Origin of the sequence: Lactobacillus gallinarum DSM 10532 = JCM 2011 (assembly GCF_001434975.1) — a bacterium.
Taxonomy (GTDB): Bacteria; Bacillota; Bacilli; order Lactobacillales; family Lactobacillaceae; genus Lactobacillus; species Lactobacillus gallinarum.
Genome location: NZ_AZEL01000021.1, coordinates 1 through 47,183 on the forward strand (window position 1 = coordinate 1; position 47,183 = coordinate 47,183).

Genomic DNA, 47,183 nt, shown 5'->3' on the forward strand with positions numbered 1-47,183 from the left:
ATTTAAATAAAAAATGAAGCCAAACTTCTTATTATGCTTGACTTTACGTAGAAAAAAAGCAGCGTTTTTTGCGCTGCTTTTTAAATCTTATTATTTAGAAATTTCCTTAAGCCCAGCATGACGACGTCCCATGTTAAACCAAGGTGAAACGGTAAATGCTAAGACATCGTTTGCTACATAAATTAATGAGTTAATAGCCATAGCCAAGTTAGCATCGCCTTCAGCATAAGTAATGCCCCAAAGAATCAATTGGAACACGCCACTAGCGGTCCACCAGAAGTATTGGTTGTTATAACGCATGAAGCACATAATTCCGGCAGTAAGTGAGATAGCGAAACTAATTGCATCAACCCAAGGACGAGGATCATTAGTAAACTTACCAATTAAGTAACCAGAAACCACATAAACAAGCAAGGTACCAACGATGGCGATTAACCATTCTTTTGAGCCAAATTTTCTCAAATGGTTCTTAGTATCATTATTCCATGACTTTACTGACAAAATAACTGGTAAGTCCAAAGTTGCAATATAAGCAATTTGTTCAAAGATGGAAAGATAATTCTTAGCTGACCAACCTGCATAAATAAAGCAAGCTGCTGATACTAATCCTAACCATCCATTAATTGCCTTAGTAGCATTAATTGCCAATACACAAAGCGTACCTAATAAAGTACCAATAAAAGTAATTAAAGTTACGCTGGTAACCTTAGCTTGAATAAGTAATGCTAATTGAAAACCAAAAGCAAAAAACCATAAACAATAATTTTGTATTGGCCATCCCTTTAATTGATTAAATAGCCAAACGAAATAATTCTCGTGTTCTCTTTCCATCTACACAAACTCCTTTAAATTTAGGTTCACAAAACACAACATTTTGTGCCTTATCCGCTTTTTCCTAATAAAAGCATCGATATATATCGTAATCGAATTAAGCATTTTATACAATCTTGAATCTTACAAAATATTGTGCTAATAGCACTTAAAGATGTCTATATGTTGCGTTTATGAGAAAAATTATTAGTTTTGGTTTTCATATATATAAAATCAAATTTGAATACTTAAGAATATATAAAGGTACTCAAAAAGTACTATTCTGGAGTGACACACCATCATATAATATAAGTGTAAATTAGTAACATATTGTCATATTATCCAGATGAGAGTAAAAAATGTTTAAATCAACAAAATCACAATTTGCAATTAGAAAATTAAGTAAGGGCGCTGTTGCGGTTTTATTGACTTTCGGTATTTTCGCTAACACTACTTCTGGTATCGTGTCAGCTACAGTAAATGATGGTATCGATATAAGCGCTATCGAAATCAGAGGGGGTACAATAGATACTACTGAATCTTCAGTAGAAGATATTACTCCTGAATCCACTACTGAAGTTTCAACTTCAAATGATGATCAATCAACTCCAGTAAATTCAGAAATTACTCAAAATACAGAAACTATTTCTGAAAATACTCAAGTTGAAACTGCCACTGAAATCAACAAAGCTGAAAATACAGCTAAAGAAGAATCAACGGTAGAAAATGCAACTACTAATGATGCAACCGTCACCGAAGATCAAACCACTACTGATAAAACTGAAACTTCTTCTCCAGAAAATACAAATCAAACTGAAACAACTACTAAGAAGCCAACAATTAACGTTGATACTGAAAAAGTAGACAAAGAGGATGAAGAAGAAACAAAAAAATTAGAAGATATTAAAAAATATATCGAGGAAGTAGCTGCAAAACACCCATTGGGAATTGCCGGTATCTTCCACATCTTTGGTAATGAAGTAGATGGTCAAGTGCACATTGCTGGTAATATTGCCGCAGATAAAGTTGGCGCTGGCGATTTTGGCACTAACTCAGGTGCTACCAGCAACTTAACTAATGGTGATATTCACTACATCGGTAGCATTGACCACCTCAATAAAATTAATGGTGACAACAAGTTAGTTATCTTCGGCCCAGACATTGAATACCGTTCATACGAAAATGGTGGCGCTATTCAAGTTAACTTTGGTACTAAGGATGAACCTAAATGGCAAAAAGTTGACATTAAGCACAGCCACATTATTCAAGCTGACAAGCCTTTAGACATTCAAGGTGAGTTAGACAAATTAGGTGAAAAGTCAGACAACTGGGCAAGCTAAAGCCAAACTGAGGGTGTTAAGGCTGACTTCACTGACCACAATAACAGTTGGATCGATGTTTCCGAAGCAATCAAAAATGCCGGTGATAGAAAAGAACCTATTTACGTAACAGTTGATGCTAGTCACATCTCAGGTGATAACAAGCACAATATCACTATCAAGGGTATCCCTGCTGGTGAAAATGCTCCAATCATCATTTTGAATGTTACTAATGTTCAAAACGGAGACTTGACTGTAAAGACACATCTGGTTTTAGAATACTCAGACCAAAACAATGTAAATGGTTCTAGTGAAAAGCATGGTCAAGCTAACAAGTTATTGTGGAACTTTGGTACCAACCTTAACTCATTGAACATTGATGGTGACTGCCACTTAGGCAGCATTCTAGCTTCAAACGCACACATTACTACAAATGTAAACGTGGATGGTAACATCATCGGAGACAAGGTTACTATCAAAGGTGAAAGTCACCGTTGGGACTTAGTTCCACCAATGGAGGAAATTCAGATTCCTGAAGAGCCTAAGCCGGAAGACCCAGCTCCGGAAGAGCCAACTCCGGAAGACCCAACTCCGGAAGACCCAACTCCGGAAGACCCAACTCCGGAAGAGCCTAAACCCGAAGAGCCAACCACACCTCCTACTGATGAAGAACTTCCTCCTAGTGAAGAAGACTTCATCCGCCCACTTCCTGAAGATGTAGTAGACCCTATCGGAGAGGAAGAAGAACCTAAAGAAGAGGAAAAACAAGATGAAGAAGACTTCATTCGTCCGCTTCCTGAAGATGTAGTAGACCCTATCGGAGAGGAAGAAGAACCTAAAGAAAAGGAAAAACAAGATGAAGAAGACTTCATTCGTCCGCTTCCTGAAAATGTAGTTAAGTCTACAACTAACAAGGTTCAAGAACAACAAAAAGAAGAAAAGGCAACTCCTCAAACAAGCACCAGTACAGTCGTTGAAACATCAACTGAAAAAGAGATCGCTTTGCCAGAAACTGGCGAAAAGCAGAACCCACTTATCTCTATCGGTGCTGTGATGAGCGCAGTTGCAGTGGCTCTTCTCTCACTTGGCCTTATTATCAAAAAGAAGAACTAATTACGAAAACTACTCATTTAAGAGTCGTTTTTTAATTATTTCTAAATAGTGACGCTCTGTCATTTACAAATCAAAAAATAGTTGATACGATTAATATAATTAATTTAAGAAGCGAGGCTGAATATATTGAAATCAAACATAACAAGTATTCCCAAAAAAGTAGTTAAACGTACTACTTCATTATTTAGTTCCCCGTCTCTACCTACCAAAAAAATTACGATTAATTATTACGATGCCGAAGGCAATAAAGTTGACTCTCATTCTCTTAATCCAGTCAAGGATAACCGGGTTATCACCAAGGATGCCTTAAGAATCTTAATTGATTTGCATATTCCTCAATATTATAAAATCATGCCATACTTTGCTTATCCAGAAGAAGACATTACTTTAAATAATATTCCTGACGAAATCATGATCGCAGTAAAACCTAGCTACTAAAAAAGCAGCTCAAAATTGAGCTGCTTTTCTTTCTAAAATTAATGTTGTGAAGCACCTGAAGTAGTGTCAGGCTTTTCTTCAACCTTTTCTTCTTTAGCCGCCTTAGCCTTAGTAGAAGCACCACTGACTGCATCTGGATCAGAATTTCTACGATAAGTTGCACCAGTTGTTGCGTCATCATCAACTACCAATTTTTGACCAGTAGTTTCACAGAAGTACTTAACTAATGGATACAAATCTTGTACCCATTCATAAATACCAGCATAGTTGCCGTTATCATCTTCCACACGCTTATAGTAGTGCAAAACCAACTGCTTCAAGTTACCGGTTGGCACGGGCATATAAACATCATCGTGACCATCTTGCTTTTCACGCAATGCATGAACAACCTTCTTAGCATTAGGAATAACGTCACGTACATCTGGGTGAACTGCACCCATGTTATCCCCAACTTGATCAGGAGTACGCTTAGCTTTCATCTTTGCATTTGGATCGACTGGACGATTATACCACAAGAATTGATTATTATCGTCAACAAAGGTCATTTCACCAATCGTATTACGAAGCATCCAATTCAATTGATTTACTGTCAAAAGACCTGAATCAAGCTTAACATAGTCATCACCTTCTGCAGCGTGAACCTTCTTAGCAGCCTTGTCTAACCAGTCAGGATCATTTTTATCGATACCTTCAACTGTATACCTAGACTTTCCTTTTGCTTCAAAGTCTTCTCTTAAATATTCATCAGAATTCATATTGTGTAACCATTTGGGCTCAGCCATAATTTCATCCCCCCTAAAAGAATTATCATTGTTACTTTGATTATATAGTGGAAGTGGTTACATTTCAATAAAAGATATCATTTATAGGAATATTCTTTGTGTGAATATCATATATTAAATTATATAAATATTTACATAAAAATAAGGAATTAACACCCCTTACATCTTAGTTTCAACTGTATGCTTATCCAAATGAATAATTACATCAAACATAGCCTTTTCTTCTGGTGATATCTTGTGAGCCACCTCAAGTACAGCTACCTTAGGATTTTTAAGCAAGGTCTTGTGAATATCAAGTGACAGCTTAGGATCAAGCGCACTCGTTGCTTCATCAGCCAGTAAGATTGGTCTGCCAGAAAGCAGCGCACGTGCAATTTCTACTCTTTGAATTTGACCACCTGAAAGTTCACTACCGTTTTCACCGACTTGTTTGTCTAAGCCTTGTTCTTTCACCAGTTCATCAAGTCCTGCTTCATTAATTACTTGCTTCAATTGCTCATCACTAACTTGTCTTCCCAATGTGATGTTAAAGCGAAGTGTATCATCAAACATAAACGGCTTTTGATTGACATAAGAATAATAGTTATGGGCTGCATCCCAATTACCCGTTACGTTCTTATTATTAAGCAAAATCTTACCATCTTGCGGCTTCTTTAATCCAAGAAGCAATCGCAACAAGGTCGTTTTACCCCAACCACTTGGGGCCATGAGCAAGACCTTTTCACCAGGCTTAATCTGCAAGCTTACACCGTCAAAAATACGCTTATGATCGCTATTAGTAACATAAGATAAATCCGCAACTTCCATGCCTTCAAAATGACTGATTTTTTGCTTATCATCTTTCATCACGTGCTGCAAAGCCGTTTGCGTCTTTTCCCACATCGGCACTGTTGATTTAACCTGATTAAATTCATTAAACAGCGTTACGACTGGCGTGATAAAGTTCATCGCCAAGTCGACCATCATAACCAAGGTACCAACCTTTAAGTTGCCTTGCATCATCAATATTCCACCAACAGTACATGGAATAATAAAACAGAAAAGTTCCGCAGCTGAATAAATCAACTCCAGTGCCCATGCCTGCGTCAAAGTCATATTTCTTAACGCATTTTCCATTTGTTGGGCAGCGTTTGCGGCACGCGTTACAATATTTGTTCGCACGTTATAAAGCTTAGTAGCTTGCGCACCATTCAATGAATCAGATACGTGCTGTGTATAATTGGCATTAGTTTTAGCCCAGATCTTGGATTTTTTAGTAATAATTGAACTGGTAATCATTTGCACTAACGCTGGTGCAATTGTCGCTACTAAAAATACTAAAGTCATTTGCCAAGAACTATAAAATGCAAAACTAATCGCACCAAAAAATGATAGTCCTTGAAAAATCATATCTAATTGAGCAGTAACACGATTAGTTTCAATTTGCTTCAAATCGTTGGTCATCAGTGACAAGCCACTCTTAATATCTGGATCCCCCTGATCAACCAGATAGCGCAGGTTAGCTCTCTTCAAAGTCATGTTGACATCACGAATGATTCCCATTTTAACTGTTTCATAAACAAAGTTGCTGGCCATGAAGCACATTTGTCCTAGAGCAGTCAATAAAGCTAGTCTAATCAAATGCATGTAATCATGTGAACCAGATGAAGCCACATTCAACATGATTTGGATCATGTAAGCTACAAAGACGATGTTGCAGGCTTTAATTGCAGCCAAAATGGTAAAGCTAATTATTTGGCTTTTTTTAGCATATTTAAGACTCATAAACTCTCCTTTTTTATATACTTGAACCATTATACCCGCATACTTGTCTTTTTCTCAATCTGATACGATAATTAATGTAATACATTCTATTTTTAATAAAGACTGAAAGGAAATTCTATGAAAACTGGTACTAAAATTATTACTTTAGACAACGGTTATCACTTATGGACCAACACTCAAGGTGAAGGTGATATTCATTTATTAGCTCTTCACGGCGGTCCTGGCGGCAACCACGAATACTGGGAAGACACTGCTGAACAATTGAAGAAGCAAGGTCTTAACGTTCAAGTTACCATGTACGATCAATTGGGTTCTCTTTATTCAGATCAACCTGATTACTCTGATCCTGAAATTGCTAAAAAATATTTGACTTACGAATACTTCTTAGACGAAGTTGACGAAGTCCGTGAAAAGCTTGGCTTGGATAACTTTTATTTAATTGGTCAAAGCTGGGGTGGACTTCTTGTTCAAGAATACGCAGTTAAATATGGTCAACATTTAAAGGGTGCCATCATTTCATCCATGGTTGACGAAATCGATGAATACGTTGCTTCAGTTAATAGAAGAAGACAAGAAGTTCTTCCACAGACTGAAATCGACTTTATGCATGAATGCGAAAAGAACAATGACTACGACAACCAACGTTACCAAGATGATGTCCAAATCTTGAACATTAACTTCGTTGACCGTAAGCAACCTTCTAAGCTTTACCACTTGAAAGATATCGGCGGTAGTGCTGTTTACCACGCATTCCAAGGTGATAACGAATTTGTCATCACTGGTAAGTTGAAGGACTGGCACTTCAGAGATCAATTGAAGAACATCAAGGTTCCTACTTTGCTTACCTTTGGTGAAAATGAAACTATGCCAATTTCTACTGCTAAGATTATGCAAAAGGAAATTCCTAACTCACGCTTGGTTACTACTCCAGATGGTGGTCACCACCACATGGTTGATAACCCAGACGTATACTACAAGCACTTAGCTGACTTCATTCGTGAAGTTGAAAACGGCACTTTTAAAGGTGAATAAAGATTGAAAAGAAGTCCAATTTGGGCTTCTTTTTTCTCCCTAATATGCTAGAATTAGAACAATTTAACATATTTAAGGGGATGACAATATGAGGAAACTGATTGATTTACACCTTCACCTAGATGGTTCCGTACCATTTACCACTATCAAAGAGTTAATGACCATCCATGGTCTGCCTACTATTGATGATCAAATTCTGCGGCAAAAACTATCGGTGGGTCCTGACTGCCGTGATTTAAATGAATTTCTGGAGAAATTTGCTTTTCCCGTTCATTTAATGCAAACGGCAGCTGATCTGCAACTGATTGTATTTAGTTTGCTAAAAAAAATAAAGAAACAGGGACTGGTTTACGTCGAGATTCGTTTTGCGCCCCAGCTTCATACTGAGCAAGGTCTGACTCAAGAGGAAGTAGTGCGCGCAGCGATTAGCGGCTTAAACCAGTTTTTTAATTGGCAAAAAATGCATTCCTCTAGTCAGCCTGAGCTACATGCTAATCTGCTGCTGTGCCTGATGCGCCTACCTCATAATTATGACCAGAACCTAGAAACGATCACTGTAGCTAAGCATTTTCTGGACCGCGGCGTCAGTGGCTTAGATCTAGCTGGAGCCGAAACGCCCACCTTTGCCATCAACAATTATACTTCTTTGTTTAATCTTGCTAGTCAAAACAGCATTCCTTTCACCATTCATGCAGGCGAAGCGATGGGCCCAGAGTCGATTTACCAAGCGTTAGATTTAGGAGCCAGGCGCATCGGCCACGGCATCCGCTGCATTGAAGATACGCAGCTAGTAGCAGAGCTCATCCAAAACAAGATCACGTTAGAATGTTGCGCTACCTCAAATTTGAATACTAAAGTATTTGATCAAATTGACCACTACCCTGTTAAAAAGTTGCTCAATCAGGGCGTTAACGTCACGCTTAATTCTGATGACATGACCGTTTCTAACATCGACTTGCCCCATGAATACCAACTGTTAGAAGAAAAGACGGGGTTAACTCGAGCCGACGAAAAACAACTCTATTTAAACGCGGTTACTGCCGCCTTTTGCTCAAATGCGGAGAAAAAGCGATTATTTTCTTTAATCTAAATGTGCTAAAATCAAACTAATTTTTAAATTAACTATGATGGAGAAAAATTATGAAAGCAGTAGTTCCAACAGGAAAAATTTATTTAGGTTCACCATTTTACAGCGATGCTCAAAGAGAAAGAGCAGCCAAGGCAAAAGAGTTGTTAGCAAAGAATCCAAGCATCGCGCATGTCTTCTTCCCCTTTGATGATGGTTTCACCGATCCGGACGAAAAGAATCCTGAAATCGGCGGTATCAGAAGCATGGTTTGGCGGGATGCGACTTACCAAAATGATTTAACTGGTATTTCAAATGCCACTTGCGGCGTATTTTTATATGATATGGATCAATTAGATGATGGTTCTGCCTTTGAGATTGGCTTCATGCGTGCCATGCACAAGCCGGTAATCTTGGTGCCATTTACTGAGCATCCTGAAAAAGAGAAGAAAATGAATCTGATGATCGCTCAAGGCGTAACCACGATCATCGATGGCAATACTGAATTTGAAAAACTTGCTGAATATAACTTCAACGAATGTCCTTCTAATCCAGTTCGCGGCTACGGCATTATCTAATATCAATAAGCAATCCCTTAATTTCATTAAGAAATACATAAGTCAGTGACAATGTGTCATTTTTATCTATACTTATTTCTCGTAAGCGTGTATAATTAATATCATGATATAGAAAATGATATTGATGTAAATGTGTCAGGAGAAATGTGTATGAATAAATTAACTAAACTCACCGCTGGTGCTGCCTTAATTGGCGCTTTAGCTGTTGGTACTGTTGCATGTAGCAACAATGACCACAGTGAATCAACCCAATCTTCTAAGGTTGAAAAGTCAAAGAAGAATACTAAGAAGGCAGTTAAGCAAAACGAAACCAAGCTTAAGAGAACTAAAATTGATCTCAGTCAAAGCGAAGCTTTAAACAAATTCAATGAAAAATACCCTAACAAGAAAATTAAGAGTATTGATTTGAAGCAAGAAAACGGTACCTACGTTTATGAAATCGACGGTTTTGACAAGACTAATGAATATACTGCAACAATTAACGCCGATACTGGCAAGTTGTTACATTCACATTCTGAAAAGCTTGACTTAGACGATCGTCACCAAAAAGCGCTTGACCTTGATAGCGTAATCAGCCGTGATGAAGCAACTAAGATTGCGGAAAAACATGCTGACGGCGTAAGTAAAGAATGGAATCTTGAACTCGATGAAGACGATGGCAAGGCTTACTGGGATGTTGAAGTAAGCGATGGCACTAAGTCAACTGAAGTTAAGATTAATGCCACTAGCAAAGACGTTGTGAGAACTGATCGCGATCATGGCGATGATAACGACTAAAAAAGAGGTCCAAATTGGACCTCTTTTCTATTACAATTTTTTAAGTAATAACCAGTCAGTTTGTGGATCGCTGCCAACTTGAAAAGTATGCTCGCTTACCTTTTCAAAACCATGATGCTTGTAGAAATGTTGGGCATTAATATTCTTTTCGTAAACGCCAAGCCACATATAGTCATAGTCCTCTTTTCTTGCCGTATCTTCTGCATAATCTAGCAACACATTACCTAATCCTTTATGTTGAAAACTTGGCAATAAGTAAATGCGTTCCACTTCTAAAGCATTTTCTTTTAAATGCTCAGTTTGCGCATCCCCTACATTAATCTTCAAGTAGCCTGCTACTTCATCGCCCACCATCAAGAAAAAGAAGCGACTATTCGGATTTTCTATTTCCTTAATCAACTTGCTGGTTTCATAATCTTCTTTCAAAAAGCGCTTCATATCATCTGGAGCAGTATAGTCATCAAAAGTATCCTTGAAAGTCTCACGTGATACTTCTTGCAACTTCTCCACATCATTAGTTGTTATAGACTTAATTGTGTAATCCATTAATATTCCCTCTTTCCGCCGTTTTTAACAAAATACCAATTGGCACTAACATTCTTCTCTACTATCTGCAGTAAGGCAGTTAATTCCGCTCTCTGTACTGAATCTAATCCTGTTAAGGCCAACTCATTTGAATATGCATTCTCCTGCTCAATTTTCTGCGCTAACTTCTCGCCTTTATCCGTGACAAACAAATGCTTAATCTTTCTATTTTTCTGATCATTCTTCTTTTCAATCAGACTGTTTTTTTCAAGCTTTTGAATAGCTCTAGCAGTGGTCGTACGATCAACACTCAACAACTCAGCTAAATGATTAGCAATAATCCCCGGATTTTCCTTAATTCTAGTCAAATACAAATACTGACCGCGATTGAGCTCAATCTCCTTAAACTCAACATTAGCAATTGAATCCAGAGCACGGGCAATCGTTCCGATTCGTCTTAAAATATCTTCTTCCATTTTTTCACCTTAAGAATATTATATTAATTATTGTTGCAAATGCAACAATAAAATAAACATTACAAAATAACAACAAAAGACATAAGAAATTTTTAAGCAAACAGTAACGCTATGTAGCTTTTAGATTATATAGTTTATAATTTAGATAAACTCAACAAAACTACACAACAGATGACTATTATGAAGAAATTTATCAAACCCGTTTTAATTGGCGTTACAGGAATTTTAATCGGTGTATTTTCGACCATTTTCTGGATCAAGCAACAACCACAAACGCCTATCAACTTTTCAATAACCACTAAGAATGTTTTACCCAAAATTGTAAACTATTCTAGCAACAAATTGCCCCAAATTAGAATGAGTCAAGTTTCCGCAATCCAAAAATTCAAATCCTTGTATTCAAACGCCGAGATTAAATCCATTACTTTAGCCTTAAAAAATGATACTTATGTTTACACCATTGTTGGTTTTGATTCCATAAAAGATTGCACTATTCAGCTCGATGCGACCAATAACAAAATCATGGGACAATCTACTCAGCTTTTAGATTACGATTACAACAAAGAAGAAGCATTAAATCTTAAAAAGACCATTTCTCGGCAAGAGGCCAATGCCGTTGCACTCAGAGAATTGCGCGGTGCCACCCCAATTCTTTGGGAATTAACCGATGAAGACGGCAAGGCTATTTGGAAAATCAATCTAATTTATAATAATCAAAAACGCGAATTAAAAATCGATGCTTTAAACAAAAATATTATTTAAAAAATTTTTAGCTGATTGCAACCTAGCATTGTAATCAGCTTTTGTTATATACAATCTAAATTGAAATCCTCACCTCCATAACACATCTTTATCAAAATACAAGATCTTGTAGTCAATATTTTATATGCTACAATAACTAGTGCTTATAAAAATATTTATCGGAAGATTACTAATGAGATTAGGTAAAAAATTAATCACTTTTGCTGTAGCCGGCCTTGCGTTAGTAGGTACAGCTGCTTGTTCCAATGGTAAAAACAATTCATCTTCAAATGATGCTAAGATTCCATCTAAAATCACTAAAAAGACTACTGTAGTATTTTGGCACGGGATGCATGGTGCTCAAGAAAATACTTTTAAGCAATTAACTAATGATTTTGAAAAGAAGAATCCTAACATTAAGATCTAGCTGGAAAACCAAGGCTCTTACATTGATTTGCAAGGCAAGATCAATTCTACTATGCAATCACCTAAGAATTTGCCAACAATTACCCAAGCTTACCCTGGCTGGTTATATAATGCCGCTCAAAACAGAATGTTGGTTGATTTAACTCCTTACATCAACAATAAAAATGTTGGTTGGGGCAGCACCAAAGCTTCTAATATTCGAACTGAATTGTTAGATGGTGCCCAAATTAAAGGTACCCAATATGGTATTCCATTTAACAAATCTATCGAATCTTTGACTTACAACAAGACTATGTTCAAGAAATATGGCATTAAAAAAGTTCCTACAACAATGGAGGAACTCAAACAGGTCTCTGAAACTATCTACAAGAAGAGTAACCACAAGGTAGTTGGTGCTGGCTTTGATTCATTAGCTAGCTACTACACTCTTGGTATGAAGGATGAAGGCATTAACTTTACCGACAAGATTAATTTCACCGGTGCTGCTTCTAAGAAAGTTATCAATTACTATGCAGAAGGTGTAAAGAAAGGCTACTTCCGTGTAGCTGGTTCTGAACACTACTTATCTGGTCCATTTGCTAACGAAAAAGTCGCAATGTTCATCGGTACTTCTGCAGGTGAAGGCTTTGTAAAACAAGGTGTTGGCAACAAGTTTACTTACGATGTTGCTCCTCGTCCTGGCAAATACACCATGCAACAAGGTACTGACATCTACATGTTTAAAGAAGCTTCATCAATGCAAAGAGCTGCCGCCTTCAAGTACATGAAATTCTTAACTTCTGAATCCTCACAACTTAAGTGGGCAAATGCTACTGGTTACATTCCAGTTAATAACGGCGTACTTGACGACAAGGAATTCCTTGATAACAAGAACATCAAGATGCCTACTAAGTTGAAAGCAGCAATGAAGCACCCCTATAGTGTCCCAGCTAAAAAGAACTCTAATGCTGCCTACAACCAATTAAACGGCATTATGCAAAACATCTTATCCGCAGCTCAAAAAAGTCAAAATGTTAACAGCCAAATTGACAATGGTAAGCAAAAATTTGATGCCGCTTGGAAACAATAAAGTGCAAAATAAAAAGCTCTCTTTCGAGAGCTTTTTTTCTGCCTATTTTTATCTCGGTTGACTGTCGGCACGTGACTTGTAATCACCATTTTCAGTACCGATAATCAACTTCTCGCCTTCCTTAATGAAGTCAGGAACTTGAACAACCAGGCCTGTTTCCATTGTGGCTGGCTTACCACCACCAGCAACAGTAGCACCCTTAATTTCTGGTTGAGTTTCCTTAACAGTCATTTCAACAGTTGATGGCAATTCAATACCGATAATCTTGTTGTCACCAGTGAATTCCATATCTACCATGATGTTAGGCATTAAAAACTTAACATCATCACCTAATTGGTCAGCAGAAACTTCGTATTGATCATAAGTTTCAGTATCCATAAAGGTATAAACATCGCCTTCACCATAGAGGTATTGTGCAGTTCTCTTAGTGATATCAACTAAATCTACTTTTTCAGTTGGACGCATAGTCTTGTGGACAACAGCACCGCTCTTAACGTCACGCAAATCCATTTGCATAACGGTGTTACCCTTACCTGGCTTATGGTGGTTAGCCTTTAAAACCTTAATTAACTTACCATCTTGACTAAAAATCATGCCTTTTTTCAAATTAATTGCTTGCATAAAATTCTCCTTATCTACACATAGATTATAACAAACTAAATATGTCTCAAATAAATCTTGTCAATTAAATGTCCATCAGTCTTATGCAAAATTAGGCTTGCACGTTCTTTAGTTGGAGCAATGTATTCACGAAGGTTTACTAAATTGACCATTTGCCATACTTCTTCGGCAAACTGCATCGCTTGATCTAGCGGTCCATTAGCCATTTGATAATAAAAATTATCAGGCTTGTTTTTATTCAATTTCAATACTTTTTGGAATCGTTGCATATACCATTTTTCAATTAAATCTTCTTCCGCATCGATATAAATTGAAAAATCAAAAAAGTCACTAGTCACAACTTGTCCACTTTCCGGTAGTTGCAGAGTATTGATCCCTTCAATAATTAAAATATCTGGGTTCTTAACATGACCATATTTTCCAGGAACAATATCGCTCAATTCTTGTGAATAAAGTGGGTAAACAATATCCTTTTTACCACTTAAAACATCCCACAAAAAGTCACTTAATAAGGCCATATTATAGCTTTCAGGGAATCCCTTGCGTGACATTAATCCCTTACGCTCCAATTCTTTATTTGGATAAATAAAACCATCCGTGGTCATTAAATGTACTTTGAGATTGGGATAAGTTCTTTGCAAAAGTAGCTGCAAAAGACGCGCCGTAGTCGACTTTCCTACAGCTACCGAACCTGAAATACCGATGATAAACGGTGCTGGTTCAAAAGATTTATGCAAAAATCTAATCTGAGCTTGGCGCGCTTGTTGTTTATCCTGATAAACTAAATGTAGATAGCTAATTAGGCTAGTATAAATTTCATGCACATCGGTCAAATCGACTACATCGCCTAGTGACTTGATTTGTGTTAATTCTTCTTTAGTAATATTTACTTTATTTTTTGGAGCTAGTTTAGCCCATTCATTTCTTTCAAAACTCGTATAATTTCTCATTGCTATTATCCATTTTTTCTTTTACATACACTTACTTATTATAATTGAAAGGCATTAAATTATGAAAAAAATAATTTTATTCGGTGATTCTATCTTTAACGGCTTTCGCGATGGTCAAGACACAGATTTAGTTACTAATCTATTTCAAAAAGAGCTAAAAGATTATGCACAGGTGGAAAACATCTCTAAAAGTGGTGCCACTACCGTTGAAGCACTAGATTATTTGCATTTAATTCCTCAAAAAAGAGATTTAGTTGTAGTTGAATACGGTAATAATGATGCCGCAACAGGTTGGGGAATTCGCCCAGAAAGTTATGAGCGCAATCTAAATGAAGTTCTCACCCAAGTAGGCAAAGCCATAGTTGTTGGCCTCTGTTATCCTGATCCTACCAACAGTGAAATTAACCAATTTTACGGAGATGAAAGATTAGATCTTTTCAACGGCATTGCTAAAAAGGTTGCAGAAAAGCACAGTGTACAATTTGTGGATATCTTACCCGCCTTTAGAAAGCTCAAGGCCATTTCGACATACTATCAAAAAGATGGACAGCATCTAACAGACAAAGGCAACGAATTTTTAGTTAACCAAATTATGCCAGCAATCAAAAAAGAACTTGATTAACTCAAGCTCTTCTTCATCATAATATGCTCAACGCCGCCTTCATCAAATGGCTCGCCGCATGTTTGATAACCTAATTTTTCATAGAATGGCTTAACATGCATTTGAGCATGACAATACAAGGCTGAGGCATTTTGCTCTTTTAAGTAATTATGCACAGCTAGCAGCATTTTCTTACCTAAGCTTTGGCCGCGACTTTTCTTTGAAACTGCAACGCGGCCCAGCATCCATTTATCTTTTTCCACAAACAGACGACATGTTGCAAGGGCATCCGTCTGTTTTTCATTTAGCAAAAAAACTTGAACTGCTGTTAAATCTTGATCATCTAAATCTGGCAATGTAATTTTTTGTTCTGCTACAAAAGTTTCATTACGCAGGCGAGCTACGGCAAACATTTCTCTGCTCGTCATTTCATCAATCTTTTTAAAAGAAAAATTATTATTCATCGTTACTTTCCTAAATAATTACTATCTTTACCAAACCATTTCTCATTAATTTGTCTTAACTTACCATTTTTCTGCAATCTAGCCAAGCCCTCGTTGAGCTTTTTTTGCAAAGTCTTATCATCTTTACGCATCCCGACCGCAAACAGATCCATCGGTACACGGTCATTTTGTATCACCTTATACTCGCTACTCTTAGCCATGTGTGCAATGTAGTAATCGGCGTAAACTTCATCAAGCAAGATTCCTTGGATACGACCTGAATTTAAATCTAAGAATGAATTAGAAATTGTATCGTACAAAATTGTTTTTTTAGCATGCAAGACATTCTGCTTAGTCTCATACCACTGCTCCGCGGTTGAACCAGTTTGCATCCCCAATTCATACTTTTTCATTTGCGCAAAATTATCGATGCCGCTATTTTTCTTTACAACCAAAACTTGACGATTACGCAAATATGGACGACTAAAAGCCACCTTCTTCTTGCGCTCAGGCGTAATACTGTAGCCGTTCCAAATCAAATCAATAGTGCCGTTGCGCAGTTCCGTTACGTTCATCGACCAGTCGATCGTTTGAAAACTAACTTTAATGCCATACTCCTTAAAAACGGCTCTTGCTAAATCAATATCGTAACCTGTAAGTTGGCCATTTTTCTTCTCAAATCCCATTGGCACAAAGCTATCATCTAAACCGATGACCACTTGCTTATTCTTTTCCATTGTTTGCCACGTATCAGCATTATTGGACTTAGCGCACCCAGTTAAAGTCAGCACTAGAACTCCAATAATTGCTATTATCCATTTTTTCATGAGCTTATCCCTCACTTAATGGTTGAACCTTTAACATCTGATCTGCCACATTCTCTGCAAACTGCAAGTCGTGCGTAATAATTAATTGCGTTAACCCGGATTTTTTCAGACCTAAGATCATCTTCTCAACCTCTTTGCGCAAATTAGGATCAAGCGCTGATGTTGGTTCATCATAACAGAGAATGCGTGGCTTCATTGCCAATGCCCGTGCAATGGCGACACGCTGCTTTTGACCACCAGACAATTCATAAGGATATTGCTTCTCACGGCCATTCATTTGCAAACGATTAAGCAATTCATAAGCCTTCTTATTGGCTTCTTCCTTGCTCTCCTTAAGTACCATCGTCGGTGCCAGGGTAATATTTTGCAACACATTCAAGTTAGGGAAAAGATTATAATCCTGAAATACCACGCCAACTTTACCTGAATCATAAGCTTGACTATCAATTAAAATTTCGCCGCTATCCTTGGTTTCAAGACCGGCAATAATTCTAAGAAGCGTGGTTTTCCCTGCACCAGATGGACCAACAATGGTCATGATTTCACCATCTTTTAGAGTAAAAGAGATATCTTTCAAAATTGGTCGATTATTAAATTCTTTGTATAAGTTTTTTACTTCTAACATTTAATCCACCTACCACTATCTGTAATAAGAGAAGTACTTTTCCAACTTTTTCAAAACAAAAGCACAAATACTAATCAAAAGTAGATAAATCACGCCAACTAAAACTAATGGTATCAGCGTTACATCACGCGCCATTGCTACATTACCTGCTCGAAGTAAATCGCCTAAGCCGATTACGTAAACAAGTGATGAGTCCTTAACCAAGTTGATCACTTCGTTACCAATTGAAGGTAAAACAATTTTGATTACCTGGGGAATGACAATCTGGGTCATTGTTTGCCAGCGATTCAAGCGTAACACTTTTGCGGCTTCAAATTGTCCTTTATCAATTGATTGAAAACCGCCCCGGAAGATTTCCGCAAAATATGCAGCATAATTTAACACAAAGGCAAGAAGCGCTGCCTGATAACGTGGAAATACAATATGGATAATTGGTAAACCATAAAATACAAAAATCAATTGCAATAATAGTGGTGTCCCCCGCATAATCCAAACGTAAAAATTAACTAGCCATTTAATTGGCTTAATTTTGCTCATTTCTCCAAGTGAAACCAAGATTCCGAGCGGCGTTGCCAAAATAATAGTCCAAAAGAAAATACTAAGCGTCATCGTTGCGCCGTTAAAAAGGGCTGGTAAAATTTCTCCAATATATTTTAATGACATATCCTCACCTGCATTTTTCTAATAAAAAAGCCCTCTTAGGACTAACCTAAGAGGACGAACTGATCGTGTTTCCACCTCATCTTCGCATCTGCTCACGCAAAATGCCTCACTAGGTTGATTATCTTAAAAAAAAAAGCCCCCATAGCCAATTGGCTACGAGGGCGAATGAAATCGCGATTCCACCTCATATTCACAGGCTATTCACATAACCTGCCTCAATAAGTTAATAATCAACCTTTAGCTATAACGGGCTATCCCGGGTCTTCCTACTCAATTCAGAAAATCAACTCACAGATGTGACTTCGGATTAGCTCGTGTTTCATTTCCACCATCAGAAACTCTCTATTACCGCAGCTAGCCTTACTGCTTCTGTTCTAAGTTGTTTTTAATATTGCTATAAATCTTATAAGATTAATTAGTATTTGTCAATTATTTATTAATTACTTTTCTTCATAAGTAACTGGATCCACATCTAAAAGCGGACTCTTTTCACCAGTGTAAATCACGTCTAACTTGTACATAGCACGAGATGTAATCGTGTAAACAAGTTGCGTTTCATCTAATTGATGATAATTCTTTTTATTTGCGCCCCACATAACTACAGCATCAAACTCTAGTCCTTTAGCCAAATATGATGGAATAACCAAGGTGCCATCAACTAAACGCTGGTTAGCCGTCGCAATCAAAGTGGATTTTTCACCTTTTTCGCTCAACTTTTCATGGACAAATTTAGCACCAGCCAAATCCTTCGTAATGATAGCAGTAGTCATCTTGCGCTTTTCATTATCACGTAAAATATCGACTAAAACATCAATTGCCTGTTCATCGCCATCTCTACCCCAAATCACAGGCTTTGGACCTTGACGGTTAAAGGCTTCGATCTTTTCACCTTGACGCAAAATCTGCTTGGTAAAGTTAGTCAGTTGCTTAGTTGAACGATATGACTTAGTAAGTTGGACCACATCGGTTTTTTCTGGATCAAATAAACCTGAAATCTGCTTAAGCAAACTGCGGCTTTCATCCTTAGTAAAAATAGCCTGATTCAAATCACCGAGCATCGTGAATTTGGCACGTGGGAAATTATATTTAAGGTAGGCCAATTGGAATGGCGTATAATCTTGAATTTCGTCGATGAAAGCATACCGCATTTCATAATTAGTTCTACGACCAGTAATTAAATCATACAAGTAAAGATAAGCAGAAACATCAGTGATTGCAATATCATGCTTCTTGAAATTTTCCTTAACTTCATCAATATGATGCATCCAGTCTTCTTCATCGATATTCCACTTAGCTAAATCAACCATCTTAGGCACAGCACGCAAGAAGCTTAAGTATTGCGCACGCATATTGATAAAGTGATTGTGCAAAATACGCTTGTGCACGCCCTTCAATGCCTTAAGCACAATCTTTCTGCCTAAGAATGCCTCTTCCTTAGCTTCTGATTCAAATTCTTGATCAGGTCGATCGTACAATTCATTTAACTCAGATTGACTCATCCCTTCAATGGTGCGAGCAACCCAAGCTTTTCTAGCTTCTGGCGCGATCTTGCGATTAAGCATCTTAATCAATTCTTCACGCGTTGCATCAATGCGGTTAGCCAAATTGTAATTCTCGTTATATGAGTAATAGATTTCCTTGATCTTTTCCTTATCAAAGTAAGGCTTCTTCTTGTCACGGAAATAAATATTCTTAAAGACTACACCGCGTTTATTTAAATGCTTTGCATAACGTGTTACCAAATTAAAGAAGTTAACCGAATCCTTAAATTTACTAATATTAGTATCCGCATTTTGATCTTCAAATTGTTTAAACAGGTTTTCCACATTCATCCCTGGAAGCCGGCGGGCAACAAATTGCCAGTAAGTCATCTGTACCATATTTTGTTCACCCATTTCAGGCAAAACATTCTTAATATAGTCATTAAACAATTGGTTAGGACTGAACATGATAACATCACTAGAAGTCAAATTACCACGGTAACGATAAAGCAGGAATGCAATTCTTTGCAAAATTGCACTAGTTTTACCAGAACCTGCAGCACCTTGAACGAAAAGCAAGTCAGCACTAGTATTTCTAATAATCTTATTTTGTTCTTGTTGAATCGTAGTTACGATTGATTTCATCTGAGTTGATGATTTTTCAGATAAAACCTCTAAAAGCATTTGGTCACCGATTGACTCATTGGTGTCAAACATGTTGACAATCTTGCCATCTTCAATCATGAATTGGCGTTTCTTAGTCATATCAACGGTAATTTTGCCTTCTGGCGAATTATAAGATACTTCACCTAACTTACCATCGTAATAAATTGAAGAAATAGGCGCACGCCAGTCATAAATCAAAAAGTGATCGTCTTTATCTGCAAAAGATCCCAAACCAATATAAATAGTTTCAGGCTTCTTTTCCCCTTGCTCTTTAAAATCAACTCGAGCAAAATATGGCCGTTTTTCCAGCCTTTCAACGGTATCCAATTGCTTAGCTGAATGCTGCCAAGCATGTTCGCGTTCACTTAATAATTGCTGCTGTTGATGAATCGACAAGGCGGTTTCCATTGAAGTCGAGTAACCATCATAATCCAACTTAACATCATCAAAGAAGTGTGAATTAAGATTTCTAGCTTCGCCTTCAGCGGATTTAATTGACTTTTTTAAAGATTTTTCACGTTCCTTGATTTGTTTCATAATATTATCAAGGTGTTTTTGTTCAAGTGCTTCTTCACTATTTTCATTTTTTGCTGTGGTCATTTAATCACCTTTTCTTTAAAAACTCGCATTCTATTTTATCATGAGTAGCGCTTTTTTATCATGAGTAGCGCTTTTATAGTAGTCTGCACGCTCATAGGCAAAATACAAGTAAAAATAGATGAAAACTTAAGATTTGAAGATTATAATTTCAACATTGGAGTTGAAAATTATGAGAACGTTTTTTAGAATCATCAGAAATATTTTCTTGCTTGCAGTACTCGCCTTTGCCGTTTGGTCTTATAAAAATGATTCTAACATGCGCATGGCAACGCAAGATTCTCTGACTACATTAAATTATCGCATTCAGCAATTATTAAAAAATGGAACCACTACCCCGCCTAAATTAGGCGATAAAGACACTTCTACCAGAACTGATAAAGCAAAAGATGATGATACCTTTGAAAACCGGACATGGTCAAAACCGAAAGCAAATGTTTACGTAGATGTCAAAAATAACTTACAGTTACGTTCGGCTGCAATCGATGCCATGAATGCTTGGAATCGAACCGGAGCCTTCACTTTTCACCAAATTAGTAATAAAAAGAAGGCACAAATCGTTATCAGCATTGTGGATGATAGCGACACAAATGCTGCTGGTGAAACGGCTACAACTTATAATCCAGCAACTGGACATTTATTAAAGGCAGATGTTCATCTCAACCGCTATTACTTGCAAAATGAGTGGTACGGTTACAGCAATAATCGAATTATCAACACCGCTGAACATGAACTAGGACATGCGATTGGTTTAAATCACACCAACAGCGTTTCAGTCATGTATCCTAAAGGATCAATTTACACCATTCAGCCACAAGATATCAAAAAATTGAGAAAAATCTACCACGAAAACAATTAACTTTAATTACTCCTCTCTTTTTTCTAAAATAAAGAGGAGTTTTTTGATGAGGAGAAAATTATGAAAAGAATCTATATTGTCCGTCATGGTCAAACTTATATCAATCGTTATAACAAGATGCAAGGTTGGTGTGATACCCCACTAACTACTGCAGGAATTGAAGGTGCCGAAGAAGCTGGCAAGGCATTGCACGACGTTTCTTTTGACATTGCCTTATCTAGTGATTTAAAAAGAGCTAGCGACACCTGCGAAACAATCATGAAATACAACGTTAACAAAGATGAATTGCAGCATATTGCCAGTCCATTTTTCAGAGAACAATTCTATGGCTATTTTGAAGGAATGGATTCTGAAATGGCTTGGCGCATGATCGGTGGCAGTCACGGCTACGCTACTAGACAAGAAATGTTTAAACATGAAAGTATCGATACCATTAAAGATTGGATCAAAGAGGCTGACCCATACCACCAAGCAGAAGATGCTGAAGAATATTGGTCTCGCATGGAAAATGGTTTAAAGATGATCAGTGAACTTGATGGAGCTGAAAACATCTTGTTGGTTACCCATGGCTTTACTATTAGAAGCTTGTGGTACCGTTACGGCGATAACATCCCTCTTGTACCCGGTCCAAAGAATGCCTCAATTACCGTGATGACCATGAGCGATAAAGGCGACATCAAGATCCCTATTTGGAACAAAATGCATTTATGAGCATATACAAAAAGAAGCTTAGATCAACTTGATCTAGGCTTCTCTTTTTAATGAACGCTATATCAGGATCGGGTGCTTTTGTTGCAGCTAGCCAAAGTACAGACCAGCGAACAATGCACCACTACCGCCACCAAGAGTAAGTGGGATCTTGTGAATCGTAATTACGATAGCACCAAGCAAGATACCTATTGACATGAAGCTAACATCTGTTTTGGTTCCAGTAACTTTTTCATAACCAATTGTCTTAATGGCATTCGTTAAATAGTTTGCTGGAGCAATGATTGTTACATGATCGCCAACAGTTAACCGGGTGTAGAAAGTAAGTTTTCAAATATGCATATTAAAAAAGCTGTCATTTTGACAGCTTTTTCGTATACCTAGCTTATTAACGAGTACTGATTTAAGCCTAAGATTCTACTTTTTCAGCACTATATTCTCGTATAATTTTACAGTCACAATGTAGTAAATGAAGTAAAGTACGATGAAAATTAAGAATGGTAGCCAGATGCCCATGTATGGCTTAGGTAATAATGCCTTGAACAATCTCAAACCGAAGAGAACATCGATGATACCTAGTGCTCCAGGTAAAGCGAATAGCACCCCAATTTCATTTCTAATTGATTTTCTAAGCATCTTTTCCCTAGTCCCAATCTTGTAGAGCATTTCGTAACGTACTTTGTCGCTGGCGGCGCCGCTTAAAACTTTGAACATCAAAGTTGAAGCGAGCATGGTTAGGAACGCGATTCCTAGGAAGAAACCCATGAATTCGAAGCCGCTGGCAAAGCCAAGCACTACTTGATAAGTAAATGGCTTAGTGTTGCTCAACACTCTACTAATCATAGGTGAAGTCATTTGAAGCTTTTCAATCTTCGTTAAAGTTGGATAGTCTTTAACAAAATCCTTAACTCTAATTAAAGTTATAAACTTCTTTTGTCCTTGAATAGTATTAAATTTAGCTGGAGAAACTAGTTCAATCTTTTTAGTGCCATTAAGTAGCATCATGCTCAAACGAGTATTAGCAGAATTACCAGGAGTAACCAAATCTTTGGTCTTGGCTACAGTTGGTGTATAAGTCGGGAAATCATTACCGTGTTGACTAAATTTAATATATTTAAATGGCTTTTTGTCGAAATCAGCCTTGTTAAAGAATAGTTCTTTCTTAGTTTCAACGTAGTGGTAAGTAGCCTTAGATTTAATATCTAACTTGTCCACATTTTTTTGCACAGCTGGTGTATTTTGCACAATCTGTGCATCATAGTAGTCGCTGACTACTGCTTGGTTCTTCAATGAATTGAAGTTAAGACCAACAGTAATCGCACCAAGAGCTAAAGCGAAAAGTAGTGAGATAACGGAAAGAATACGTGTGTAATCACGAATTCTGAATTTTAGTTGTCCAAGAGTAAAAACGCGAATACCGCGGTAAGCGAAGCCTTTTTTCTTGAGCAAAAGATTGATGATGAGAGTGAAAAATGAATCAAAAGTGAAGTATGAGCCTGCCACGATAGTTACTAATGCTGCTGGAATGATGAAGAAAATAGCATTAGCGGGCATCCCCATAATGTAATAGCCTGCTACTAAAAGCAAAAGACCTAAGATAGCTTCAACCACGCGCAAGCCGTTCTTGCGGCTGATCTTAATTGGCTTTTGATTCTCATGAAGCAAGTCAATCACTTTACTACGCACAAGTTTATGCACATTTCTCAACGCTGCTAAAAAGAATACAACTACAAAGAAAATCAATGTCCATAAAATTGCATTAGGCAAAATTATCTGAAAGTGCGTAATATGTAAGTCTAAACTGCTAATCAATAATTTAGACACAAGAGCAGTTAAACCCAAGCCAACAATAATTCCTAAAATAGCTGCCAAAATCCCTGTTAACAAGGTTTCACAGAAAATCAGCAAACCAAGCTTAGAACTTTTTGCCCCTAGCATCATGAACATGCCATAGTCGTGCTGGCGCATGCTGAGCAAAAATGAATTCGCATAAACCAAGTAAACGAAAGTAATAATTGCGAGTAAGACAATCCCGAAGCCAAAGATGAAGCTTAAGTATTGTCCTGGTGCATTAACATCTTTACTCATGAAGCCTGGGTTAATTGCCAAGGATAAGAACATATAAAAGATTGTACTTGCAACTACCAATCCTGAAAACAGGACCGTGTAGTCTTTGAGCCGGCTTTTAATCCCGGTTAAAGATAATTTCCAAATCATTTTCCTTTCTCCTATTCCTCAGTACCCAAGTGAGCAATCAATTCATGGTAGAAGTCTGTTCTAGATTTTTCACCTTTAATCATTTGTTCACCGATTTTACCGTCTTTGATGAATAAAATGTGATTAGCAAAACTTGCTGAAAATGGATCGTGGGTAACCATCAAAGTTGTTACGCCGTCATGCTTGTTTAAGTTTTCCATCGTGTTTAGTAATTCTCTTGCACTCTTAGAATCAAGCGCACCGGTTGGTTCATCGGCCAGTAAGATTGATGGTTCGTGAACCAAGGCACGTGCAGCCGCTACTCTCTGCTTTTGTCCCCCTGAAATTTCTGCAGGGTACTTATTCAAAATTTCTTTAATTCCTAATTTTGCTGCAATTCTATCCACAAGTGGATTAATTCTGCGTGCTGATAATCCACGCAAACTAAGTGGTAATGCAATATTTTCTCGATTAGACAAATTTTCTAGCAAATTAAAGTCTTGGAAAATAAAACCTATTTCTTTGCTACGGAAGTCAGCCATCTGATTAGTATTCAAAGTGCTAACATCATGCTTATTAATGAAAACTTGCCCCGTAGTTGGTTTATCTAAAGTTGAAAGAATGTTAAGTAAAGTAGTCTTACCAGAGCCAGAAGCACCCATGATTGCTACAAATTCACCTGCGGCAATCTTAAAATTGATGCCCTTCAAAGCTTGGTATTGTTTTTCGCCTTTTTTACCGTAAGTTTTGGTGACGTTGTCAACCACAAGAATTTCGTTCATTTTTATACCTCTTTCTCCCCAATTTGTTTTACTGTATTATTCAATTAATACACTAATATGATATTAGCCTTCTGTCAATCTATTTTTGCGTAAAAAAATAGTTCTTCACGTCTTAACGCGTGAAGAACCTTGATCTATCAACATTTAGTTGCTAGTTTTTGTTTTGATTAATTTACATTTTCCTAATGTTTGAATCTCTTGATGACCGTTTACTAGATGTAAAATTGCATCCCGGTATAACAGTTTTTCTGTCTTTTTGCTCTTATCCTTGTACTTTTTAACAAAAGTTACTTCATAATCAATCTTGCTATAATTGCGCTTACCTGGCAAAACAGATAAGACTTTGACTTCAACATTGAACTTCTTAAGTTTCTTATCCTTTTTCCACTTCTTGATTTGTTGCTCAATCTTCTTATAATCGGCGTTTTCTTTATCATTTTCAAAATTGGTTACCATCGGCTTTTTAAAGTTGGTATATAGCATTCTCGCAGCATCTTCAACTTTAATTAAACCTGGCCAAATTGGGTTAACAATATAATCACCTTCAGCATCTTGGTAAACATCTTTTTCACCATTGCCTTGGTAATCTGCTGCACCATCATAATCAGTTACATCGTCTTCGCTATCGCTAAATTCCGAACTGATTGATTGTGATAAATCTGTCACATTTTCAGATTTAATGGTTTGACCATCAACCTTGCTTTTAACAAAAATTTCCATTCTCTTAGCAAGCGGATAATCCTTAAATGTATAGTGGCCTTTTTTATTAAGAGTGGCTGCTTTGTGATCATTGATATAAACTACGCCATTAGGAACGCTGCGAATTTGGAAAGTGGCGGTTTTAATTTTCATATCTACCGTCTTATTTGACCAAATATTTACAATTGAGTCAGCATCTAACTTTCTATTGTTAACCTTGGATTTAACCAAAATATGGTAACGACCAGGGAAAACTAATCCTAAATCTTGATAGTAATTCTGATTGTCGCCATTCATTTTGCCGTAATCTTCCCCGTTAACAAACAAAGCCGAATTGGCATGGTTGGTTTGAACCTGTGGACGATAGCACTGCACTCGCAACTTATATTTACTGAAAAATAAGAAATAGCGGCCAGCTTCAACTAATTGAATCTCACCATTGTCACGATCATGACGTAAGTTAGAATCTAATTTTTTCGCAGCCGCTGCATGATTCTTAAAATAATTCTGCAACGGTTTTAAACTATCATCGGTTACCTTCATATCAGGAGTTGAAGCAACCACATATTGCGCCATCCCTGTCTTAGGGTCTTTTAAGTTGGCAACAATGCGGCTAATCTGCCGATCTTTTGTATAATAAAAATTGCCGGCGGTAATTAATCCGCCAACTAAAATCACAATAATTCCAAATAACCAAATAGTTTTACGTTTTTTCATACTTAAAACCCACCAAATTAATACTTTTAATTTAGATTAACAGGTTGAGCCAAAATAGCAACTATCTTCATTTTTGTGAGGAAAAATTATGGAAATTAACTTCAATTTTGTCAAAAATAGTCCAACATTTAACGAGGAATACTCTACTGCTGAAAAGATTCACAAGTTATACACAATCGATGATTATCGTGACGTCATCAGCAACTCTCGCCTTTTGCTTGAAACACTTACTAAGAAAATCTTCAAACTAGAGAATCTGAATGCTTATTATCATGTGCCAGACGGTGAATATCGCAATTTGCGCAATGACACGCATTATTTACGCGGGGAACTCGATTATCCTTTAAGCATTATGGATTTATTCGATGAAGTCCGCCGGATGGGGAATGCAGCGATCCACGATAGCAAAATCGAACCTGATAAAAAGCAGGCCTGGCGCTGCGTTTGCGACGTTCATGACATTCTAGTCTTTTTAATCAATAGCTATGATGGTCAGGATTTATATTACATTCGCCCCGACATCGCTATGGAGGCTCAAACCTCTAGTCAATTTCATACCCGTGTCAAAAATACTAAACCGCATATTAAACTTAAAGATCATCAGACTAAAAAAGTCGAAAAGCATCATTTACACACTAATTTGAAAAAGGTTAAGCATTTCTCTAGTGTAAAATCTGTGGATAAACCTGCTGAAAAACATGAACAAATTAAGCCTGCAAAACAGAATTGGTTTACCAAACTTTTCCACAAAAAATAGCAAGGTATACGTAACCTTGCTATTTTAATTCAAGAAAGTGTAGTCATTAAAGATCACATTATCCGACTACTAGAAAACGGGCTGTACATACTCCCCCATCAATACACCCGTGCAATCATCATACACCTTATTTTTTGATTAAAAAAATCAACTTTTTCTTTACTAATGATAACCAAAAAATGATATTTATCGCTTATTGACATCGCGTCACCTTGCTGATATTATTTATTATAACGATTTATATATTGAGAGGCGCCAATGACGCTGCCAATACACAAATGAAAACTGAAGAAGTTTCTCAAATGGGGAATGGCTTTGTTAAAGGCCATTCTCTATTTTATTTTTGACGAAAGGAGTGATATGTCCTTTATGGATAATCACATACAAAAGCCTTGGGCTGTTACTCAGTCTGAGGTACTAACAGAGACAAATACATCAGAAGCTGGCTTAAGCGATGACGCAGTTCGAATACGTCAAAAAGATGGTTTAAACGAACTTGCTGCTAGGCCTCCTAAAACCACCTTGCAAATGATCAAAGAGCAAATCATTGATCCAATGATCATGATTCTAATCGGCGCAGCCTTCTTTTCAGCTCTTTTTCATGAATATACTGAAGCGATCATCATTGCTATGATCGTGGTCATCAATACTATTATTGGTATTGTGCAGGAAAAGAAAGCTCAATCATCCTTAGCTGCTTTGCGGGATATGAGTGCTCCCATGGCTCATGTTATTCGCGCCGGCAAGGAGCAACTAATCCCCGCTAAAGAATTAGTAGTCGGTGATATTGTCAACTTGCACGACGGTGACATGGTTCCAGCAGACATGCGTCTTCTCGAATCCGCCAACCTAAAGATTCAGGAAGCATCCCTCACAGGTGAATCCGTACCTGTGGAAAAAGATGCAGATACTGTTTTGGCTAAAGACTGCAGCCTTGGTGACCGCATCAATATGGCTTTCAGCTCTTCAATTGTTACCTACGGACGCGGACTAGGTGTCGTGACCACTACAGGTATGAACACCGAAATGGGTGCCATTGCCGGCATGCTAGAAGATCAAACTGAAATTGAAACGCCATTAAAACGTAAATTAACTAGCGTTGGTAAAGTTTTAACAATCATTGGTATTTTTGTCTGCATCTTGGTATTTATCATTGGTGCAATGTACCAAAAACCGCTTTTACCCCAATTTTTAATCGCTATTTCGTTAGCAATCTCCATTATTCCTGAAGGTTTGCCTGCCACAGCTACAATTGTGATGGCCCTTGGCGTTAAGCGCATGGTAAAAAAGAATACTTTGATTAAGAAATTACCAGCTGTGGAAACCTTGGGTAACGCTACTGTCATTTGTTCCGATAAAACCGGTACTTTAACTTTAAATAAGATGACAGTTACTAAAACAGCTGCTGGCGACTTCAATGAAATTGATGTTAAAGATATTAAACCTAATAAGGTTTACCAAGCGTTAGCCTATGCTGGTGCCCTTTGTAACGACGCCAGCTTGAAGGATAACGAGGCGAGCGGTGATCCTACCGAGGTTGCTTTGATTCCTTTTGCTAAAAAATTAGGCTTCAACCAAACAGAATTAAAAAAGGTTCACCCACGTCTATTTGAACAACCATTTGATTCAGATAGAAAACGAATGACCACCTTGCATGAAATTAATGGTCAATATGTTTCCTTTACTAAGGGTGCAGTAGACGAAATGTTACCGTTATGTAATCACATCATGACTGATAATGGCGTTCGTCCAATTACGACTAATGATAAAAAACGAATCTTGAACTTGATGCAAAACATGTCTAACGAGGTATTACGCGTACTAGGTTTTGCCACAAGAGTTGTGGATAACTTACCAAGTGAAGGAACCGATTTAGAAAATAATTTAACTTTCATTGGTATCGGCGGTATGATCGACCCACCTCGTGAAGAAGTGGCGGAATCGGTTAAGACTTGTCGTCAGGCCGGCATTAGAACCATTATGATTACTGGTGACCACAAGATTACTGCTTTAGCTATTGCTAAGAAGCTTAATATTTACCAAAACGGTGACTTGGCTATATCTGGCATTGAACTTGATCAAATGTCTGACGACGAACTTGATCAAGCGGTTAAAAAGACGACTGTCTTTGCCCGCGTTTCACCTACCGATAAGTTAAGAATTATTCAAAGCTTGAAGCGTAACGGTGAAGTAACGGCAATGACTGGTGATGGTGTTAACGACTCACCTGCTTTAAAGGCTGCCGATATCGGTATAGCCATGGGTGTTACCGGTACCGACGTAGCCAAAGACGTGGCTGATATGGTACTTTTAGATGACAGTTTTACTACTATTGCTTACGCAATCAAAGAAGGTCGTCGCGTTTACCGTAACATTCAAAAAGTAATCCAATTCTTGTTAGTTGGTAATATTGCTGAAATTACTACTTTGTTTGTTGCGACATTATTTAACTGGGATGCACCATTATTAGCTGTGCATATCCTGTGGGTAAACTTAGCCACTGCTACTCTACCTGCTCTTGCTTTAGGCGTTGACCCTGCAAGCAAAAACATTATGAAACATAAGCCCGTAAATCCAGGTACTCTTTTTGAAAAAGATCTTGTGTGGCGCGTGATTACTCAGGGAATCTTCGTTGCGCTGATGACTTTAATTGCTTACTTTATTGGTGCAAGCATTGATAATCCAATCACTGGTCAAACAATGGCCTTCAGCGTATTGGCTTTATCACAAATGTTGAGAGCCTTTAACCAGCACTCTAACACCGATCCTATCTGGAAGAGAGCTACCGGTATGAATATGTGGTTGGTAATTTCATTCATTGTTTCCGCATTTTTCATGGGCTTGATCCTATTTGTTCCAACTTTACGAAAAGTATTCTACATTACTAATCTTTCAGCTGGTCAATGGTTAGTTGTCATCACCTTATCCTTGCTTTCAATTGTACAAGTTGAAATTTTCAAAGGATTTAAGAAGCTAAGAACTAATTCAAACAAAAACCAATTAATTGAAGAATAAAAATAAAGGATCCTCATGCAGGATCCTTTTTTCATACGCTTAATTTAATTCTTCAATATCTTTAAGTAAGCTGTCTTGCTCTGGCGTTAAACGCTCATGTTCTTTACGCAGCTTTAAGACTTGCTTAGTCTTTTCATAGTTTACTTTTTAACGATTGCACTAGAAAATGTTTGCGCATTAGACTCAATCAGCTGATTTGAATTATTAGCAAAAAGAGATACCCCAATTCCTAATGCCGCTAAAGTAAGCCAGACTTTTTCTAATAGTTTACTTTTCATATGTGTGCACTCCTTTTGGCTATATTATACAAAAAGTATCGATCTATTAGTATTGTCTGCGCTTACATTTAACTAAATTGTAACATTCTTTAGTTAGTCTTAAGAGTTACTTCCCCGGCCACATCTGTATTAAAGAAATCTGCCACTTCATGGACGTTCATGTCCTGGCCTAGTGCCCACATCAACTTGGTAATGGCACTCTCAGAAGTCATGTCGCACGCACTGATCGCACCTTCTAGCAAGGCTTCGCGTCCTACTTCATACTTAGTTAGGTCACTACGTTCATATAAACATTGGCTGCTGGCAATTACAGGGATGCCCTGTCTGATCAACTTACCAATTGCGGCCACCATGTTACGGCGAATAAAGTTCATCCCACCTAAACCATAGGCTTCAATAACAATTCCTTGGCAGCCACTATCTACCATCGCAAAAAGTAAATCAGGATCAAAGCCTGGGAATAATTTAACTAAAGAAACATTAGAGTCAATCTTGGTATTCAAGCAAGTTTCACCCGTTTTTTTCTTAGGTGTATAATCCGGATTGAAGACCAAGCCATCTGAAGAAACGGTTGCAACAGGCGGAACGTTAACACTTTCAAAAGCATCAAAGTTAGTCGTTCTAACCTTAACGGCTCTGCAGCCCAACATAATTTTATTATGGAAGGCTAAATAAATATCAGGTGGACAAGTAGCTGCTGCCGCAAAAGCTAAACGCAAATTATCGTGGGCATCACTTAAGACAACATTGATAGGTACCTGGCTTCCAGTTAAAACCACTGGAATATTAATATTCTTCAACATAAAGGTTAACATTGAAGCAGTATAAGCCATTGTATCGGTACCGTGTGAAACCACGATTCCATCATAGTCATTACGATATTTATAAATATTTTCCGCAATAAATTTCCATTCTTCTGGTTGAATATTAGAAGAGTCGAGCTGCAAAATATCGTGAACGTCGATATCATACGGTAATTTACCCAGCATTTTAATCAATTCTTCGCCAGTTTCTTTAGGTACTAACCCTGCATTAGATGCAACTGATGCAATCGTCCCACCAGTTGAAAGCAATAATAACTTCTTTTTTTCCATCTTTATTTCCTCTACCTTTGCAATTTACGCCGTTTTGCATATTCATTAATGATTAGATCAATTAGAACATAGGCTGAACTGAAAGTCACGACCTTTTTACTAAACTGAAATGGCGTAGTCTTGAAAAAGAAGCTGTAATCACTAAGAGAAGCTAATTTTCCCGGCTGCCAGCTTGTTAAAGAAACTAGCTTTAACTTATTATTAATAACATCGATTTTCTTCAATTCCTCAATAATTGTCTTATTAAAACCACCAAATGAAATTACAAACAACATATCATTTTCTTTGGCAGCTTGACCCAGCATTGAAACTTCATCACGCGCACCTGGTAAAATAATCGCGTTTTTACCTATTAAGTAAAAAGAATGAGCCAAATACTCCGCAATAATCTGCTGTTGCCATCCCGTCGAATAAATATAGATAGTTCCTGCTTGATCTAAATCCGCACATAAGTTATGCAAATTCAATCCCTTAAAATATTTAAAGGTGTCATTGATTATTTTCTGCAGATTATCGTCAAATTGCAATTCTTGTGCATGCTTAGCATATTGCTCTTTTCTCGCAATCAATTCAGACAATTCAAATTTAAGTTCACTAAAACCGCTCAAGCCTAATTTTTTACTCAAACGAAAAATAGCAGATTTAGAAACATATAATTTCTGCGCTAATTCCATTAAGCTCAACTTACTAGCTTCCTTGGGATACTTGAGCAAATAACTGACTATTGCCTTATCAGTATCATTGAAGCTTTCTTTTTTCTTCATTACTACTGTTTCTAAATCCATCTCTATGTCCTTTCTGCCATAACTTTATATCAAGTTCAGAATATCATGATCAGCACAAAAAAGGTAGCTATTCAATTATAGAATAGTTACCTTTTTCTTATTTGTTATGACTTTTAAAATTGTTATTTAAGTTCTGGCCAATATGGAGCGTTAACTGGAATCATGTCATCCAAGATCTTCTTGGCTACAGATGCATCTGGAACAGTCTTGTTCAAAGCAAAGGCTTGGAGCATCTTTTGGTATGAGTGCTCTACATAAGCATCAACAACCAATTTTTCACAGGTTTGTTGTTCCATCATCAAACCTCTTTGGAAGCGGCCAGCCTTACCAGTTGCCATTGGTTGAATACCATCAGCACCAAACAATGCTGGAACTTCAACGATTGAATCTGGATCCATGTTTGAAATAGCACCGTTGTTTTCGCAGTTAGCTAAGAACTTCTCGTGAGTGTTGTAGGCAATAGCGTGAATAATATCTACGATATATTCTGAGTGCAACCCTGAAATGTCCCAAATATTATTCTTAGCAGTACCTGCCTTAACGATTCTTTCACATTCACCGAAGACAATCTTTTGACGGTGTTCACGAATTTCATCAGTACGAGTGTGCTTTGGATCGGCGTTTGCTACTTCATATTGTGGGAAGTAGTAGTATTGCATGTAGTTGTTTGGCAAGGTTTCTGGATCCATCTTGTAGTCATCGGCAACCTTCTTAAAGGTAGCTTCCCATGAAGCTTCAGTATCCTTGTCGTAGTCGCCGCCTACCCAGTAACCGTGATCCTTAACGTATTCCTTAAGCTTAGGCATTAAGTCTTCGCCGGTCTTCTTGTTTCTAACTTCTTTCCACCAGCCGAAGTGGTTCAAGCCGTAGTAGTTGAAGTCAATGTCGTGCCAGCTGTTCAAACCGCAGATAGCAGCCATTCTGTCCATGTCATCAATTGGCATATCACAGATGTTGATAACCTTTGCACCTGGACGAAGACGACGACATGCTTCAGCAACAATCGCAATAGTGTTGGAGTAGTTGATCATCCAAGCGTTTGGTGAATATTCTTGCATCCAATCAATAATTTGCAAAATTGCAGGAATTGAACGAAGACCATAAGCCATACCTCCGGGTCCTGTAGTTTCCTGACCATTTACACCATATTTTAATGGAATCTTTTCATCTAAACTTCTCATGTGGTATTTACCAACACGAATTGAACCCATTACAAAGTCTACGTCAGTAAAGGCTTCCTTAGGATCAGTGGTGTATGAGAACTTAATTTGTGGAGCTCTTTCCTTCATGATGATCTTAACAGCTTCACCAATCTTCTTTTGACGTTCTGCATCGTTATCGTAGAACTTCAATTGTCTCATTGGGAACTTGTCTTGGCTCTTGATTAAGTCAAGTACAAATCCTGGTGTAAATGTACTACCACCACCGGCAATAACTACTGAATATTTCTTACCGTTCATATCTAAAATCTCCTTTGATAAGTTTTTATCTCTGATATGTTTTCCGTTTCATTTACCTTACGGTTATATTTATACCATCATTTTTGCTAAATGTATCCGTTTTCAATGGCTTCAGACTTTGTTTCAGCGCTTGGAACTCATTTTAGATCTCGAAATATATTTCAATCTTTGCATTGCTATACCAATATATTTTTCATAAAATTATATCTTATATGTACTTGTTATCATAATAAGCTTAAAAAATATCAATTTTTATTTTTCTACTATATAAACCTGCACTATTTAAACAAAATTGCCTTTAATCCCCGATATAATGGCATTTACTCTTTTAAAAAATACTACTATATTAATATAAAAAATTATATATTCTTATTTTTTAAAAACTTTTTTACATTATTTAATAAGTGTGCAACTTAATATCCTCATCGCCCTCAAGCAGCATGCTACCAGCGTTTCTAGTGCTATCCCCTCCATATATATTATTGTCTTTTGTTATTAAATTTTTTCACATATAGACTTTGGTTTTATTCCTGTTAGTCTTATCACTTTAAGAGACTTATAGCGGAACTCAAGAAATTGACTACTTCTTGAGCTTTGAATTTTCATATTTTTGGGAATTTTTGATAGAGAATAACTTTTTAATAAATAGGGAATTAGGAAAATGAGAAATAATGTTAAACTTTTATCAATCATTAGTATTGCCGCTGCTTTAGCTGGTGGCACTATTACCGCTTTAAACAATAATGTAGAGACTGCAGCAAATTCAACTGTTGAAGCTGCTTCTATTACTTTGCCTTCTGGTTATACTAAGAGTGCCATTATTAAATGGAACCAAACTGGTAGAGCAAGCAAGGCTTTAATCAATGCCTCAAAGAAAGGCATGATAGAAAACACATACAGTGGTGCTGGTTCTGACGATACTTTAGTTAACGTAACTAACTTAAGCCACAGCCAAAAGGTTGAATTGAGCAAGTACACTTTAAGCTTGATTAACTCTGCTCGTCATCAACTTGGCAAGAAGTCTTGGACTTACAAGGCTGGTGCTTTGCACTTTGCAGATCGTGTAGCTGAACAATACTACTCACACAACAAGTCTTGTTGGGATGCAGACCACTATGTACCTGGTATCAAGCGTGCAGCTAAGGCTTCTGGTCTTAACTCAAGAGTAAGTCAAGTCTACGAAGACGAAGCAGCCTTACCTATTTCTTCAACTTACCACACTAATATGCGTACCATGTCAGCATTGAAGAACCAAATTCACTTCAACGTTAAGCAAATGCTTTTCGGTGGTTTCTATGGCTCATACAGTCAAATGAATGATTCTTCAAGATACACTGAATGGGAACACGCTGGCGACTTGCTTGGTTGTCGTACTAAGCACTACGATGCTAAGACTAAATACTTTGGCATTAGCTTCAGTGGTTTAAGAGGCGATTCAAGCAAGATTAGTGTTCACATGATGGGCGTTGCTAAGCGTTACATCCAAAACTACAAGAAATTTAATCGTTAATATCGACGTTGTAGTTTAAAACTTAATAAAGTTTCCTAATCCAAGAGTTTAAAAAGGTTTAGTCACCTGTTTGAACTCTTTTAATTTACTTAAAAAGGCCAAATTGCTCTGGTTTTCAGACAATTTGACCTTTTTGTGTTCTATATTAGGCAAGATTAATAATTAAAAGTAAGTACTTAAAAGCCTATTCTCATCGTATTTTCGGTAAGAATGTTGTTATATCAACGTTTCAAGCACCTTCAGCAATTATAAGTTTTAAATTCTAGTTTTTGTTTTTTTATTTTATAAAAATTTTTTTGAAATATCTATTTATATATAACCTGCTTGAACTATGCTTACATCAAGCCATAAACCAATTATTATCAAAAATGGCTATTGCTATATTCATGTAGGCTTGGTATATTTTATAAAAATAAAATTTAAACAAAATCTTTGAACTTACTTGAAGTTGTCATTGAAAGGGATGAATGGAATGAGAAAACTTACAACTTACGAGATTTTACGCGAGGAATTAACTAGAGGTATTATTACCAAATACTCTGTTACCCAATTTTGCAAGGCTACTGGCATGAGCCGCGGCGTCTTTTATAATACTTATACTGGATTAACCGATTTATTTTGTAAAAGTATTCAAGCAGAAATTAGAACCCATTTCCGTGAATATGGTGATTGCCAATCTAATCAATTGGTCTTCGCCTTTCTTAGACAAATTGGCAATGATCGTCTTTTCTACACTAACATTTATCGTCTAACTCGAAAAAAGCACACTAATCATATCTGCACTCAAATTAATCGCACACTTTTTACAGAGATGCAAAAGCACCTTTTCAATAGCGATTATTCCAATAAACATATTAAGAGCATGACTAACGTTCTTCTTACCCACATCACTAATTGGATCGATCACGGCTGCGATGCTCAAGTCCTTGACGTTTACACTGATGTAGAAATCATTCTGCCTAAATAAAAAACGCTGCTAGCTCATAGCTGGCAGTATTTTTTATTATATGCGTTTAATCATGTGATCGTATGTCCGATCCCCAATTGTCATTGTCTTTTCAGTTTGATAGCCCTTGTGCTCATATAATCGTTGCGCACGTGGATTTTCTTGATCAACATTTAAACTCAAAATATGATAGCCCTGCTTAGCCGCAACTTTTTCAGCTTCATCAAGCAAGTGACTAGCAATCTTTTCTCCCCAATGATCAGGATCAACCGCTAAGGCATCAATATACCATTCATGTGGCCAAGCTTCTTGATCTGAAAAGATCACCGTTGAGATTGGCAAGCCTGTTTTTGCATAATCATGACGCAAGACTATATCAATAATCTTTTGATCCTTGTATGGGTACATATCAAGAATACCGACTACTTTACCCGCTTTCTCACTTACCCAGATACGGCGGTATGAGTAGCGGTAATCCTCTGAGATAAAACCTAATTTCATCAAACTATAAAATTGATCCTCTGGTAACTTTTCAATCGTCTCCATCTGCATTTCATCAAAAATCTGCTTCAAAATTGGATATACAAATGGAAAATCTGTTTTTCTCGCTCTTCTAATCATTATTCTTCCCTTTCATGCTTTTTACTATAAGTATAAGCCTAATTTTCGTTAAAACAAAAACTATCATTTTTGAAACTTATATGGTGTATTATAAGTAGATAAAGTAAGTGCTTACTTTAATATATATTTTAGAAATGAGGTGTTGTTGTGATATCAAATACTGAAATTGATTGGTTTTCCTTCAATGAAAATATAAAATACCACACATCTAAAGACACCCATCAAGCCAGGAGTCATGCGTAAAAGGCGCTTGATTCGTGGCTTGGATACAAAAAGACGAGGATTACAATTGTAGTCCTCGCTTTTGGTTTTAATCTTATTTTCCAAATAAATCCGCATAAATTTTATCAGCGCTATTACTCAAATCGCCATACCGACTGCTATCTGTACTTTGCAAAATCACTGCATTTTGCCCATCTTTAGAAATGCGTAAAAAGTTGCAATAGCCATAACCATTACCGTTAGATTCGTAATGGTTATTTTTAGTGTACAGACCCCCGCGGTAATGTGAAGTATTATTTCCAGGAGCGTAAATGATGTCTTTATTTTGCGAAGATAGCAGCTTGCCATTTAGTAAATCTAAACTTACCTTATACAAATCATCATTCGACATGGCAACACTACTCGCATAATCATTCCTGCCGTTAATTCCTTTTGCACGGAATTAATTAAATAAGCGGAATTCGCGTTGCCTACCGTTGTATACTGCCATATTCGTTGTTTATTTTTATAATTTCTTACCTAATTCCTTGATGTACTTACGAAGAGCATCGCGTGTCTCTGGGTGAGTTAAACCATATTGAATAGAAGTTTCAAGGTAACCTTCCTTATTACCCACATCAAAGCGTTCGCCCTTAAATACATGGGCAAATACACGTTGAGTCTTGTTCATGGTATCGATGGCGTCAGTTAATTGTACTTCGCCGCCACGACCTGGCTTTTGGTGTTCCAGAATGTCGAAAATTTCAGGTGTCAACAAGTAACGGCCGATAATTGCCAAGTCACTTGGAGCCTTGTCAACAGCTGGCTTTTCCACAAAGTTTTTAACATTGTATAAATCAGGTTCAATATTGCCATCTGGAGCAATTACACCATACTTGGAAACTTCCTTGTGTGGCACCTTCATAACGGCAATGGTTGATGCGTGAGTCTTGTCGTAATCATTGATCAATTGCTTAGTCAAAGGCACCTTGTCCTTCATCAAGTCGTCGCCAAGCATAATCACGAATGGTTCACCAGCTACGAAGCTACGTGCACGGTAGACGGCATCCCCCAAGCCAGCTGGGTGTGGTTGACGAGTGTAGTACAAGTTCACACCCAAATCAGTAATTTCTTGGGTTAACTTGAGCAAACCAGACTTACCGGTCTTTTCCAAATCTTGCTCCAATTCAGGATTAGAGTCAAAGTGGTTTTCAATCGCACGCTTATTTTTACCAGTAACGATCAAAATATCTTCGATTCCTGAAGCCTTTGCTTCTTCAACGATAAATTGAATGGTTGGCTTGTCAACAATTGGCAACATTTCCTTAGGCAATGCCTTAGTTGCTGGCAAGAATCTAGTACCTAATCCTGCTGCAGGGATAATCGCTTTTCTTACTTTCATATTTCTATACCTTCTCCAAAGATTATAATTAAATATATTTTAAAATATTCTTTAAAATTTTGCTCGTTTTCTGCAGATTTGCAGATTAAAATGATGACCAGATTAATCAATCATCATCTGTATCGTCGCCATTGATAATATCCGCAAAACCGCTTTTAACATCTTTATTAGCTGTTTCTTTAACAGCAATATAATTTCCATTGGTCGTTTGATCAACCAACACAATAGGTTGATTATCATGAACACAGAATAGATACGTTATATGTTGTTCAGCATCGTCATCATTATAATTAAAGATCGAAACTACCTGATAATCATATTTTTTCTTTAATTCTGGATCCCATCCGATATCGATACTTTCGCTTTCATCAGCATCTTTGTCACTATCATCAACTAGTTTCATTTTTCCATCTTAAAAATATCTGGATACTCCTCGCTAGCTCTAGTCTTTAGCTGCTCATCACCAGTATATTCATCACAATCCTGGTCCATCTTATCGCCAAAATCACTCATAAAATCAGATAATTTTTCTTCTTTGGAATCATTCCACGATAACTTACTAGTATCTTCTGTACCACTTTTGGTATTTTTATCTGATGATTGTCTATTATTCTTTTTTTGCACAGAAACTTTTACCTTTTTACCAATATTTTGTACATCTTTTTTACATGAGCTATGTGCTACTTTTTTAGCTAAAGCACGAAAATATACAGGTTGTGTAGCGCCTTTTTTACTATCTACAAAAGTAATTTGTGCCCTCTGAGGGTGTGATTTATATCAGATACTACATAACCGACCTCTGGCGTTACTACATATACTGCTCCTTGTGCAGGAGCTTTTACATTATAATCACCAAAATCATATTCAGGATATGAAGTAATATTTAAATCACCATTTTGCGCGTTATCAAACGCTTTTTCCCAATCGGGATTATCTTGGAAATTCATATGAGCAAATGCAATAGTGAATTCAGCCGTATCATGTGCTGTCATTTTATCGCTATTATAGCCTATTGATTCAGCAGCCTGATCAACAGCCTCTCCTTTTTTATGTCCAACAAAAGGAATAGAATTAGCATAATTACTATTCTGGCTTTGTAAAGTAAAGAACACGACTCCAACAGCGGCAAGTACTATTGTACAAGTTGCAATTATTAAGCAATTACGTCGAATTCTACTATTTTCCTTTTGCTTTTCGCTCCCAATAATCGGTTTTATCCTAGATTTATTTTGATCGCTTAAATTAGTACCACATTGATCACAAAACTTATCATTGGCATCGATTTTTGAACCACATTTTGGGCAATATTTCATTTTTCTCCTCTTTTTAATCCATTAGCTTTTTGTTTGCCTTTTCTTCATTATCTTTATATTTTTGTGTAAAGTGCTCTGCTTGAGCAGGCGTCTTAAAGTAAACTCCAGCAATAGCACCTGATGCTCCTACCAAACAAGGTACTCCATCAAGTGTAGTTAAATTATAACCCCATGCATCCACTTCTAAACTTTCAGCTGGTACAATCGAAATACTGTCACTTTTATTTTCAACAGCAATAGATTTCCCGTGATATTTCTCACCAAATTTCTTTTAATTCTTTTTCACTATTTGGACGCTTATTTAATTTATAAATTGTTTTTCCATTAATTGCATTAGAACTAATTTGGACCTTACTATTTAATTTCTCTGTGAACAACCCAGCAGCATACCATGTTCCTTGTAATGCAGGTGAAATAGAGGTTACTTCTATTTCACCATTATTATCCTTCTTTTTAACAATTCGATTAGAACTAGAAGATTGAGCTGAAGAACTTGATGAACTATTTTGTTTAATATTATTTTGCGCCATCCGCTTTTCAAGGTTCATCTTCTGACTAATTTTCTTAGCCTTTGCTAATCCTCCATGCTTTTTTACATATTGATAAACTTTACTTACATTTACTTTAGCCAATTGACGTGTGTTATCACTTAAAATTACGGCTCCTTGACTAGGATGGTCTTGATTAGTAAAGATAATTGCAGCTTCTTTATTTACAATATACAATGCCTGTCCTTCATCTGGTGTAAGTGTATAATTGTCAAAACTATATTCAGGATAATGATCAACTTCAAGATCACCATTATTCGCTTGTTCATAAACGTTAGTCCAATTTTGATTATCTTCATACTTTAAATGAGCATATACAATTGTTAACCCTGCAGCTTCGCGAATTGACAAATTAGCTACACTAGTTTTTGCTTTTGAAGATACATGATGGGGCACCACTTCTTTTTGTGTATGATTATTAAAGTAATACAACCCGGTTTTGTTAATAATGCCCTCTTAAAGTACACTTTATCATTAACAAAACAGCACTTTTGTTAATAACATTTATACTTGCTACTTTTCTGTTTCCCCATACTTTTTATCAAAATTAGTCAAATTTACAGGGACATGTGCAACTTCCACATGACTTTCATCGCCATTAATATATTTGCGATAGACTTTCAAAGCTTCTAAAATTGTAGATTCTGACATAATTATCTCTTCCCTAATTTTTATCCGCGTCTTTCACCATTTAAACGACAATTCTCCAGATAATCATCTATTCCATTCTGAAAATCATCTCTTAACTCATCAATATTCTTTCCCTCGTAAGAAATAATTGCATTCTTCAAGCCTAAAACATGACCAAATGAAGTATCGTCTTCTGTTTCAATCGTACCTTTATAGCCTTTGTATTCGAGAGTATTCATAATCAATTCCTCGCTTTTTAAAACAAAAAGCACCCATCAATCAAAATGAGTGCTTAAGATTTCTTCTCAACTAATTACCCCAGACCAACTTAGAAAGCTTATCTCTTCTGCTCATGTTTCTGTCGGCTTTGTGGTTTCTTTTAGCTGCAGATTTGCTCTTATAATACGTATCTACCCAAGTATCCACACCTACATAGAGAGTTTTACGGTTATTAGTAACATACGCAGCTGATGTTTGGTCGTGTGGGACACATATCCACATTCTATTTCCCTTAGTCTTAATTAACAGGTGCGAACTAAAATAATCTAAACTGCCTTCGGCATTAAATGCCCGTTTAGTATATTTATAGACTCCTCCCTTGCCATCAGCACAACCATCTAAATTAATTTCGGTACGCGTGATCTTGAAGGGCTTAACTTTCCCATTACCCCAATATCTATACCAAGTGCCGCGGAACTTCTTAGGCACTGTAGTCTTTTGAAAAACAGATGTGTTTACTTGCTCAGGTTGATTAGTTACCCAAATTGCTGAAACAGCCAACAATATCCCTGCTAAAAAAGCTAAAATTCTTTTTTATCTTCATATTTTTCTCCTTATTACTCTTCATTTTTAGTATAAACCCGATCAAGCTTGCAAAAACATGAAAATTTCCATCCATGCAGAAAAACGCCGACTCCAGCGATCGGTACTAATTTTTTGCACGTTACTTAGTTTTATTTTTTGGTCAAAACACTATTTTAGGTATTATTTCCATACTAATTAAGATAAAATATTTCTTATTATTGAATTCTTTAACGAAGATGTTAGAATAGGAGATAGTTAAGAGTTGTGGTATCTCTGAGGAGACCACTGCGGAATAAAAACCTCCTATTCATGATGAGAATAGAGGTTTTTTTCTTGCAAAAACAATTTAAAACTTTAGATGAACAGATCTTACTTTTACAAGAACGCGGATTAACAATTCCCAACGTTGAAAAAGCTAAACGATACCTACTAACTAATAATTATTACAACATTATTAATGGCTATGGTAAATACTTTCAAGATACTACAGATCATTATATTACCGGTGCATCTTTCAATGAGATCAGTAACCTATACTTTCTTGAAGAAGAAATAAAGAAAGGTGTATTTAATGCTGCTCTTCAAATTGAACATCATTTAAAATCAATTACTGCTTATCACTTTGCAGAACAGTATAGTGACCAAACATATGCATTTTTAAATCCATCCTCATATAACCAACAAAAACTAAGTGATGCATGTAGAACCATTAATAAATTTTCGAATATCCTAAAAATAAACATCACCGATCATACTAGCCCTATTTATCACTATGTATCTGAATATCATGATATTCCAATCTGGGTGATCATAGATCACTTGGATTTTGGAGGGTTATATCATTTTATAAGAGAATTACCAGACGCAATTCTTAATAAAATAGCAGCCGATCTTACTCCATTTTTCTCCGAAAATAATAATGGTACCAATCCCGGTCAGACATTCACCCCTGCTATAATGCTTAATTTCATGAAGAATATTTTAGAAATACGAAATGTATGCGCACATAATAAAAGAATAATTGAGTTTGCTTGTCATGCAGATGCAAAATATTTTTCATATTTACACGATCAATACTCTATTCAAGTTAATGATACTCGTAAAGACTTCTATAACACCTTCATTATCATGCAATGTTTTCTAAGTAAAACTGAATTTGGTATTCTCAATAATACTCTTAAAAAGAGATTTAAGAACTTAAGCAATAAACTAAATACCATCACCATAAATGATATTTTTCAAAAAATGGGTTTCCCCCAAGATTGGCAGTTAAGAGCCCCACTTCCACAATAAACAGATAATTCAGCATATTACGTACATAACTAATCAAATAGGATCAATATTTTCCCATAAAAAAACACCAGCCCCAACAGCTGGTGTTAATTTTTTCACTATATTACTTCTTCTCCAACTCATGCGCGAGCTCAATAATATACTTCTTCAAAGCATCGTGGGTTTCGGGGTGGCGCAAACCATATTGGATCGAGGTTTCAAGGTAGCCTTCCTTGTTGCCGACATCGAAGCGTTGGCCCTTGTACACGTGGGCAAATACGCGTTGCGTCTGGTTCAAAGTATCGATAGCGTCGGTCAATTGAATCTCGCCGCCGCGACCTGGCTTTTGATTTTCAAGAATGTCAAAAATCTCAGGTGTAAGCAAATAACGACCGATGATGGCGAAGTCACTTGGCGCCTTATCTACGGCAGGCTTTTCGACGAACTTCTTAACGTTGTAAAGATCCTTATCCAGCATGTCGCCAGGGTCAATCACACCATACTTGGATACTTCTTCCTCGTGTGGCACCTTCATCACGGCAATCGTTGAGGCGTGCGTCTTGTCGTACTCATCGATCAGCTGCTTGGTCAGCGTTACCTTGTCACGCATCAAGTCGTCGCCGAGCATAACGACAAAAGGTTCTTCACCGACGAAGCTACGGGCGCGATAGATGGCGTCGCCTAATCCGGCGGGATGCGGTTGACGCGTGTAGTACAAGTTAATCCCCAAGTTGGTGATGTCTTGTGTCAACTTCAATAACTCGGTCTTGCCGGTCGCCTCCAAATCTTGTTCAAGTTCTGGATTTGAGTCAAAATGGTTCTCAATTGCTCGCTTGTTTTTGCCGGTTACGATTAAAATATCTTCAATCCCTGCAGCCTTTGCCTCTTCGACGATGAATTGAATCGTTGGTTTATCAACAATTGGTAGCATTTCTTTAGGCAAAGCCTTAGTCGCAGGCAAAAATCGGGTTCCGAGCCCTGCAGCAGGAATAATTGCTTTTCTTATCTTCATGATTAATCCCCATAATACACATTCACCTTAATAATACTAAAAATAAAACTCAGAGATACTCTACGGCTTCAATACAAATATAAAATCACTTTATTACACTATAACCTCTTTTTTTAATCAATTTATCCGTTTTTCTAATCATATATCTTAAAAATTTAACGATATCTTCTGCATATTTTTCTGTATCTTCAATACTTATACCACGTGTACCATCAATAAATGAAGTATTACCATGTGCAAGGCTGTTTCTGGTATTTTTAATCTTATACAGCTCAGTATGATATTTATTGTAATTCTTTTCAGCAAATTTAATTTTCATACTATGTTTTTCAAAAATTCTTTCTATATTTTTATAGTCTGCATTTCCTGATAAAGAAAAACTTTTAATATCTAAATTCACTTTTTGCTTATTTAATATATCGTCTATTAATTCAGCCGATTCTCTTTTTATTTTATCCCCACTTGAACCCTTAAAACGATATTGTCTGATCAATTTTTGATAATTTTGATTTAAGTCCTCATAAGTTAGATCTTCCATATTTATTTGGCGATAAACCTGAGTTATAAGTGACCTAATAGTATCTTCAATTAAGTTATACATCATCATAAATGCATTTGATCTAAGTATAGGGATAATATCGCTGGCATAATGTTTTTTTTCTAAATTATTTAGCTGTTTTCTTAAGTAGTCACCATATTTATTATCTGTCTCAATATTTATAATCTTGTTTAGTTTAATCAATGTTCTTATATAAAATCTGAGCTCAGAAACTCGTGTATTAAACTTATCTAATTCCATTTTCTAACAAATAATTTTCAACAAATTCAATCCTCTTTATTATTTTTGGCCGACTATTACTTGCATCAGAAGTTGTATACTCTTTAAATTCTGATGTTTGAACCATATTTAATACATCTTCTTTTCTTATTTTTAATTTTGGATCCTTTTTTAAAGCTAAATTTGTACCCACAGATATTGCCTCAAATCTAACTCTAGGCGTCATATGAATCCCATTATTATGAAAAATATCTTTAGGATAGAAATCATCTATAAACTTAAATGTATTTTTAAATTCCTTCTCAAAATCTTCCTTTGCACCAACAGTATATTTTTCTCCACTTTTTTCAATAAAACTATTAACAAAGCTTCTAACACTATGTTTAAAATTTTTATATTCATGAGAATAAGCAAAAAACCTAGATGCTAATTCAACATTTTCTTTTCTTTTTAATTTAGCGGCTGACAAATCTATTAATCGTAAAAATGTTTTATCATTTGATAACTTATTAATTAATTGCATAAAAGGATTCAAAATTTCAACACCACTTCGTACTTCAGCATCATTAGCTCGCAAAGACGAAGTATTGATTCGATTAAACAAATCTATTTTTGTTTTCTCATCAGTATTTTTTCTAAGAACTATAACTCTTAATGAATTCATAGGAAATCTATTCTTTTCAGATTCAGGTAAATCTTTAAATTTAAATCCATTTAAATCTGTTAATTTTTCTAATTTTTCAAGTATAAGCTTATTTTGCATAAAAGATACTAATGTTGATATACGTTGTAACCCGTCTACTATTTCTAATTTACCTTCATCTGTATCCGCTAAAAACAACATTGGGATAGGATAACCTAATAATAAGGATTCAATAAATCTTGCTTGTCTTCTTTCATCCCAGACTAATTCATTTCGTTGATATCTTGGTCTAAAAAATTTCCTACTTTCATAATTTTGAACCAAATATTCAATAGGATAATCTCTTGTATCATAACTTACTTCTTGCTGTAATTTATCAATCTGATTACGTGCTTTCTTTTTTTTATTTTCATCCATTTTTCATACCTTTTAAAATACTTTGTCCAATTGCTTCTCCTAACTTCACAGGTACAGCATTCCCTATCATAATTCCTAGGTCCTTACCTGAAATAGGGTGATCATCATCAAAAAAGCAATAATCTTTAGGAAAGGTCTGTAGCATTGCACCCTCTCTAAAAGAAATAGCTCTATTTTGCTCTGGATGACCAAATCTACCATTTCCATATCCATAAAATTTAGTAGTTATGGTTGGGGCTGGTTCGTCCCATTTCATTCTTCCATATACTGAAGTATATGATCTGCCAGACTTTTTTCTATAAGCTTTTAATATTAACTTATCATCCCAGTCATGCCAAGTTCCACCAGGTTTAGACTGTTTGATTCTTTCTAAATTTATTTTATTTAACTTAGGCGAATGATGCATTTTATCATGATCATCTATTTCGCCTGCTTTTATCTTAGGTAAATCCGCGATAGTTTGTCTTACAGTAGGATAATTATCAGCATTAAACAATGGAGAGATTATATCAAGATTTAATTTTTTGCTTGCCAACAAAACTAATCTTTTTCTTTTTTGTGGTACACCGTATTTCGGAGCATAAACTACATGCCAATTTACTTTATATTCTAATTTTTTTAGTGTATTAACAAAGGCTTTAAAGATCGGCTCTTTTGCTAATTGAGGTACATTCTCCATAGATACAATATCAGGTTCTATATCCTCCACTATCCTGGAAAATGTATCTAAAAGATCCATTTTATTTCTGGTTACATCTGTTCCTTTATATCTATAACTATATGAAGAAAACGGCTGACACGGTGCGCAACCCACCAAAACTTTTATATCCGTATCTTGAGGATATAAATCATCTATAAACTCACTCTTTACCTTTTTTAGATCTGCATGAATAAATTTTGCATTATTATTTTTTTCATAAGGGAATTTACACTTATTTTCAATGTCTATTCCTGCTACCACATTAATTCCAGCGCTTTGAAGTCCCGCTGTTAATCCGCCGACTCCACAAAAAAGATCAACTGCATTAATCTTCATTAAATTACTCCTCTATAAATATTGTGTTAACATTTAGATTTTTTGTATTTAAAACATAAATTCCTTTAACTTGGAAATATCACTAATTAAAAATATATCTCATCTTTAAAATTTAACTCTGTACCTTGTTTTTAGTATACATTTTTATTTTTTCATTGACCAATCATATTTTCTTAAAACAAAAGCCCCACCAACCTCAACCAAGGAGATTGTCGGAGCCAGCTACACTATCTACGACTTAACAAACATATAAATTACGCGTGGTGCTAGTTAAATCGTTTTAGTTAACAAAAAAAGTCCAATCTTGTTA

The 47,183-nt window shown here is 36.4% G+C and carries 50 protein-coding genes, 1 pseudogene and 1 other annotated feature; of the genes and pseudogenes, 17 read left to right on the forward strand and 34 right to left on the reverse strand.

Annotation, left to right across the window (positions count from 1 at the left end):
- Positions 1-90 precede the first annotated feature (90 nt).
- Positions 91-831 (reverse strand): nicotinamide riboside transporter PnuC, encoded by a 741-nt coding sequence (gene pnuC, locus FC37_RS03440; RefSeq protein ID WP_025006479.1) that lies wholly within the window; start codon positions 829-831, stop codon positions 91-93.
- A gap of 338 nt (positions 832-1,169) precedes the next feature.
- Between pnuC and FC37_RS10695 the strand changes: the two genes are divergently transcribed.
- The 3 genes from FC37_RS10695 to FC37_RS03455 all read left to right on the forward strand — a co-directional run bounded on the left by FC37_RS10695 (position 1,170) and on the right by FC37_RS03455 (position 3,680).
- Positions 1,170-2,150 (forward strand): hypothetical protein, encoded by a 981-nt coding sequence (locus FC37_RS10695; RefSeq protein ID WP_051519021.1) that lies wholly within the window; start codon positions 1,170-1,172, stop codon positions 2,148-2,150.
- A gap of 126 nt (positions 2,151-2,276) precedes the next feature.
- On the forward strand, positions 2,277-3,242 hold the full coding sequence (locus FC37_RS10700; protein ID WP_338107499.1) for a choice-of-anchor A family protein: 966 nt from the start codon (positions 2,277-2,279) through the stop codon (positions 3,240-3,242).
- A 126-nt stretch (positions 3,243-3,368) separates the two neighbouring features.
- Positions 3,369-3,680, forward strand: coding sequence for a hypothetical protein (locus FC37_RS03455; protein WP_056945488.1), 312 nt, complete (start codon positions 3,369-3,371; stop codon positions 3,678-3,680).
- A 38-nt stretch (positions 3,681-3,718) separates the two neighbouring features.
- Here the strand turns inward: FC37_RS03455 and FC37_RS03460 are convergent, their stop codons facing one another.
- Both FC37_RS03460 and FC37_RS03465 read right to left on the reverse strand, forming a co-directional pair.
- Positions 3,719-4,462: a PAS domain-containing protein gene (locus FC37_RS03460; RefSeq protein WP_025005999.1), complete on the reverse strand. Its 744-nt coding sequence runs from the start codon at positions 4,460-4,462 to the stop codon at positions 3,719-3,721.
- 159 nt (positions 4,463-4,621) lie between these two features.
- Entirely contained in the window at positions 4,622-6,226 is a 1,605-nt protein-coding gene (locus FC37_RS03465) for an ATP-binding cassette domain-containing protein (RefSeq protein ID WP_056945489.1), read from the reverse strand.
- A 117-nt stretch (positions 6,227-6,343) separates the two neighbouring features.
- Between FC37_RS03465 and FC37_RS03470 the strand changes: the two genes are divergently transcribed.
- From FC37_RS03470 to FC37_RS03485, 4 genes are all read left to right on the forward strand, one after another.
- Positions 6,344-7,258, forward strand: coding sequence for a prolyl aminopeptidase (locus FC37_RS03470; protein WP_003627833.1), 915 nt, complete (start codon positions 6,344-6,346; stop codon positions 7,256-7,258).
- 88 nt (positions 7,259-7,346) lie between these two features.
- Positions 7,347-8,348: an adenosine deaminase gene (add, locus tag FC37_RS03475; RefSeq protein ID WP_025006000.1), complete on the forward strand. Its 1,002-nt coding sequence runs from the start codon at positions 7,347-7,349 to the stop codon at positions 8,346-8,348.
- 50 nt (positions 8,349-8,398) lie between these two features.
- Positions 8,399-8,902 (forward strand): nucleoside 2-deoxyribosyltransferase, encoded by a 504-nt coding sequence (locus tag FC37_RS03480; protein ID WP_025006001.1) that lies wholly within the window; start codon positions 8,399-8,401, stop codon positions 8,900-8,902.
- Positions 8,903-9,052: 150 nt separating this feature from the next.
- Positions 9,053-9,679 (forward strand): PepSY domain-containing protein, encoded by a 627-nt coding sequence (locus tag FC37_RS03485; protein WP_025006002.1) that lies wholly within the window; start codon positions 9,053-9,055, stop codon positions 9,677-9,679.
- 30 nt (positions 9,680-9,709) lie between these two features.
- Here FC37_RS03485 and FC37_RS03490 read toward each other — a convergent pair whose 3' ends face one another.
- Positions 9,710-10,225, reverse strand: a complete 516-nt coding sequence (locus FC37_RS03490; RefSeq protein ID WP_025006003.1) for a GNAT family N-acetyltransferase — start codon at positions 10,223-10,225, stop codon at positions 9,710-9,712.
- Entirely contained in the window at positions 10,225-10,680 is a 456-nt protein-coding gene (locus FC37_RS03495; protein ID WP_025006004.1) for a MarR family winged helix-turn-helix transcriptional regulator, read from the reverse strand. The genes FC37_RS03490 and FC37_RS03495 overlap by 1 nt, the downstream gene beginning before the upstream one ends.
- A 180-nt stretch (positions 10,681-10,860) precedes the next feature.
- Between FC37_RS03495 and FC37_RS03500 the strand changes: the two genes are divergently transcribed.
- Complete coding sequence (locus tag FC37_RS03500; RefSeq protein WP_025006005.1) at positions 10,861-11,442, forward strand: PepSY domain-containing protein; 582 nt, start codon at positions 10,861-10,863, stop codon at positions 11,440-11,442.
- A 172-nt stretch (positions 11,443-11,614) separates the two neighbouring features.
- Positions 11,615-12,916, forward strand: a pseudogene (locus tag FC37_RS03505) (extracellular solute-binding protein).
- Between the two features lie 48 nt (positions 12,917-12,964).
- On the opposite strand, the gene efp reads toward FC37_RS03505, so the two are convergent.
- Together efp and coaA are read right to left on the reverse strand one after the other, a co-directional pair.
- Complete coding sequence (gene efp, locus FC37_RS03510) at positions 12,965-13,537, reverse strand: elongation factor P (RefSeq protein ID WP_025006006.1); 573 nt, start codon at positions 13,535-13,537, stop codon at positions 12,965-12,967.
- A gap of 35 nt (positions 13,538-13,572) precedes the next feature.
- Positions 13,573-14,487 carry a type I pantothenate kinase gene (gene coaA / locus FC37_RS03515; RefSeq protein ID WP_025006007.1) on the reverse strand — a complete coding sequence of 305 codons (915 nt, stop codon included), beginning with the start codon at positions 14,485-14,487 and terminating at the stop codon, positions 13,573-13,575.
- 61 nt (positions 14,488-14,548) lie between these two features.
- On the opposite strand from coaA, the gene FC37_RS03520 reads away from it, so the two are divergent.
- Positions 14,549-15,109: an SGNH/GDSL hydrolase family protein gene (locus FC37_RS03520; protein ID WP_025006008.1), complete on the forward strand. Its 561-nt coding sequence runs from the start codon at positions 14,549-14,551 to the stop codon at positions 15,107-15,109.
- On the opposite strand, the gene FC37_RS03525 is transcribed toward FC37_RS03520, so the two are convergent.
- From FC37_RS03525 to helD, 5 genes are all read right to left on the reverse strand, one after another.
- Positions 15,106-15,552 (reverse strand): GNAT family N-acetyltransferase, encoded by a 447-nt coding sequence (locus FC37_RS03525; RefSeq protein ID WP_025006009.1) that lies wholly within the window; start codon positions 15,550-15,552, stop codon positions 15,106-15,108. The genes FC37_RS03520 and FC37_RS03525 overlap by 4 nt on opposite strands.
- Positions 15,553-15,554: 2 nt before the next feature.
- Positions 15,555-16,358, reverse strand: coding sequence for an amino acid ABC transporter substrate-binding protein (locus tag FC37_RS03530; protein WP_025006010.1), 804 nt, complete (start codon positions 16,356-16,358; stop codon positions 15,555-15,557).
- Between the two features lie 4 nt (positions 16,359-16,362).
- On the reverse strand, positions 16,363-16,983 hold the full coding sequence (locus FC37_RS03535) for an amino acid ABC transporter ATP-binding protein (protein ID WP_025006011.1): 621 nt from the start codon (positions 16,981-16,983) through the stop codon (positions 16,363-16,365).
- 15 nt (positions 16,984-16,998) lie between these two features.
- On the reverse strand, positions 16,999-17,646 hold the full coding sequence (locus tag FC37_RS03540) for an amino acid ABC transporter permease (RefSeq protein WP_025006012.1): 648 nt from the start codon (positions 17,644-17,646) through the stop codon (positions 16,999-17,001).
- Positions 17,647-17,800: 154 nt separating this feature from the next.
- Positions 17,801-18,032 (reverse strand) — a binding site (T-box leader).
- Positions 18,033-18,086: 54 nt separating this feature from the next.
- Positions 18,087-20,393: an RNA polymerase recycling motor HelD gene (gene helD, locus FC37_RS03545; RefSeq protein WP_025006013.1), complete on the reverse strand. Its 2,307-nt coding sequence runs from the start codon at positions 20,391-20,393 to the stop codon at positions 18,087-18,089.
- Positions 20,394-20,562: 169 nt separating this feature from the next.
- On the opposite strand from helD, the gene FC37_RS03550 reads away from it, so the two are divergent.
- Both FC37_RS03550 and FC37_RS03555 read left to right on the forward strand, forming a co-directional pair.
- Positions 20,563-21,249, forward strand: coding sequence for a matrixin family metalloprotease (locus FC37_RS03550; protein ID WP_025006014.1), 687 nt, complete (start codon positions 20,563-20,565; stop codon positions 21,247-21,249).
- 60 nt (positions 21,250-21,309) lie between these two features.
- A complete protein-coding gene (locus FC37_RS03555; protein WP_025006015.1) occupies positions 21,310-21,960 on the forward strand; it encodes a histidine phosphatase family protein in 651 nt (216 codons plus the stop codon).
- A gap of 414 nt (positions 21,961-22,374) precedes the next feature.
- Here the strand turns inward: FC37_RS03555 and FC37_RS03560 are convergent, their stop codons facing one another.
- The 3 genes from FC37_RS03560 to FC37_RS03570 all read right to left on the reverse strand — a co-directional run bounded on the left by FC37_RS03560 (position 22,375) and on the right by FC37_RS03570 (position 26,351).
- Entirely contained in the window at positions 22,375-24,174 is a 1,800-nt protein-coding gene (locus FC37_RS03560; protein ID WP_025006016.1) for an FtsX-like permease family protein, read from the reverse strand.
- An 11-nt stretch (positions 24,175-24,185) separates the two neighbouring features.
- The gene (locus FC37_RS03565; RefSeq protein WP_056945490.1) at positions 24,186-24,935 is read right to left on the reverse strand and encodes an ABC transporter ATP-binding protein; all 750 of its coding nucleotides are present in this window, start codon (positions 24,933-24,935) and stop codon (positions 24,186-24,188) included.
- Positions 24,936-25,079: 144 nt separating this feature from the next.
- Positions 25,080-26,351 (reverse strand): TcaA 3rd/4th domain-containing protein, encoded by a 1,272-nt coding sequence (locus tag FC37_RS03570; protein WP_025006017.1) that lies wholly within the window; start codon positions 26,349-26,351, stop codon positions 25,080-25,082.
- Positions 26,352-26,439: 88 nt separating this feature from the next.
- Between FC37_RS03570 and FC37_RS03575 the strand changes: the two genes are divergently transcribed.
- Positions 26,440-27,108 (forward strand): hypothetical protein, encoded by a 669-nt coding sequence (locus FC37_RS03575; RefSeq protein WP_025006018.1) that lies wholly within the window; start codon positions 26,440-26,442, stop codon positions 27,106-27,108.
- 369 nt (positions 27,109-27,477) lie between these two features.
- Positions 27,478-30,123 (forward strand): calcium-translocating P-type ATPase, PMCA-type, encoded by a 2,646-nt coding sequence (locus FC37_RS03580; RefSeq protein WP_056945492.1) that lies wholly within the window; start codon positions 27,478-27,480, stop codon positions 30,121-30,123.
- 140 nt (positions 30,124-30,263) lie between these two features.
- Here FC37_RS03580 and FC37_RS10475 read toward each other — a convergent pair whose 3' ends face one another.
- The 4 genes from FC37_RS10475 to FC37_RS03595 all read right to left on the reverse strand — a co-directional run bounded on the left by FC37_RS10475 (position 30,264) and on the right by FC37_RS03595 (position 33,740).
- A complete protein-coding gene (locus FC37_RS10475; RefSeq protein WP_087236253.1) occupies positions 30,264-30,401 on the reverse strand; it encodes a hypothetical protein in 138 nt (45 codons plus the stop codon).
- Positions 30,402-30,490: 89 nt separating this feature from the next.
- Entirely contained in the window at positions 30,491-31,495 is a 1,005-nt protein-coding gene (locus FC37_RS03585; protein WP_025006019.1) for an asparaginase, read from the reverse strand.
- Between the two features lie 11 nt (positions 31,496-31,506).
- Positions 31,507-32,280, reverse strand: coding sequence for a MurR/RpiR family transcriptional regulator (locus FC37_RS03590; RefSeq protein ID WP_025006020.1), 774 nt, complete (start codon positions 32,278-32,280; stop codon positions 31,507-31,509).
- Between the two features lie 122 nt (positions 32,281-32,402).
- Positions 32,403-33,740 carry a family 4 glycosyl hydrolase gene (locus tag FC37_RS03595; protein WP_025006021.1) on the reverse strand — a complete coding sequence of 446 codons (1,338 nt, stop codon included), beginning with the start codon at positions 33,738-33,740 and terminating at the stop codon, positions 32,403-32,405.
- Positions 33,741-34,401: 661 nt separating this feature from the next.
- Between FC37_RS03595 and FC37_RS03600 the strand changes: the two genes are divergently transcribed.
- Both FC37_RS03600 and FC37_RS03605 read left to right on the forward strand, forming a co-directional pair.
- Positions 34,402-35,250, forward strand: coding sequence for an SEC10/PgrA surface exclusion domain-containing protein (locus FC37_RS03600; protein WP_025006022.1), 849 nt, complete (start codon positions 34,402-34,404; stop codon positions 35,248-35,250).
- 472 nt (positions 35,251-35,722) lie between these two features.
- Positions 35,723-36,217 carry a hypothetical protein gene (locus FC37_RS03605; RefSeq protein WP_025006023.1) on the forward strand — a complete coding sequence of 165 codons (495 nt, stop codon included), beginning with the start codon at positions 35,723-35,725 and terminating at the stop codon, positions 36,215-36,217.
- Between the two features lie 36 nt (positions 36,218-36,253).
- On the opposite strand, the gene FC37_RS03610 is transcribed toward FC37_RS03605, so the two are convergent.
- The 11 genes from FC37_RS03610 to FC37_RS03650 form a co-directional block, all read right to left on the reverse strand.
- The gene (locus FC37_RS03610) at positions 36,254-36,817 is read right to left on the reverse strand and encodes a GNAT family N-acetyltransferase (RefSeq protein WP_025006024.1); all 564 of its coding nucleotides are present in this window, start codon (positions 36,815-36,817) and stop codon (positions 36,254-36,256) included.
- 316 nt (positions 36,818-37,133) lie between these two features.
- A complete protein-coding gene (locus tag FC37_RS03615) occupies positions 37,134-37,430 on the reverse strand; it encodes a hypothetical protein (RefSeq protein ID WP_025006025.1) in 297 nt (98 codons plus the stop codon).
- 114 nt (positions 37,431-37,544) lie between these two features.
- Positions 37,545-38,420 (reverse strand): UTP--glucose-1-phosphate uridylyltransferase GalU, encoded by an 876-nt coding sequence (gene galU, locus FC37_RS03620; protein WP_025006026.1) that lies wholly within the window; start codon positions 38,418-38,420, stop codon positions 37,545-37,547.
- 106 nt (positions 38,421-38,526) lie between these two features.
- Complete coding sequence (locus tag FC37_RS03625; protein WP_025006027.1) at positions 38,527-38,823, reverse strand: DUF4767 domain-containing protein; 297 nt, start codon at positions 38,821-38,823, stop codon at positions 38,527-38,529.
- Complete coding sequence (locus tag FC37_RS10925; RefSeq protein WP_025006028.1) at positions 38,820-39,044, reverse strand: DUF4767 domain-containing protein; 225 nt, start codon at positions 39,042-39,044, stop codon at positions 38,820-38,822. Before FC37_RS10925 ends, FC37_RS03625 begins: the two co-directional genes overlap by 4 nt.
- Before the next feature lie 113 nt (positions 39,045-39,157).
- Positions 39,158-39,733: a zinc-ribbon domain-containing protein gene (locus tag FC37_RS03635; protein ID WP_025006029.1), complete on the reverse strand. Its 576-nt coding sequence runs from the start codon at positions 39,731-39,733 to the stop codon at positions 39,158-39,160.
- A gap of 13 nt (positions 39,734-39,746) precedes the next feature.
- The gene (locus tag FC37_RS10565) at positions 39,747-39,914 is read right to left on the reverse strand and encodes a hypothetical protein (RefSeq protein WP_155830897.1); all 168 of its coding nucleotides are present in this window, start codon (positions 39,912-39,914) and stop codon (positions 39,747-39,749) included.
- A gap of 76 nt (positions 39,915-39,990) precedes the next feature.
- On the reverse strand, positions 39,991-40,677 hold the full coding sequence (locus tag FC37_RS03640) for a hypothetical protein (protein WP_156400653.1): 687 nt from the start codon (positions 40,675-40,677) through the stop codon (positions 39,991-39,993).
- 117 nt (positions 40,678-40,794) lie between these two features.
- Complete coding sequence (locus tag FC37_RS10250; protein WP_155830898.1) at positions 40,795-40,932, reverse strand: hypothetical protein; 138 nt, start codon at positions 40,930-40,932, stop codon at positions 40,795-40,797.
- 20 nt (positions 40,933-40,952) lie between these two features.
- On the reverse strand, positions 40,953-41,150 hold the full coding sequence (locus tag FC37_RS03645) for a hypothetical protein (protein WP_025006031.1): 198 nt from the start codon (positions 41,148-41,150) through the stop codon (positions 40,953-40,955).
- 70 nt (positions 41,151-41,220) lie between these two features.
- On the reverse strand, positions 41,221-41,691 hold the full coding sequence (locus FC37_RS03650) for a hypothetical protein (RefSeq protein ID WP_236697265.1): 471 nt from the start codon (positions 41,689-41,691) through the stop codon (positions 41,221-41,223).
- Positions 41,692-42,048: 357 nt separating this feature from the next.
- Here FC37_RS03650 and FC37_RS03655 point away from each other — a divergent pair, with 357 nt between their 5' ends.
- On the forward strand, positions 42,049-43,008 hold the full coding sequence (locus FC37_RS03655) for an Abi family protein (protein WP_025006033.1): 960 nt from the start codon (positions 42,049-42,051) through the stop codon (positions 43,006-43,008).
- A 103-nt stretch (positions 43,009-43,111) separates the two neighbouring features.
- On the opposite strand, the gene galU (FC37_RS03660) is transcribed toward FC37_RS03655, so the two are convergent.
- From galU (FC37_RS03660) to FC37_RS03675, 4 genes are all read right to left on the reverse strand, one after another.
- Entirely contained in the window at positions 43,112-43,999 is an 888-nt protein-coding gene (galU, locus tag FC37_RS03660) for a UTP--glucose-1-phosphate uridylyltransferase GalU (RefSeq protein ID WP_025006034.1), read from the reverse strand.
- Between the two features lie 85 nt (positions 44,000-44,084).
- Positions 44,085-44,798, reverse strand: a complete 714-nt coding sequence (locus tag FC37_RS03665; protein WP_025006035.1) for an MAE_28990/MAE_18760 family HEPN-like nuclease — start codon at positions 44,796-44,798, stop codon at positions 44,085-44,087.
- Positions 44,785-45,837 carry a DUF262 domain-containing protein gene (locus FC37_RS03670; protein ID WP_025006036.1) on the reverse strand — a complete coding sequence of 351 codons (1,053 nt, stop codon included), beginning with the start codon at positions 45,835-45,837 and terminating at the stop codon, positions 44,785-44,787. Before FC37_RS03670 ends, FC37_RS03665 begins: the two co-directional genes overlap by 14 nt.
- Positions 45,830-46,873 carry a DNA cytosine methyltransferase gene (locus FC37_RS03675; protein ID WP_025006037.1) on the reverse strand — a complete coding sequence of 348 codons (1,044 nt, stop codon included), beginning with the start codon at positions 46,871-46,873 and terminating at the stop codon, positions 45,830-45,832. Before FC37_RS03675 ends, FC37_RS03670 begins: the two co-directional genes overlap by 8 nt.
- Positions 46,874-47,183: the final 310 nt, after the last annotated feature.

Excerpts from the sequence above, each read along its gene's own strand:
- pnuC (WP_025006479.1), bottom strand. The coding sequence starts at position 831 with ATGGAAAGAGAACACGAGAATTATTTCGTTTGGCTATTTAATCAATTA.
- FC37_RS10695 (WP_051519021.1), top strand. The coding sequence starts at position 1,170 with ATGTTTAAATCAACAAAATCACAATTTGCAATTAGAAAATTAAGTAAG.
- FC37_RS03460 (WP_025005999.1), bottom strand. The coding sequence starts at position 4,462 with ATGGCTGAGCCCAAATGGTTACACAATATGAATTCTGATGAATATTTA.
- FC37_RS03465 (WP_056945489.1), bottom strand. The coding sequence starts at position 6,226 with ATGAGTCTTAAATATGCTAAAAAAAGCCAAATAATTAGCTTTACCATT.
- FC37_RS03470 (WP_003627833.1), top strand. The coding sequence starts at position 6,344 with ATGAAAACTGGTACTAAAATTATTACTTTAGACAACGGTTATCACTTA.
- add (WP_025006000.1), top strand. The coding sequence starts at position 7,347 with ATGAGGAAACTGATTGATTTACACCTTCACCTAGATGGTTCCGTACCA.
- FC37_RS03480 (WP_025006001.1), top strand. The coding sequence starts at position 8,399 with ATGAAAGCAGTAGTTCCAACAGGAAAAATTTATTTAGGTTCACCATTT.
- FC37_RS03485 (WP_025006002.1), top strand. The coding sequence starts at position 9,053 with ATGAATAAATTAACTAAACTCACCGCTGGTGCTGCCTTAATTGGCGCT.
- FC37_RS03490 (WP_025006003.1), bottom strand. The coding sequence starts at position 10,225 with ATGGATTACACAATTAAGTCTATAACAACTAATGATGTGGAGAAGTTG.
- FC37_RS03495 (WP_025006004.1), bottom strand. The coding sequence starts at position 10,680 with ATGGAAGAAGATATTTTAAGACGAATCGGAACGATTGCCCGTGCTCTG.
- FC37_RS03500 (WP_025006005.1), top strand. The coding sequence starts at position 10,861 with ATGAAGAAATTTATCAAACCCGTTTTAATTGGCGTTACAGGAATTTTA.
- efp (WP_025006006.1), bottom strand. The coding sequence starts at position 13,537 with ATGCAAGCAATTAATTTGAAAAAAGGCATGATTTTTAGTCAAGATGGT.
- coaA (WP_025006007.1), bottom strand. The coding sequence starts at position 14,487 with ATGAGAAATTATACGAGTTTTGAAAGAAATGAATGGGCTAAACTAGCT.
- FC37_RS03520 (WP_025006008.1), top strand. The coding sequence starts at position 14,549 with ATGAAAAAAATAATTTTATTCGGTGATTCTATCTTTAACGGCTTTCGC.
- FC37_RS03525 (WP_025006009.1), bottom strand. The coding sequence starts at position 15,552 with ATGAATAATAATTTTTCTTTTAAAAAGATTGATGAAATGACGAGCAGA.
- FC37_RS03530 (WP_025006010.1), bottom strand. The coding sequence starts at position 16,358 with ATGAAAAAATGGATAATAGCAATTATTGGAGTTCTAGTGCTGACTTTA.
- FC37_RS03535 (WP_025006011.1), bottom strand. The coding sequence starts at position 16,983 with ATGTTAGAAGTAAAAAACTTATACAAAGAATTTAATAATCGACCAATT.
- FC37_RS03540 (WP_025006012.1), bottom strand. The coding sequence starts at position 17,646 with ATGTCATTAAAATATATTGGAGAAATTTTACCAGCCCTTTTTAACGGC.
- helD (WP_025006013.1), bottom strand. The coding sequence starts at position 20,393 with ATGACCACAGCAAAAAATGAAAATAGTGAAGAAGCACTTGAACAAAAA.
- FC37_RS03550 (WP_025006014.1), top strand. The coding sequence starts at position 20,563 with ATGAGAACGTTTTTTAGAATCATCAGAAATATTTTCTTGCTTGCAGTA.
- FC37_RS03555 (WP_025006015.1), top strand. The coding sequence starts at position 21,310 with ATGAAAAGAATCTATATTGTCCGTCATGGTCAAACTTATATCAATCGT.
- FC37_RS03560 (WP_025006016.1), bottom strand. The coding sequence starts at position 24,174 with ATGATTTGGAAATTATCTTTAACCGGGATTAAAAGCCGGCTCAAAGAC.
- FC37_RS03565 (WP_056945490.1), bottom strand. The coding sequence starts at position 24,935 with ATGAACGAAATTCTTGTGGTTGACAACGTCACCAAAACTTACGGTAAA.
- FC37_RS03570 (WP_025006017.1), bottom strand. The coding sequence starts at position 26,351 with ATGAAAAAACGTAAAACTATTTGGTTATTTGGAATTATTGTGATTTTA.
- FC37_RS03575 (WP_025006018.1), top strand. The coding sequence starts at position 26,440 with ATGGAAATTAACTTCAATTTTGTCAAAAATAGTCCAACATTTAACGAG.
- FC37_RS03580 (WP_056945492.1), top strand. The coding sequence starts at position 27,478 with ATGGATAATCACATACAAAAGCCTTGGGCTGTTACTCAGTCTGAGGTA.
- FC37_RS10475 (WP_087236253.1), bottom strand. The coding sequence starts at position 30,401 with ATGAAAAGTAAACTATTAGAAAAAGTCTGGCTTACTTTAGCGGCATTA.
- FC37_RS03585 (WP_025006019.1), bottom strand. The coding sequence starts at position 31,495 with ATGGAAAAAAAGAAGTTATTATTGCTTTCAACTGGTGGGACGATTGCA.
- FC37_RS03590 (WP_025006020.1), bottom strand. The coding sequence starts at position 32,280 with ATGGATTTAGAAACAGTAGTAATGAAGAAAAAAGAAAGCTTCAATGAT.
- FC37_RS03595 (WP_025006021.1), bottom strand. The coding sequence starts at position 33,740 with ATGAACGGTAAGAAATATTCAGTAGTTATTGCCGGTGGTGGTAGTACA.
- FC37_RS03600 (WP_025006022.1), top strand. The coding sequence starts at position 34,402 with ATGAGAAATAATGTTAAACTTTTATCAATCATTAGTATTGCCGCTGCT.
- FC37_RS03605 (WP_025006023.1), top strand. The coding sequence starts at position 35,723 with ATGAGAAAACTTACAACTTACGAGATTTTACGCGAGGAATTAACTAGA.
- FC37_RS03610 (WP_025006024.1), bottom strand. The coding sequence starts at position 36,817 with ATGATTAGAAGAGCGAGAAAAACAGATTTTCCATTTGTATATCCAATT.
- FC37_RS03615 (WP_025006025.1), bottom strand. The coding sequence starts at position 37,430 with ATGTCGAATGATGATTTGTATAAGGTAAGTTTAGATTTACTAAATGGC.
- galU (WP_025006026.1), bottom strand. The coding sequence starts at position 38,420 with ATGAAAGTAAGAAAAGCGATTATCCCTGCAGCAGGATTAGGTACTAGA.
- FC37_RS03625 (WP_025006027.1), bottom strand. The coding sequence starts at position 38,823 with ATGAAACTAGTTGATGATAGTGACAAAGATGCTGATGAAAGCGAAAGT.
- FC37_RS03635 (WP_025006029.1), bottom strand. The coding sequence starts at position 39,733 with ATGAAATATTGCCCAAAATGTGGTTCAAAAATCGATGCCAATGATAAG.
- FC37_RS10250 (WP_155830898.1), bottom strand. The coding sequence starts at position 40,932 with ATGTCAGAATCTACAATTTTAGAAGCTTTGAAAGTCTATCGCAAATAT.
- FC37_RS03645 (WP_025006031.1), bottom strand. The coding sequence starts at position 41,150 with ATGAATACTCTCGAATACAAAGGCTATAAAGGTACGATTGAAACAGAA.
- galU (WP_025006034.1), bottom strand. The coding sequence starts at position 43,999 with ATGAAGATAAGAAAAGCAATTATTCCTGCTGCAGGGCTCGGAACCCGA.
- FC37_RS03665 (WP_025006035.1), bottom strand. The coding sequence starts at position 44,798 with ATGGAATTAGATAAGTTTAATACACGAGTTTCTGAGCTCAGATTTTAT.
- FC37_RS03670 (WP_025006036.1), bottom strand. The coding sequence starts at position 45,837 with ATGGATGAAAATAAAAAAAAGAAAGCACGTAATCAGATTGATAAATTA.
- FC37_RS03675 (WP_025006037.1), bottom strand. The coding sequence starts at position 46,873 with ATGAAGATTAATGCAGTTGATCTTTTTTGTGGAGTCGGCGGATTAACA.